The sequence below is a fragment of the Microbacterium pseudoresistens genome, from assembly GCF_013409745.1.
Taxonomy (GTDB): domain Bacteria; phylum Actinomycetota; class Actinomycetes; order Actinomycetales; family Microbacteriaceae; genus Microbacterium; species Microbacterium pseudoresistens.
The window spans coordinates 2,021,416-2,079,086 of record NZ_JACCBH010000001.1; the positions used below are offsets into that span (position 1 = coordinate 2,021,416).

A 57,671-nucleotide genomic window follows, 5' to 3' on the forward strand; every position below is an offset into this window, starting at 1 on the left:
TACGCCATCAACTCCGGACCGGGCGGACATACGTTCCTCGGTTGCCGCAACGCCACCGTGACAGCCCCGGTCGTCGACCTGGGACGGGTTCCCTTCGGCAACTTCGAGGCGGCGATCTCCGATGGCTCGAACATCCTGGTCGGGGGGTGGGCGATCGATCCCGACACGACCGATCCGATCTCGGTGCACATCTACGTGGACGGGGCGAGCGCGGCCTACCGTGCGGACAAGGACCGCCCGGATGTTGCAGCCTTCTACCCCGGAATGGGCGTGCAGCACGGAATCAGCGAGACCATCCCCGCGACGCCGGGAGCGCACAACGTCTGCATCTACGCGATCAACAACGGCGCGGGCGGCCATGCGCTGCTCGGCTGCCGCTCGGTGAACGTCGCCGTCGCCGCGCAGTAGTCTGCGCCGACAACAGAGCGTCCCGACCTTCACCGCGAAGGCCGGGACGCTCTGGCGCGTGCGGCGTCAGTCCGCGTCGCGCAGGTAGTCCTGCAGGCTTAGGCGCGCGTCCTCCGGCGTGTAGCCGGTCGCTGTGAGTCGCGACAGGTCGAGGACGCTGTTGGCAGGGCGGGGCGCGATCGGACCCGCCGCGGAGGCGTAATAGTCGGCCGTGGAGACCCCGGTCACCCGCGCCGGGTCGTGGCCGGTGAGCGCGTACACCTCGCGGGCGATATCCGCCCACGAGCCCGTCTCGCCGGATCCCGTGAGGTTGTAGACGCCGTGCGTCGCACCGCTGTCGAGCAGATGGCGGATACCCCGGGCGATGTCGGGGGTGAAGGTGAGGCGCCCGATCTGGTCGTCGACGACGGCGGGGTCGACGCCCTTCTCGGCCAGCGCCGCCATCGTGCGGACGAAGTTCTTGCCCTCGCCGATCACCCATGACGTGCGCACGATGTAGTGCCGTGGAACGGTCGCCACGATCGCGTCGCCGGCGGCCTTGGTCTGCCCGTAGACGCCCAGCGGGCGCACGGCGTCATCCTCCGTGTACGCGCCATCCTTCGTGCCGTCGAAGACGTAGTCGCTGGACACGTGCACGAGCGTGATGCCGTTCTCCGTGGCGATGCGGGCGAGCGTCGCCACGGCGGTCACGTTCGCCGCCCAGGCGTCGGCCCTGCCCTCGGCCGTCTCGGCGGCGTCGACGGCGGTGTGCGCGGCGGCGTTGATGATCGTGCCGTAGTCGCGCCAGCGCCTTGCGGTGGGCAGCCCGGGGTCGGTGAGGTCGAGCGCGGTCCGATCGGCGTACTCCACAGTGTCCGACTCGCCGTACAGGTCGCGCAGCGCCCGGCCGAGCTGACCGCCCGCGCCGAGCACGAGGGTCTTCCTGGGCGGGATCGGGGTCACCTCGGCCAGTCGCGGATGCGCGAGATCCTTCGCTGAGATCTCCACGTCCGCCAGAGCGATGGGCCACTCGATGGCGGCCGTCTCATCGGCGAGGTTGAGGAAGGAGTACGCGGCCTCGGGCGACCAGTGATCGTTCACGAGGTACGTGTACGCGGTGTCGGGGGCGAGCGTCTGGTACGAGTTGCCCACGCCGCGGGGGACGAAGATGGCGCGCGACGGGTCCAGTTCGATCGTGAAGACCTCGCCGAAGGTGTCGCCTTCGCGCAGATCCACCCACGCGCCGAAGATGCGCCCGGTGGCCACCGAGACCCACTTGTCCCACGGCTCGGCATGGATGCCGCGCGTGGTGCCGACCGCGTCGTTGAACGAGATGTTGTTCTGCACGGGGCCGAAGTCGGCGAGTCCCAGTGCGGTCATCTTCTCGCGCTGCCAGTTCTCCTTGAACCAGCCGCGGCTGTCCCCGTGCACGGGCAGCTCGAACACGACGAGTCCGGGGATCGGGGTCTCGATGATCGAGAGGGGCTTTCCGAACATCCCGGCTCCCTCGTTCTCGGCCGGCACGGTCACTGCCCCTTCGAGGCGTAGAAGGCCTCGGTGGCGTCCTTGGCGGGCGCCCACCATGACTCGTTGTCGCGGTACCACTGCACGGTGGCGGACAAGCCCGCCTCGAAGTCTGCGAACTGCGGCTGCCACCCCAACTCGGTGCGCAGCTTGGTGGAGTCGATGGCGTAGCGCAGGTCGTGACCAGGGCGATCGGTGACGTGGTCGTACGCGTCGCGGGGCTGTCCCATCTCCTCGAGGATCCGCTCGACGACGTCTTTGTTGCTGCGCTCGCCGTCGGCGCCGATCAGGTAGGTCTCGCCGATGCGGCCCTTCTCCAGGATCGTCAGCACGGCCGAGGAATGATCGTCGGCGTGGATCCAGTCGCGCACGTTCTCGCCTGCGCCGTAGAGCTTCGGGCGGATGCCGCGGATGACGTTGGTGATCTGACGCGGGATGAACTTCTCCACGTGCTGGTACGGGCCATAGTTGTTCGAGCAGTTCGAGATCGTCGCCCGCACGCCGAAGGAGCGCACCCAGGCGCGCACGAGCAGGTCGCTGCCGGCCTTGGTCGACGAGTACGGGGACGACGGGTTGTACGGGGTCGACTCCGTGAAGCGCTGCGGGTCATCGAGCTCGAGATCGCCGTACACCTCGTCGGTGGAGATGTGGTGGAAGCGGCGGTCGTGCGCGCGCGCCGCTTCGAGCAGCGTGTACGTGCCGATGATGTTGGTGTCCAGGAACGGACGCGGGCTGTGCAGCGAGTTGTCGTTGTGCGATTCGGCGGCGTAGTGCACCACGGCATCGACGTCGGCGAAGAGCGTGTCGACGAGTTCGGCGTCGGCGATGTCGCCCTGCACGAACCGCACGCGGTCCTCGGGCAGCCCGTCCAGGGACGCGCGGTTGCCCGCATAGGTGAGCTTGTCCAGCACGGTCACGTGGTGGTCGGTGTGCGCCACGACGTGGTGCACGAAGTTGGAACCGATGAAGCCGGCGCCGCCGGTGACGAGCAGTCTCTGCATGGCTTCCAGGGTACTGGGAGCCGCCTGGGAACCCGTGCGCCCATTTGGCGGGCGCCCGCGCATCCTCCAGACTTGATCCATGCGCGGAATCATTCTCGCGGGCGGCACCGGCTCGCGCCTGCACCCGATCACGCTCGGCGTCTCGAAGCAGCTCGTGCCGGTCTACGACAAGCCGATGATCTACTATCCGCTGTCGACGCTGATCCTCGCGGGCATCCGCGACATCCTCATGATCACGACCCCGCACGACGCGGAGTCGTTCGAGCGCCTGCTCGGCGACGGATCGCGCTTCGGCGTGTCGATCACCTACAAGACCCAGCCCTCTCCCGACGGGCTCGCGCAGGCGTTCGTGCTCGGCGAGGAGCACATCGGCTCGGACTCCGCCGCGCTCGTGCTAGGCGACAACATCTTCTACGGCCAGGGAATGGGCACGCAGCTGCGCCAGTACACCGACCTCGCCGGCGGCGTGGTATTCGGCTACTGGGTCGACGACGCCTCCGCCTACGGCGTGGTCGAGTTCGACGATCGCGGCAACGTCGTCTCGCTCGAGGAGAAGCCGGCGCAGCCCAAGAGCAACTACGCCGTGCCCGGGCTTTATTTCTACGACAACGACGTGATCGAGATCGCCAAGGGGCTCGAGCCCTCGCCGCGCGGCGAGTTGGAGATCACCGACGTCAACCGCGCCTACCTCGAGCGCGGCGACCTCAAGGTGCAGCTGCTCACCCGTGGCACGGCCTGGCTCGACACGGGAACCTTCGACTCGCTCGCTGAGGCGACCGACTTCATCCGCACCGTCGAGAAGCGCCAGGGGCTCTCCATCGGCTGCCCCGAAGAGGTGGCGTGGCGGATGGGCTTCCTCACCGACGACGAGCTGCGCGAGCGCGCCGAGCCGCTGGTCAAGAGCGGCTATGGGGCGTACCTGCTCAAGGCCCTCGCACAGGGACGCTGAAACGCCGCGTTCTAGGATGAACGGCGGTCGCGCGCGTATCCGTCGCACGGCCGTCGTCCCTGCGATCTCTCGGAGCTGATGCGTTCATGACGAGCCCAACCCCTGCGTCGGTGTTTCCGGTGGGTGGTCGTCGGTTGGTCGTGTATGTGGTTTTTGATCGGCGTGGTGGGGTGGATGGTTTTGTGCCTCATGCGTTGGCGGGGTTGCGTGAGCATGCGGCGCATGTGCTGGTGGTGGTGAATGGTTCTCTGTCTGAGGAGGGCCGTGCGGCGTTGGTTCCGGTGTCGGATGAGATTCTGGTGCGGGAGAATTCGGGTTTCGATATCTGGGCGCATAAGGATGCGTTGGATCATGTGGGTGATCGGATTGCGGAGTTCGATGAGGTTCTGCTGACCAATGACACGTGGTTCGGTCCGGTGCGTCCGTATGGTGCGGTGTTCGATCGGATGGGGGAGCGGTCTGTTCATTTCTGGGGGATGACGGATCATGCCCGTGAGGAGCCGAATCCGTTCACGGGGAAGGGTGTTCTTCCGTATCATCTGCAGTCGTTCTGGATCGCGGTGCGGCGTGAGATGTTCTTGTCGGAGGAGTGGGCGCGGTATTGGCGTGAGCTTGCGGAGATGCCGGATTATTTCGATGCGGTGTTGAAGCATGAGGCGGTGTTCACGGAGGTGTTCGCGGGGCACGGGTTCGTGCACGACGTCGCCTACCCCTCCGCCGACTACCCGACCGATCACCCGGCGCTGTTCAACGCCGACCTGCTGCTGGCCGACGGCTGCCCGTTGCTCAAACGCCGACAGTTCTTCCACTACCCGCCCTATCTCGACCGCCATGCCGTGATCGGCCGGCGGGTCGTGCGCGAGGTGGCGGACTACGGATACCCGGTCGATCTGCTCTGGCAGAACCTCGCCCGCAACGTCGCCCCCAAGACGCTGAACGCCGATGCGGGCATGCTCGAAGTGCTTCCTGATGTCGACACCGGTTACGACCCGGCCCGGCCTTTCCGGATCGCGGTGATCGCGCATGTGCCCGACCCCGCCCGCATCGACGACATCCTCGCGACGGTGGGCCGGCTCGGGCAGGAGCACGTGCTGTTCGTCTCCACGCACGACGAGGCGGGCGCCGCGCGCATCCGCCTCCGCCTCGACGAAGCGCCTGCCGCAGAGCGCCTCCGCCACGAAGTGCGCATCGTGCCCTCGCTGGGGCGCGACATGAGCGCGTTCTTCGTGGGCATGCGCGACGTGCTCGTGGGCGGCGAGTTCGACCTGGTCGTCAAGATCCACAGCCGTGTGCCGAAGAAGCGCTCAGCGAACGCCCAGCGCTATTTCTGGCGGCACCAGACCGACAACCTCATGGCCGGGCCCGGCTACGTCGCCAACGTGCTCGCGCTGTTCCAGAGGGAGCCGGGTCTGGGGATCGTCATGCCGCCGATGATCCACCTCGGCTACGCCACCCCCGGCAAGGGCTGGGACTACTACCTTCCGCGTGCCAAGCGCATCGCGGCCGACCTCGGCATCCAGGTGCCCTTCGACGGCGTCTCACCGCTGGCGCCGCTGGGCGGCATGTGGATCTGCCGCCCGGAGGCGCTCGAACCGATCACCCGGCACGAGTGGCAGGTCACGGAGTTCGACAAGCCCACCAAGCGCCGCCGTGCCGATCTCGCCCGGGTGCTCGAACGACTCGTCGTGTACGGCGCGGGAGAAGCCGGCTACCACGCCCGCACGATCCTGACGCCCGAGCACGCGGGGATCAGCCACGTGTCGATGGAGTACAAGCTCGATCAGCTCGCCTCGACCACGCCGGGGTACCCCATCGAGCAGATCCAGTTCCTGCAGCGGGCGGGATGGGTCAACAAGGGCAGAGCTCTCGATCTGTTGCGCATGTACGTGCGTCTCAACCATCCAGGAATCGTGTCGCGAGTGAGACCCGTCCTCAGACCGGTTCGGAGAGCCGTCGGACACGGAATCCGATTCGTACGTCGTCTCGTCACGGGAGGCCGCTCATGACCAGGGAGGCGTCGGTGTTTCCGGTGGGTGGTCGTCGGTTGGTCGTGTATGTGGTTTTTGATCGGCGTGGTGGGGTGGATGGTTTTGTGCCTCATGCGTTGGCGGGGTTGCGTGAGCATGCGGCGCATGTGCTGGTGGTGGTGAATGGTTCTCTGTCTGAGGAGGGCCGTGCGGCGTTGGTTCCGGTGTCGGATGAGATTCTGGTGCGGGAGAATTCGGGTTTCGATATCTGGGCGCATAAGGATGCGTTGGATCATGTGGGTGATCGGATTGCGGAGTTCGATGAGGTTCTGCTGACCAATGACACGTGGTTCGGTCCGGTGCGTCCGTATGGTGCGGTGTTCGATCGGATGGGGGAGCGGTCTGTTCATTTCTGGGGGATGACGGATCATGCCCGTGAGGAGCCGAATCCGTTCACGGGGAAGGGTGTTCTTCCGTATCATCTGCAGTCGTTCTGGATCGCGGTGCGGCGTGAGATGTTCTTGTCGGAGGAGTGGGCGCGGTATTGGCGTGAGCTTGCGGAGATGCCGGATTATTTCGATGCGGTGTTGAAGCATGAGGCGGTGTTCACGGAGGTGTTCGCGGGGCACGGGTTCGTGCACGACGTCGCCTACCCCTCCGCCGAGATCGGCACGAAGAACGCCTCGCTCTACCGGGCCGAGGCGCTGCTGGACGCCGGATGCCCCGTGCTCAAGCGTCGCCCCTTCATGCAGTGGCCGCCCTACCTCGACCACCACGCCGTCGTGGGGCGCTGGACGCTGCAGAAGGCGGAGGAGCTGGGCTATCCGGTGGAGCTGTTCTGGCAGCACGCGGCAAGGACCATCCCGCCGAAAGACCTCAACACCGACGCCGGCGCGCTCGAGGTGCTGCCCGACATCGACCTCTCCTATGATCCGGAGCGGCCGCTGCGCACGGTCGTGATCGCGCACATCTTCTACGTGGAGATGACCGACGAGATGCTCGATCACGCCGACACCCTGCCCGGTGAGTACGACCTCGTCGTCACCACGCCCGATGCGGAGCGAGCCGAGGAGATCCGGGCGATCATCGACGCGCGCACCGGCGGTCACCGCGCCGTGGAGGTGCGGGTGCTGCCCTCGAACGACGGGCGCGATCAGAGCGCGTTCCTCATCGCCTGCCGCGACGTGCTGCTCTCGGGCGAGTACGAGCTCGTCGTCAAGATCCACTCCAAGAAGACGCCGCAAGACGGCTACAACGTGGGCCGGCACTTCAAGGAGCAGCAGTTCGAGAACCTGCTCGGCGGCTCCGGCTACACCGCCAACCTCGTGGCGCTGTTCCAGCGCGAACCGGGGCTGGGTATGGTCTTCCCGCCGATGATCCACATCGGCTATCCGACCCTGGGGCGGGGTTGGTCGGTCAACAAACCCGGTGCCGAGAAGCTGGCCGCGGACCTCGGCATCCACGTCCCCCTCGATGACGTCTCACCTCTGGCCCCGTTCGGATCGATGTACGTGGCCCGGCCCGAGGCGCTGCGACTGCTCGTCGAGCACGAGTGGCGCTACGAGCAGTTCGGCGGCGCCGAGGCCTATCGTGACGGAGGCACGGCGCACATCCTCGAGCGTCTCCCGGCGTACGCCGCGGGCGAGCTCGGGTATCACGTGCGCACGGTGGCGACGACGGAGTACGTCTCGATCAGCCACACCGCGATGGAGTACAAGCTCGACGAGATGGCGGTGACGACCCCTGGATACGCATACGAGCAGATCGAGCTGCTTCGGCGCGCCGGATTCGTGGGGTCGGGATCGGCCGCAGACTTTGCAAGAATGTACATGCGCATCAACTTCCCCGGCACCGGTGCGCGCATCCGAACACTGCTGTCATCCGACACCCTGACGGGCAAGGTCGCCCGGAGCGGGCGTCGGCAGATCGCGCGGGTGCGCGGGCTTCTGCGCCGCGGGCGGAGAGACGCCGCGGAATGACGCATCGCGATCGACTGCATCGTGAGCGAGCATCGAACGATGCATCACAAGACGAGCTGAGGGCCTTGGACACGACAGAACGCTTCGCGCGCCTCGACGCCGCGCCCTTCTCCACGATCGATTCGCGAGGGCTCAGGGTGAGCGGCGGAAAGATCCGCGAGATCTTCCAGCGCCGCCAGCTGCTCGGGCTGCTCGTGCGACGCGACCTGCAGGCGCGGTACCGCGACAGCTTCCTGGGCTTCCTGTGGTCGGTCATCCGACCCCTCGTGCAGTTCGTCATGTACTTCGTCGTGCTCGGGCAGTTCCTGCGCGCCGCCGAGGGCATCGACGACTTCGCGATCTACCTGTTCTCGGGGCTCACGCTCTATGTCTTCTTCAACGACATGATCGCCGGGGCGACAGCATCGATCGTCGGAAACTCCGCCCTGGTGAAGAAGATCTATCTTCCTCGCGAGGTGTTCCCCCTGGCGAGCATCGGCGCGGCAGGCTTCCTCTTCCTCGTGCAGCTCGCGGTGCTGCTCGTCGCGGCACTCGCCTTCCAAGCGCTGCCGCAGCCCGCCGAGATGCTGTGGTTCTTCCCCTCGCTGCTGCTCGTCCTCGTCTACGGCACGGCGCTCGGGCTGCTGCTGGCAGCCATGAACGTGTACTTGCGCGACATGCAGTACCTCACCGAGGTGGTGCTCATGCTCGCGATGTGGGCGTCGCCGATCGTCTACTCGTGGGCCATGGTGCGCGACGTGATCGACCGCTTCCACATGCCGCTGTGGATGATCGAGGTGTACGCGGCGAACCCCCTCACGATCGCCGTGCTCGGCTTCCACAAGGCGTTCTGGGGTGCGGGCGTCGCCGCCGACTATCCCGAGCACCTCGCGCTGCGCATGCTCATCGCGACCATCATCGGCCTCGTCCTGCTCTGGGGAGCGCACCGCGTGTTCACCCGGGTGCAGGGCAACTTCGCTCAGGAGCTGTGATGACGACATCAGGGCCGGACATCATCCGTCTTCACGGGGTCACCAAGCTCTTTCAGGTCCGCAAGGACAACAGCCTCAAAGACCGCATCGTCCACTTCGGAAAGCTCGGCCAGGAGTTCCGCCAGAACTTCACCGCCGTCGACGACGTGAGCCTGTCGATCGCGGCCGGCACCACCGTGGGACTGCTCGGAGCCAACGGTTCGGGCAAGTCCACGCTGCTCAAACTGATCGGCGGAATCATCGCTCCGTCGGAGGGGACGGTGCAGACCCGCGGCAGGATGGCTGCTCTGCTCGAGCTCGGTGCGGGGTTCCATCCCGACCTCTCCGGGCGCGAGAACGTGTACCTCAATGCCTCGATCCTCGGCCTCACGAGGGAGGAGACCGACGCCGTCTTCGACGACATCGTCGAGTTCGCAGGGATCGGCTCGTTCATCGACTCGGCCGTGAAGTTCTACTCCTCGGGCATGTACGTGCGCCTGGCCTTCGCCGTGGCCGTGCACACCGACCCCGACATCCTCCTCGTCGACGAGGTGCTGGCCGTGGGCGACGAGACCTTCCAGCGCAAGTGCATGGACCGCATCGCGCAGTTCCGCGCCGAGGGGCGCACGATCGTGCTCGTGAGCCACTCCGCCCAGCAGGTCGCCGAGCTGTGCGACCGAGGAATCGTGCTCAGCGAAGGGCGGATCGTGCACGACGGCGACACGAATGAGGCGATCCGCGCTCTGCGCACCTCGCTCGAGCTTCGTCGCAGGACGTCGAAGAGCGCTTCCGACGCTCAGCCGATCCAGGTGCAGAAGGTGGAGCTCTTCGATGCGGAGGGGCGTGTTGCCGACACGATCGCGACAGGCGATCCCCTCACCCTTCGTGTGCACGTGAGCGCGGAGCATCCGTTCGAGCGCTGGGACGTCGGGTTCAGCATCGATACGCCCTTCGGGCACATGGTGCTCGCCTCGAATACCGAACTGCTCGGGCGCACTCTCGACCCGATCGACGGATCGGCCACCGTAGATCTGCGAATCGAGAGTCTTCGGATCGGTCGGGGCCAGTACTTCGTCAACGCCAATGTCGCCGGCGTCAGCGAGGTCAGCACCCACGCGCTCATGCAGGCCGCCCTGCTGAACGTGGAGGGCGGCGAGGGCACGCTCGGGTCGTCGTCGGCCGTCGTGTTCGTGCCGGGTACGCACGCCCGCGACTGAGTACGCGAGGCGCGATGGCCCGGGGCGGGGGCCGCTCAGCCCTGCAGTCGGGTCAGCGCGGCCTCGAGGAGCGTTGCGGCGCGCGCGTCGAAGGAGTGCTTCTCACGAATCCGCGCGGAGATCGCGGACAGGTCGTGCTCGGCGGGGAAGAGGGCGTCAAGGTCGCCGGTCACCAGCTCGCGCAGTTCCTGCTCGGAGCGGTAGGTGCGCACTGCCCCGCCGAAGAGCTCCGCGATCCCCTCGACATCGTCGCTGATCGCCCGACCGCCCGCGGCCACGACGTCGAAGAGCCGGTTGGAGACGAATCCCTCGCGCTGCATCGCGGGCCAGTGGTCGTTGAGCACGGCGCCCGCCGCCTCGTACAGCCGTGGCAGCTCATCGTTGGGCACGTGCGTGGCGGCGATGGCGCTCGCGGCGATGTAGCCGCGCCAGTCGGGTCCGTACACGCGCAGCGGTGCGCCCGCCCGCAGCGGCTCGATGACAGCGGGCCGGGCTATGCCTCTGGCCGTGCCGACGAAGACGAGCTCCGCGGTGCGGGGCGCTCCCGAGGGCGTGAAGCGGGTGGTGTCCGTGCACTGCAGCAGCGGGTGCACGGGTCGGGCCCAGCGCTCTGCGGCCTGTGCCGCCCACGGGGCCGAGGCGGCGTGCACGATGTCGAACCGGGCGACCTCCTCCGCCGTGATCTCGTCGGGGTGGCTGATGATCCACAGCATCCGCACGCCGGTGGGGGGAGGGGCGAGCGGATGGGGTCCGCGCAGCGTGAGAGAGACGTCGTCGAGCGCGCTCGACGCACGCGACGTCGCGGGCCGCGCATCGACGGCGACGTACTGGCCGAGCCGCTCGAGCGCGGTGGCGATCCCGCGGGCGAAGTGCGTGTCGCCCCAAGACCGGCCGGCTCCCCCGGCGGGAGCCGCGGTCCTGATCGCCCAGCGCAGGCGCGGAACCGTGCGACCGTCGGGCAGCGTCGTGGTCTCACGGTGCCGGGTCACGACGGGCCCGGCGTCGGTGATCTCCAGCGCGAGACCACGACCGGGAGCACCCGCCGGCCGCGGTGTCGTGATCTCCGCCGGCAGCGTGCGCGGTGCGGGTGCGCCGCGACGTGTCACGGTGTGGTCGAGGAGCGTACGGGGCGTCTCGGCGGCGCCGACCAGGTGCGCGCGGACGGGGGAGTCGATGGCCGCGACGTCGACGGCCTCTCCGAAGGATGCGAGGTCTTCGCGGGGGAAGCCGTGCAGCAGCGGGTGGGCCGTCGTGCCCGCCGTGACGTCGCCGGCGACGAGGCCCGCCGAGGCGATCGTGCCCGTCGGGCTGAGCCAGAGCAGACCGCTCGGCCGCTGCCGACCGGCCGCGCGCACGGCGTTCACGGCGTCGGCGCAGGCCCGCGCACCCCCGGCGCGCACGGTCAGCAGAGTGCCCAGAGGCGAGGCCGCCTCGATATCCGCGACCGGAGGGGCGACGCCCGTGAGCGCGACGCGCCCGTCGACGAGCGCGAGCAGACCCGCGGCGATGCGCACATCGGCCGGGGCTGCGCCGAGGCACACCAGCGCCGCGCTGTCGTCGTGGCCCTCGGCGAGCACGTCGGAGAGCACCGAGAGCGCAGTGCCGTCGTCGTCGGTCGCATCCAGGCGCCACACGATCGCATCGGCGACGGAGCCGGGGAATGCCGCAGCGCCCGCGTCGGAGCCGGTCTCGTGCGCGACGAGTGCGCCGCGGGCGGCGTCGAGGATCTCTTCGCGTGTGGCGTCGCGCGTTCGCCGTCCGGCGCGCAGCGGCAGGGTCTCGCCGCGCAGCGCTCGCCGCCAGGCGTCGCCGACGGGCCCTCCGGGCGAGCGCAGTGCGTCAGGGTGGGCCGCAGCGTGGGCGGGGGCCGACCACACGGGGCTCGTCGAGATCTCGGCGGTGTCGGCGACGAGGTACGCGTACAGCGCGGGCACGCGGTCGGCATCCGGCAGCTGCGCGGAGACGAGTCGTTCCAGCACGAGCGGGTTGAGGCTGAGCCCCCGGGCGTGGCCGCCGCGCACATAGCGGCGGATCGCCTGCGCGGCGGTGACGGGCCGCCCGAGCTGGAGCGCGACGAAGTCGGTGTCGACCAGGCCGGTGTGCCGGATCGTCCTGGCCCACCAGGCGCGGTCGAGCGTGCGCAGAAGCGCACCCAGGGCGGGGACGGATCGCGACGAACGCCACAGTCGTCTCAGGAGGGTGCGCACCCACGAAGTCTAAGCGGCGGGCGATGTCGTCCGCCGAGGGCGCCGTGCCGAATCAGCGGGTGCCGAAGGGCGCAGTGGTAGCCTCGGACAACCGGCCGAACCGCAGCTCGACAGGAGAATCCGTGCCCGAATCGTCTGCGCGCATCGGCATCGTCGTGAGGACGAAGGATCGCCCCGCGCTCCTCTCCCGAGCGATCGACGACATCCTCGCCCAGCAGTATGAGAGCTGGCATGCGGTGATCGTCGACGATGCGGGCGATCCGAAGGCCGTCGACGCCGTGATCGACGCGCTCGACGCCGCGGATCGCGCCCGGTTCTCCGTCGTCCACCGCGAGGTCTCCACGGGCCGTTCCGCGGCGGCGAACGCGGGTCTGGACCGGCTCGACACCGAGTTCGCGATCCTGCACGACGACGACGATCTCTGGCATCCCGCCTTCCTCGCCGATGCCGTCGCCTGGCTCGACGCGCATCCCGGTGACATCGGCGTGGTCGCGCCCACGGAGATCGTCTACGAGCGGCCCGAGGGCGACGGGTTCGTCGAGGTCTCGCGCGTGCCGTTCTGGGCCGGGATGACCAGCATCACCTACGCCGATCTGCTGCAGGTCAACCGGTTCGTGCCCATCGCCTACCTGTACCGGCGCGCCGTGCACGACGAGGTGGGGCCGTACCGCGAAGACGTCCACGCCGCGGAGGACTGGGAGTTCAATCTGCGGGTGTCCCGGCGTCATCCGATCGGCTACCTCGGCGGAGAGGTGCGCGCGTACTGGATGCAGCGCCGCGGGGTCGATGGAGCGCTCGGCAACAGCATGTTCGTGCTCGCCGACGATCACGAGTACTACGACCGCATGATCCGCGACGAGGCGCTGCGCACCTATGTGCAGGAGCACGGCGACGGGCTCGTGCTGTACCTCGCCAGGCTCGTGCAGGACGAGGTGGGGCGCCAGCTCGACGAGCGCCGCACCCTCGGGCAGCGCCTGGCCGGGGCCGTGCGCGAGGTGCGCCGGCGGCGGAGAGACGGCCGGTGACGGCCGAGGCGAGCGGGCTGACGGCGCAGCGGATCGTCTTCCCGCCCGCGGAACGCCAGGACGCCTTCGCGCTGTACGCCCGCGGCGAGGTGACGGCGCTCGATCGCCGCCGGGGCCGCATCCCCGCGGGAGCGCGCGTGTCATTCGCGACCTACGTCAACGCGATGCCGGTGGGCATCTGGGCCGAGTACACGAGCATGCGCGCCCTCTCCTTGCGCATGCGCATCGACGGCAGCCTGACGCTGACGGTGCGCGGGGTCGTCAGGAGCGGCCGCCTCTTCACCGCGAGCGAGGACGCTGCGGCCACGGGCGAGGTCTCGATCTCGGTGGAGGTGCCCGACGATGCCGCGTGGGTCTGGTTCGAGGTCTCGGCCGCGACGGAGGCGGCGGAGCTCTACGACGCGGAGTGGCGGATCGAGGCGGACGAGCACCGGGAGGTGCGCCCGTCCGTCGCCATCACGACCATGAACCGCGTCGACGACTGCCGGCGGCTCATCGCCGCGCTGGGCACCGACGGGCTGCCGGGTCTGCTGCACGAGGTCGTCGTCGTCGATCAGGGCGGCGAGAAGGTCTCGGCGAGCGGCGATGTGCGTGCCCTCGCGCCGGACGTCGCCGTGCGTCTGATCGAACAGGACAACCTCGGCGGCTCCGGAGGGTTCAGCAGAGGCATGATCGAAGCGCTCGGCGCCGGGGCGACCCACGTGCTGGTGCTCGACGACGACGTCATGCTCGAGCCCGAGGCGATCCACCGGATGTGCGCCTTCGCGTCCGTCGCTCGCGACGCCCCGATCGTCGGCGCGCAGATGCTGAGCCTGCTCGATCCGACGGTGCTGCACTCGATGGGCGAGGTCGTGGACCGCCGCGCGATGTGGTGGCATTCCACCGAACCGGATCTCGTGGCGGCGGATCTCGCGGAGCACCCGCTGGAGGCCACCCCGGCACTGCAGCGGCAGGCGCCGGTCGATTACAACGGGTGGTGGATGTGCCTCATCCCGACCGCCGTCATCCGCGAGATCGGCGTCTCTCTGCCACTGTTCCTCAAATGGGACGATGCGGAGTACGGGTTGCGCGCGGCACAGGCCGGCCATCGCACGGTGACTCTTCCCGGTGCGGCCATCTGGCACGTGCCGTGGACGGCGAAAGACGACGGGCTGGACTGGCAGGCCTACTACCAGCTGCGCAATCGTGTCGTGACCGCACTGCTGCACGGAACGTCGTGGCGCGGGTCGGGGCTGCTGCTGCGATCGTTCGCACAAGACGTCAACCACGTGCTCTGCGGTCAGTACGGCTCGGCCGCGCTGCGGCACCACGCGCTGCGCGACGTACTCGCCGGACCCGACGCCCTGTTCGCCACCCTCACCACGCGCGTCGGCGCCGCACGCGATCTGCTCGCGAGAATGGGGCAGGTCGTCGTGCCCGATGCCGACCTCGAGCCGATCCCCGATGCGGCACGGGCGCCGTCGCGCCCCACCGGGATCGCGGGACTCGCGACGCGACTGGGCCGGGTTCTCCTGCATCAGCTCCGGTCGGTACCCGCGTCGGCGGCGCCCCGCGTCGAGCTCGAACGCACCGAGGGCAAGTGGTGGAGTCTCGGCGTGCTCGACGCGGCACGGGTGCGCAGCGCCACCGGACGCGGTGCGTTCGTGATGCGTCGTGACCGCCGATTGGCGGCGCGGCTCATCGCCGACGCTCTTCGCCTGCACCTGCGCACTGCCGGGCGTTGGCGGCGGCTCGGTCGTCGTTACGGCGCAGCCGCTCCGAGGCTGGCCTCACCCGCGGCCTGGGAAGGCGTGTTCGACTCCTCGGCCTGAACGGCCGATTGCCGCGCCGGTGAGCGAAGGGCGAGTTCGAGCACCACGAAGACGCCTGCGAACGCGATCACGGCGATCAGCAGCGTGGCGAGTGGAGACGGCGCGACCGTCCACCACCATTCCGCTCTTTCGCCGGGATCGAGCGCTTGATCGTCCACGCCGGTCGTGTAGCGGCGGATGTTCGTGTGCAGAGCGAGGCCCATCGCGGCTGTGAGCGCGATTCCCGATACCAGGAGTCGGGCACCACGCCACGTGCGCGTCGCGTCCGTGCCGACGACGGCGACGCCGATGAGAATGACCAGGAGCGGCAGGATGTAGCGCGGCTGCACCTGCGTGCCCACGACGGCGTTCGACTGTGCGAGCAGCACGAACGGCACCCCCCAGGCGGCACCCACGGCGAGCACGAGAGCGGTGGTCTTGCGCCCATCGAGCCGATGGATGCCGATGGCGATCACTCCGAAGAACACCGCAGTCGCGAGGACCGTGACGCTCCCCGGCATCAGGGTGTCCAGCCAGCCCAGACCCCACCCGCCGAGCGCTCCGACCCACAGCGTCGGGATCTCGAGCAGATTCTTGAGGTGCTGTGCGAATGTTAGTGGGACCTGGTCGGGGGCGAGACCGGAGACGACAGCGCCGCTCTGTCCCGAACTGAGATAGAAGCCGATGCTGATGACGACGACGATCAGCGCGGCCGCTGCCGTGAGGATGAGCGATCGATCACGCCTGCGGAGGCCGAGAACGCATGCCACGATCACTCCGAAGACGGCGAATGCCGCGGCGTCGGCTCGAGCTCCGGCGCCGAGCAGCGTTGCCACGGCCGAGAGACCGAAGAGGACGAGTCGTTGTCGACCGGTGCTCTGCAGTCCTCCGAGGAACGTCACCCATACGGTGGCGGTGGACAGCAGCGTCCACGACGTGGGATTCGTCGACGGGATGATGAACAGTCCGAGCGGGACGATGGTCGCGAGCGCCGAGATCACAAGGGGCGGCCGCAGCCGTCTGGGAAGCGCGCAGAACACTGCTGTCAGGAAGCCGACGAACAGCACCGAGTTGGCGATCCTCATCGCCATGACGGACGCTTCGACATCGGGGCCGGCGAAGACCGACATCGCCGCGTAGAACAGCGGGGGGTAGAGTCGCTGGGTGTTCAGCCGCTCGACGACGTGCATCTCGTCGTCCTGGGGATTCCAGCAGTCGCCGCTCTGCTCCGGAGCGAATGCGTAGCAGCTCGCCGTGATGAGCGAGGCGGGAACCTGCCTCGCACCGTCGACGGCGTCGGGCGCGGCTTCGCACAGTCCGTCGCGGTCGCCCAGACCGCACCAGATCGACGGCAGATGGAAGTTGTCGTCGGGACTCGAGCCCACGGGTGAGGCGAGAGCCCACATGATCAGGGTGATCAGGAGAAGGACGGGAGCCGTCGCGAGAAGGAGAATCCGACGACGACCGTTCCGCTGAGCCTGCACGAATGGCATCCTATCCCGAGCGCGGGATAGGATCTTGGACGGACATTCGGCACGAGCGAGACAGCGGAACGGCGGCATGCGGCGCCTCCGGAGATGGGTGGAATCGATGGCGCGCGCGAGCACTCCTCCTTCTGTCATCCCCGAGATCTTCGTTCCCTTCTGGGGGGATCCCGCGCTTCTCTACGAAACGATCGAGTCGGTGCGTCGCCAGCACATCGTCGACTGGCGCATGACGATCCTCGACGACTGCTATCCCGACGACTCCGTCGCCGCGCACTTCGCAGCGCTCGATGACGATCGCATCGTGTACGTGCGCAACGAGCACAATCTCGGAATCACGGAGAACTACCGCGAAGCGATCCGGCGCGCTCAGGGCGACTACATCACGATCCTCGGTTGCGACGATCTGCTGCACCCGAACTACCTCGACACGATCAGCCGCACGCTCCACGTGGTGCCGGACGCGGATGTGATCCAGCCGGGAGTCCAGGTGATCGACGAGCACGGATCACTCGTGCGTCCGCTCGCCGATCGCGTCAAGCAAGGACTGCTCGCCCCGCGAGGCGGCGAAGGCATCGCGGTGCTCTCGGGGCAGGCGATGGCCACGAGCCTGATCCGCGGAGACTGGCTGTACTGGCCCTCCCTCACATTCAAGACGGAGACGCTGCGACGCATCGACTTTCGCGACGGGTTGCCCATCATCCAGGATCTCGCGCTGCTGATGGACATCGCCTTCGACGGAGGCACGCTCGCCTTCAATCCCGAGGCGGCCTTCTCCTACCGGCGCCATGCAGGCAGCGCCTCTCAGAAGACCCTCCTCGACGGTCGACGGTTTCGGGACGAGCGCACGTACTACGCCGAGGCCGTCAGGATCGCCGATCGGCAGGGCTGGTCGCGCACGCGGCGCACTGCGCGAGTCCGCCTGATGTCCCGATTGCACGGAGTCTCCGAGCTCCCGATGGTCCTCAGGCGAGGAACAAGCGCCGGGATACAATCGACGCTGTCCCATATCTTCGCGCCGTGACATCTTGCGGCCGCGACGCGCGCGCATCCGTACGACGGGAGATCCGCTTCCATGACTGAACACGTCCTCATCACCGGTGGTGCCGGCTTCATCGGCTCACGACTCGCACGCCGGCTGGTCTCCGAAGGTCATGAGGTGACGGTTCTGGACGCCCTGATCCCGCAGGTGCACGGAGACGAGCCGGAGAAGACCTCGTCGTTGCTGCGGTCTCTCGACGGGATCGCCACGGTCAAGCGCGGATCGGTCACCGACCGCGATGCACTGCGCGACGCTCTGGTCGGAGTCACCGCCGTCGTCCACCTCGCGGCGGAGACCGGGACGGGTCAGTCGATGTATGAGATCGACCGCTACGTCGAGGCGAACGTCGGTGGCACGGCGCGACTGCTCGACCTTCTGACGAACGAGCCGCACATGGTCAAGCGCATCGTCATCGCCTCTTCGCGCTCCATCTACGGCGAGGGCTCCTACCGCACCGCCGACGGGCGCACGGTGTACCCGTCACACCGTGCCGACGACGACATGGCGGCCGGCGACTTCCAGGTCCACATGCCCGGCGAAGGCGAGCTGACGCTGATCCCCACCGACGAGTCCGCGAAGCTGCATCCGTCCTCGGTGTACGGCATCACCAAGCAGATGCAGGAATCGCTCATCATGACAGTGGCGCCGACCATCGGCATCGAGCCGGTGGCGCTGCGATATCAGAACGTCTACGGTCCGGGGCAATCGCTGAAGAACCCGTACACGGGAATCCTCTCGATCTTCTCGACGCTGATCCGGCAGGGCAAGGCCATCAACATCTTCGAAGACGGTCGGGAGAGCCGGGACTTCGTCTACATCGATGATGTCGTGGAGGCCACGTTCCTCGCCGTCACGCACCCGTCCGCGCCGGGAGAGACGCTCAACGTCGGCTCTGGAGTGGCCACGACGGTCACCGAAGTCGTCGGAGCCTTGTTCACGGCCTTCCGCACGGAGGTGCCGACGCATATCACCGGCAATTACCGTCTCGGGGACATCAGGCACAACGTGGCCGATACCGGACGCCTCCGCACCGTGCTCGGGTTCGAACCGGCGACGTCCTTCTCCGAGGGGGTCCAGCGCTTCGTGGATTGGGTCCTCACCGAGCCGGTCGAAGAGGACACCTATCAGAAGTCGCTCGACGAGATGGCCTCCCGGAATCTGCTGAAGTGAGTGCCGCACGGGTTCTCGATGGGGAGCCCTATCCCTATCGACGGAACAGCCTGAACCTGTTCCGTCTCATCTTGGCGGCCATCGTGCTGTTCGCCCACAGCTGGTACATCGCAGGGCGGGGGACCGGGCCGCTGATCCACGGTGAGAACCTCGGCGGCTGGGCCGTCGCCGGATTCTTCGTGCTCAGCGGATTCCTCATCACCAGGAGCCGTCTGCGCACCTCGGCGGGAGACTACCTGCTCCACAGGGTCGCCCGTATCTACCCGGCGTTCCTCGTCTGCCTGCTGGTCACCGCCGGACTCTTCGGGCCGATCGCGGCGCTGCTGGAGCACGGCACGCTCGCGGGATACCTCAGCACCCCGGTGACGCCGTTCCAATACGTCTGGGGAAACCTCGGACTCGCCGTGTCGAGCTACGACATCGGCGCGACTCTCGACACCGTGCCCTATCCGAACGCGTGGAACGGGTCGCTGTGGACCCTGTACTACGAGTTCCTCTGCTACCTCACGGTCTGGGTTCTGGGAGCATGGGCGCTGTTCCGGCGCTCGATCCTCCCGGCGTTCATCCTCTTCGCGCTGAGCGTCCTGGTCTGGGCGAACCTCGGATTCCTCGCCCGTTTCGGACTCGACCCCAGCTTCGGGCTGTTGTTCAAGCTGCTGCCCTTCTTCCTCGGCGGCGCATGCGCCTACTTCATCGTCGATCGGTTCGGCATCAACCGGTGGATCGCCATTGCCACGATCGTCATCGCTGTCGCACTGATCGTGCTCGTCCCGGGCTGGGGCGGACAGGTCTCGGCGCCGTTCCTCACGTACGGCCTGCTCTTCCTCTCGACCGTGATCCCGCAACCCCGATGGATCGCGAAGAATGACATCTCCTACGGGTTCTACATCTACGCGTGGCCGGTCCAGCAGCTGATGGTGCTCGCCGGCGGACTGCGGTGGGGCATGGTGGTGTACATCATTCTCACGATCGTGGGGACGGTGATTCTCGCAGCAGCGAGTTGGTTCCTCATCGAGCGACCCAGCATGCAACGCGTGCGGCACCGACGCGAGCCCGCCGCGACCATCGCGCCCGCAGCCAGCTGACAATCGGAGGACTTCACCGTGGCACGCATCTTCGTCGACCTTCTCTCGCTGACCGGGAAGAAGGGGGGCATGGAGACGTACGCCCGAGAGCTATACACCCAGCTCGGCGCGCTCGCTCCTCAGCACGAGTACATCGGGTACTTCAGCAAGGAGGGGTGGGAACTGGACAGGAGCTGGTTCCCGGGAGAGGGGATCGCATCGGGGATCAGCGGTGAGAACCGCTTCGCCTGGGCGTGGGGAGAGCTGCGCTGCGGACGCGCAGCCGCGAAGGCGGGGGCGGATCTGCTCCATTCTCCGATGACTCTCGGGCCCGCTCGCACTCGGATGCCCGCGGTCATCTCCATGCACGACATGCTGTACTGGAGCCATCCGCAATACATGTCGACGCCGCTGTACACCCAGCCGGTCAAGGTCATGGAGCGTCTCGCGGCGCGGAACGCGACGCGCATCCTCACGATCAGCGAGGTCTCGCGCGCGGCGATTCAGCAGTACCTCAAGGTTCCTGGTGATCGCATCGACCTCGTCCCGTTGTCCGGTACGCCGCTGGATGGCGTCGACCGCACGCGCGCGTCGGAGAACGGGCCGATGGTGCTCGCGACCGGAAACCGACGTCCGCACAAGAACTGGCCATCACTGATCCGCGCGCTGCCGCTCATCGACCCCGCCGAGCGTCCGCGGGTCGTGGTCACGGGGAGCCACGGCGATGACCCGTTGCTGGAGGTCGTGGCAGAGACGCAGATGCAGGATTGGGTGGATCTGCGCAGCTGGGTCGATACCGATGAGATGCGCGAGCTGTACTCGACGGCGACCGTGCTCGCGATGCCCTCCTTCGCCGACGGCTTCTCCTTGCCCGCGCTCGAGGCGATGATGGCCGGCCTGCCGGTCATGATGAGCGACATCCCCGTCTACCACGAGGTGGTCGGCGATGTCGCCCTGTTCATCGATCCGACGGATCTGGACTCGATCGCCGCCGCGATGCGCACAGCGGCGACGTCGCCCGAACTGATGGCTCAGCTGACGGAGCGCGGATACGAGCGCGCCGCCGCCTTCTCGTGGGAGAGGACGGCGCGGGGCACTCTCGCGTCGTTCGAACGGGCGCTGAAGGGTCGTTGACCGGAGTTCCGGTTCGTCGTGAGCCGGGGCGTCAGCCCGCGGCGACCCGTTCGACGGTTTCGGCGACCAGATCGAGACCGTCGCGCACCGGGTAGTGATGGTTGCCGATGAACAGCCCGTCCACGTGGACTTTGTCGGCGGCGGGCAGCTCGTCGGGCACGATGGCATCGAGGTGCTTCATCACGGGGTTGCGGGTGAAGTTTCCCGCGACGATGGGGCGCGATTCGATCCCGGCCTCGTCGAAGGCGGTGACGAGTTCGGCGCGGCGCCCGGCCAGTGCGCCCTCCAGGACCATCGAGAACCCGAACCAGCTGCTCTCTCCGGTCTCTTTCTGCAGTCTGACGGCGGGGATGCCGGAGAAGCGCTCCTGGAAGTACTCGGCGTTCTCGCGGCGACCGGCGATCAGGTCCGGGATCTTCTTGAGCTGCTCCAGTCCCAGCGCCCCTTCCATCTCGAGCGGCCGCACGTTGTAGCCGGGCAGCACGAAACGGAACAGGTCATCCCAGGCGTTGCCGGATTTGTCGTGCACGTGGTTCTCGGCAGGCAGGTCTCTGGTCCAGCCGTGCGAGCGCAGCGAGAGCATCTCCTGGTAGAGCTGTTCGTCGTCCGTCAGGATGATTCCTCCCTCCATCGTGGCGATGTGGTGGGAGAAGAACGAGCTGAAGGTGCCCGCGAGTCCCGCGGTTCCGGTCACGATGCCGTCGGAGACGGCTCCGAGGGACTCGCAGTTGTCCTCGAGAAGAACCAGTCCGTGCGCTTCGGCGAGGGCACGCAGCCGTGTGAGGTCGTTCGGGTTCCCGAGAAGGTTGACGGCGAAGACGGCCTTTGTGCGAGGTCCGACCGCCTTCTCGAGGAGGTCGAGGTCGACGTTCAGAGTGTCGATGTCGATGTCGACGAACTTCGGCCGCAACCCGTACTGCGTCAGGGGGTAATACGTCGTCGGCCAGGACACCGCGGGGACCAGGACTTCGTCACCGCGGGCGAGATCGAATCTCGGATCGACGACGGCCGCCGCCACCGCGATGAGGTTGGCAGAGCTGCCGGAGTTGACCATGACACCGAACCCGGCGCCGAAATGGGCGGCGAAGGCGCCTTCGAACTCCTTCACCAGAGGGCCCATGGTGAACCGACCGCTCTCCGTCACGCGTCGGATCGCGGAGTACTCCGCGTCGTCCCAGGTGGACGTGGCGAGCGGGTAGGCGGGTGTCTTCGTCATCGGATGTCTCCATCGGCAATCTGTCGTAGGTAGGACTCGTAGCAGGCGGTCATGCCGTCTGCCATGGTCGTCTGGGCATGCCATCCATGCTCGCGTGCGGACGTGGAATCGAGCAGCCGCTGCGGCACCCCGCTGGGCTTGGACTCGTCGAAATCGAGCCGTCCGCTGTAGCCGACCACGTCACGGGCGATCTCGTAGTACTCGCGGATGCTGTGGTCGACGCCGGCGCCGATGTTCATGACCGACGGCCAGGAATCGATGCTCTCGATCTCGCCCGCGATCCAGCCGGCGAGGTCAGGAGCATAGGTGAACTCACGACGCGCCGTCCCGTCTCCCCAGACCTCGACGGTCTCGGAGTCGCGTGCGGCGGCCTCGTGCGTCTTGCGGAGCGCGGAGGCGATGAGATGCGCGCGCTCGGGGTGGAACGTGTCCCGCGGGCCGTACAGGTTGGACGGAAGCAGCGATCGATACGCGCGACCATCCTGCGAGGAGGCGTACCCGACGGCGGTGAGGCCGGCGAGCTTCGCGAGGCCGTAGCCTTCGTTCGCGGGTTCGAGGCGACCGGAGAAGAGCTGGCCCTCACGGATCGGGTTGGTAGCAGACGCCGGGTAGACGGCGGCGCTCGCGATGTACAGCATGCGCGGGACATCGGAGCGCGTTGCGGCATCGATGACCGATGAGTCGATCCGGAGGTTGTCGAGCAGATAGGGAAGCGGGCGCGCGACCTTGTCGGCGATACCCCCCACTCTGGCGGCGGCATGGATGACGAGGTCAGGTGCGCAGTCGCTCATCGCAGCACGGGTCGCCGCAGCATCGCGCAGATCGAGGTCCGCGCTGCGCCAGCCGACGATCTCGTCATCGGGGCGTTGGCGTTGCCATGCCTCGGCGATGCTGGAGCCGAGCATGCCGCCCGCACCGGTCAGCAGGACGCGCACGTGGCGTCAGCTCTGAACCTGATCGACGAAGTGCCTGCCCTCGATCTCGAGGGCGGCGACGTCGGCGTCGACCATGATCTGCGCGAGGCGCGGTGTGAGGACCTTGGGCTCCCATCCGAGGAGATCCTTTGCCCTGCCGTAGTCGCCGATCAGCGCGTCGACCTCGGTCGGGCGCAGGTAGCGCTCATCGAAGCGAACGTGCTTCTCCCAGTCGAGACCGGCGTGCGCGAAGGAGAACTGCAGGAAGTCCTTCACCGTGTACGCGGTGTTGGTGGCGAGCACATAGTCCGTCGGCTCGTCGTGCTGGAGCATGCGCCACATGCCCTCGACGTACTCCGGCGCATAGCCCCAGTCGCGCACGGCGTCGAGGTTGCCCAGGTAGAGCTCGTCCTGGAGGCCGGCCTTGATGCGTGCCACTGCCCTGGTGATCTTGCGCGTGACGAACGTTCCGCCGCGTCGCGGGGACTCGTGGTTGAACAGGATGCCGTTGACCGCGAAGAGGTCGTAGGCCTCGCGGTAGTTCCGAGTGATCCAGTACGAGTAGACCTTGGCGACGCCATAGGGCGAACGCGGGTAGAACGGCGTCTCCTCGTTCTGCGGCGGCGGGGTCGCGCCGAACATCTCGGAACTGGATGCCTGATAGAAGCGGCAGTCGATGTGCGCCGCCCTGATCGCTTCGAGCAGCCGGGTCGTACCCATTCCGGTGATGTCGCCCGTGTATTCGGGTTCGTCGAAACTGACACGGACGTGGGACTGCGCGGCCAGGTTGTACACCTCGTGCGGCTGGATCTCGTTGAGAAGCGTGACCAGACGGGAACCGTCTGCGAGGTCGGCGAAGTGAAGGAAGAGGCGATGGTCCTCGGCCTGGGCCGGCTGGTAGACGTGATCGATGCGCTGAGTGTTGAACGAGGACGACCGGCGGATCAGGCCGTGCACCTCGTAGCCCTTCTCCAGGAGCAACTCGGCGAGGTAACTGCCATCCTGGCCGGTGATGCCGGTGATGAGTGCGCGCTTGGGCGACTGGCTGTCGGTCATGAGGCGAAGGCTCCTGGATTGCAGATGAGAACGAGGCGAAAGGCTCGGAACAGTCTAGCCGAGGGCGTTGCGGCTGCCTGGAACGCCGCCGACGGAGCGGTGCAGCAGCCCGGCGACGTGGACGATGAGACCGAGAAGAGCCGGAACGGTCAGCGCGACGTTCACGCGCAGCGCGAAATCCCAGGGCATGAGCAGACCGACGACGGTGAGCGCAGCGGCGATCGCCCACCCGAGGATGTTGCGCGAGTGCTGACGACGGGCGACGAGGGCGGCGCCCGTGATCGACAGCAGCGCCACAAGGCCTGCGCTGACGAGGATGATCGCCATCGTCACGGCGTCGATGGTGTACTTCCCGGCCGACAACACGCTGATCAGCCACGGGCCTGCGGCCGCCGCGAGGGCGGCGAGCGCCAGGATCACGAGGATCGCGAGACCGAGCACTCCGAGCACGCGTCGAGACGGATCGTGCTTGCGGTCGCGGAAGACGGCGGAGATCAGAAAGCTCTGCAATGCCAGGACCGGGACGACGATCGGTGCACGGGACAACGTGATCGCAAGCATGATGGCCCCGAGGGAGGTCGCCGGTTCCTGCGCAGCGGTGATTCCGATGATCAGAGGCAAGCCCGAGATCATCGCTCCGGTGCACGCGGCGGCGCCGACGGTGCTCATGATGTTGCGCGACAACGCGGGCAGTGAGACGTCCAGAGCGAACCGCCCCACCACGCGTCGGCGGGTGACGATCCACAGCAGCAGGAATGCGAGTCCGAAGGGGAACGCGATCCCGCAGGCGAGCCAGATCGGCGGAAGTCCGAGAACGAGCGCGGCGCCGAGCAGGAGAACACGGAGTGCGGCATCGGTCACCGTCAGCAGAGCGGCGTCACGCCAGAGGTGCAGTCCGTAGAAGACGCCTCCGAGCACGGCGGTCATGAGATACCCGATGAGACCGATGCCCAGCACGAGAGCGAGCGCGAACCCGTTGATGGGCACAGTCGTCGCGCCGAGGACCAGCCCGAGGACGATGCTCGCCCCGACCACGACGATGCTCGCTCCCACCGTGAAGCGGCGGAGCACGGTGTTCGGAGGGTGGTCGGTCGAGGGGCGTGCTGCGCGAGAGACCTCCTGCTGGACCCCCGACATCGTGGCGACGCAGAGATAGACGGCGGACCAGGTCACGGAGAACGAGACGTACGAACTGTTCGAGAGGAACGCGGGGGCGAGGAGCTGGACGACATACCCGAACGCGCCGGCGACGGCGGTGGCGAGAAGAATCCACCGCAGTCCGGCGGAGGCGGTGTGCGATGAGGTCATCTGGCGTCGTCTGGGCCCTGCTCGCCGCGGTCATCGCCGGACGGATCGCGAAGCGCCTCGACATCCGCCCGGAGCAGCGCAACCTCTTCCGCGACGCGACGGACTTCGTCCTCCGCCTGCGAGAGCTCCCAGGAGAGGTGGAGCGCGACGCCGACGAGAAGCACCAGGGCGAGCGCGAAGATCAGGTTCGAGGGGACCTCGACGTTCAGCAATCCTGAGAGACCGACGAGCAGCCCGGGGAAGATCGCGAGCACGAGGATGGCGACGCCGATGAACAGCCAGATGATCGCGTACTTCTCACGCAGCTGTCTCTTGAGGAGGAGCATGAGGATGACGCCGAGGACGGCGAGCGAGAAGGCGATGCCCACGACCACGATCACGACGTGCGCTCCTTGGTTCTGCGACCGCGAAGCAGCGCCAGGGCGAGCGCGAAAGCGGCGCGGAAGAGGTAGCGCGCCGCCGCGAGCGGATTGTGACTGGGCTGGCCATGGGCTCGGGGCCTCATCGCCACGGGGACCTGCGTCACCGTCAGTCCCGCGTGGATCGCTCCCACGAGGGAATCGATCGTGTCACCGAGATACTCGGCCGGGTAGAACCGCACGTACTGATCGATGGCGCGACGATTCGCGGCACGGAACCCGGAGGTCACGTCGGTGAGGCGGACGCCGCTGATCCGAGACAGAACGGCGGCGAGCATCTTCATCGCCCAACGACGGGGTCCTCTGGCCTTGTAGTCGCCGACGTCGGCGAAGCGGGCGGCGATCGATATGTCCGCATCGCTCAGACCCGCGAGCACCGCGGCGATGTCCGCGGGGTTGTGCTGCCCGTCGGCATCGACCTGGATGGCTTGCGAGTAGCCATGGCGCTGCGCATACGTGAAGCCGGTCCGCATCGCACCGCCGACCCCCATGTTGAAGGGGAGAATGACGACTCGTGCTCCTGCTGCCGCTGCGACGGCCGCGGTGGCATCGGTCGACCCGTCGTCGATCACGAGCACGTCGTACGCAGGGTCCGCGTCGCGGATCTCGCGAACCGTGTTCGCCACGTTCTGCTCTTCGTTCCACGCGGGGACGATGATGAGCGCGCGCTCGCGGGGGGATGCCATGGTGGCATGATTCTATCCGGTTCGTCCTGGCCGCTCGGTCGACGCGCAGGCGCCCGCGCCTAGGATGGATGCTGTTCTGCTCCGCGCCCTGCGCGTGAGGAAGGGAAAAGATGGATCTCCTCATCGTCGGGTCGGGTTTTTTCGGCCTCACCATCGCCGAGCGCGCCGCCGCCGCCGGCCGCAAGGTCACCGTCATCGACCGCCGTCACCACATCGGCGGCAACGCGTACAGCGAGGACGAACCGACCACGGGCATCGAGGTGCACCGTTACGGGGCGCACCTGTTCCACACCTCCAACGCCACGGTGTGGGAGTACGTGAACCGGTTCACGACCTTCACCGATTACGTGCACCGCGTGTACTCGACGCACAAGGGCGTCGTCTACCCGCTGCCGATCAACCTCGGCACGATCAACCAGTTCTTCCAGGCGGCGTACTCGCCCGCCGAGGCGCGCGCCCTCATCGCCGAGCAGGCGGGGGAGTTCGACGCCGCCGAGGCCAAGAACCTCGAGGAGCGGGGCATCGCGCTCATCGGTCGGCCGCTGTTCGAAGCGTTCATCCGCGACTACACGGCCAAGCAGTGGCAGACCGACGCGCGCGAGCTTCCCGCATCGATCATCAGCCGCCTGCCGGTGCGGTACACGTACGACAACCGCTACTTCAACGACACGTGGGAGGGACTGCCCACCGACGGCTACACGGCGTGGCTGGAGCGGATGGCCGACCACCCCAACATCGACGTCGTGCTCGAGGTCGACTTCTTCGACGAGTTGCAGCCGCTGAACAAGAGGGCCACGGTCGGCCAGCTCCCGGTGGTGTACACCGGGCCGGTCGACCGCTACTTCGACTACGCCGAGGGTGAGCTGGGCTGGCGCACCATCGACCTCGAGCAGGAGGTGCTCGAGGTGGGCGACTTCCAGGGCACGTCGGTGATGAACTATCCGGATGCCGATGTGCCGTACACGCGCATCCACGAGTTCCGTCATTTCCATCCCGAACGGGCCGACCGCTATCCGACGGACAAGACCGTGATCATGCGGGAGTTCTCGCGTTTCGCCGAGCGCGGCGACGAGCCGTACTACCCGGTCAACACCGCCGCCGACCGCGAGGGTCTGCTGGCCTACCGCGAGCTCGCCAAGGGCGAGAAGGACGTGCTGTTCGGCGGACGGCTGGGCACCTACCAGTACCTCGACATGCACATGGCCATCGGCTCGGCGCTGTCGATGTGGAACAACCAACTGGCATGACGCGCATGGATGCCCCCTCGCTATGATCGGCTCGTGGGGATGACGGCGAAGAACGCGGCGATCACGCCGCGGCGCTACCTGCATTCGCTATGGCTGCTCTCGGCGCGCGATCTCAAGGTGCGCTACGCCACCAGCTTCCTCGGCTACCTGTGGTCGGTGCTGGATCCGCTCATCATGAGCGCGATCTACTGGTTCGTGTTCACCCAGGTCTTTCATCGCACGGTCGGCGAAGAGCCGTACATCCTCTTCCTCATCACCGCCCTGCTGCCGTGGGTGTGGTTCAACACCTCGGTGGGCGATTTCACCCGCGCGTTCCGCAAGGATGCGCGCCTGGTGCGCTCCACCGCGATTCCGCGCTCGATCTGGGTGAACCGCGTCGTGCTGACCAAGGGTGTGGAGTTCCTCTGCTCCATCCCGGTGCTCATCGTCTTCATCCTGTTCAACCTCGATCACGTGCACATCAATCCGGGGCTCCTCTGGTTCCCGGTGGGAGTGCTGCTGCAGACCATCCTGCTGATCGGACTCGGATTGCTCGTCGCACCGCTGTGCGTGCTGTTCTCCGACCTCGAGCGCACCACCGCGCTCATCCTGCGGGCGCTGTTCTACGCGTCGCCGGTGATCTACAGCGTCGCCGACCTGCCGGCCCCCTTCGACGTGCTCGGGGCGTTCAACCCGCTGGCGGGCATCTTCACGCTCTACCGCGTCGGGTTCTTCCCCGATCAGTGGCACACGACCCCGGTGATCATCGCGGTCGTCATGAGCGTGGGCTTCCTCGCCCTGGGGATGCTCGTGTTCCGCTCGCTCGAGCGCACGGTGCTCAAGGAGCTGTGACGTGAACGATCGACAGCCCGACGAGCAGCCCATGGCGATCGAGGTCGCCGACCTCGGCGTGCGCTTCCGCCGCAATCGTCGCGGCCGCCGCAGCTTCAAAGACCTCTTCGCCGGGCGGTCTCGCCGTTCGAGACCGGGCGAGTTCTGGGCGCTGCGCGACGTGTCGTTCCGCGTGCGCCAGGGCGAATCGATCGGCGTGGTCGGGCGCAACGGCCAGGGCAAGTCGACGCTGCTCAAGCTCGTCGCCGGGGTGCTGCTGCCCGATGAGGGATCCGTGCGGCTGCATGGCGGCGTGGCGCCGCTGATCGAGATCACCGGCGGCTTCGTCGGCGACCTCACGGTGCGCGAGAACGTGCGCCTCACCGCGGGCCTGCACGGCATGAGCCGCGCCGAGATCGCCGAGCGCTACGACGACATCATCGCCTTCGCCGAGCTCGCCGACTTCCAGGAGACGCCGTACAAACACCTGTCGAACGGGATGAAGGTGCGCCTCGCCTTCTCCGTGGTCTCCAAGCTCGACGAGCCGATCCTGCTCGTCGACGAGGTGCTCGCCGTCGGCGACAAGGCCTTCCGCGACAAGTGCTACCGGCGCATCGACGAACTGCTCGCCGACAACCGCACGCTGTTCTTCGTCTCGCACAACGAGCGTGACCTGCGGCGCTTCTGCTCCCGCGGCCTCTACCTCGACAAGGGCGGTCTTGTACTCGACGGCACGATCGACGAGGTGCTCGACCGGTACAACGCGGACCAGGCGCACTGAGCGCCGCACGCAGGGTTCAACCGAGGAGTGCGACCAGACCGTTCAGCGCCTGACGGGCCCCGTCGACGGCGCCGCTCGCATCGCCCGACGCCGCGGCGGAGCGCAACTGGCTGAGGCTGTCGGCGTACGTTCCGAGCGCAGAATGCCACGCGTCGGCGATCGAGGAGGGCGGCACCGCCCCGGCGAGGCGCTGCGCATCCTCCTGCAGCTGATCGACGAACTGCCTGGCCTCTTCGCCCGATGCGGAGGCGATCATGGTCAGCCCCGTGTCGGCATCCGTGAGGCGCGGGGTGACCTTGTCGCGGAATACGCCCAGTTCCGGGTCGGGAACCGGCGGGGCGGGGGGCGTCGTCGGCTCCGAGGTCGGGGTCGGCGACGGGGGAGTGGTCGCGGTCGGGCTCGGGCTGGTCGTGGGCGTCGCGCTGGCAGACGCCGAGGGCGAATCGGTGGGGGCCGGCGTGTCGCCGCCGCGCGGGATGAGGAAGAACACCAGCACCGCGACGACCACGAGCACGGCGAGGATCAGCGCGGTGATGAGCGCGACGCGAGGGCCACGACGCTTCTCCTCGGCGAACTCCCAACGGATCTCCGGTTCCCGGCGCGGGTCGTGTTCGCTCATCTCAGGCCTCCAAGGGGCTCATAGGACGCCAGGTGCGATCCCGTCCGATCCTTCCGCCGTCGCGCAGCCCCCGGAAGAGGTTGCTCGTGCCGCGCGCGGTGCGCTCGACGAACAGCAGGCGGATGATCTCCTTCACGAAGGTCATCGTCGTCCCGAGCCCGAACACCACGGGGTTGTACACGCCGTGATGGCGGTAATACTGCTTGATGTATGCCCGGTTGCGCATGATGTAGTAGCGGTAGGCGTTGCTGGAGGCGTTCATGTGCCGTACGCCCATGTCCCACTGCTTGATCTCGCGGGTGCGGCGCAGCACGAAGTCCTCGACCACGACGGACATGGTCTTGCGCGAGGCCAGCCAGCCGTACACCTGGTCGTCCCAGTAGATGAAGAACCGCGGATCGGGCAGCCCGATCTGCTGCACGATCGAGCGGTGGATGAACATGCCCTCGAAGCATCCGCTGTTCATCCGCTTGAAGCCGGTCTCATCGAATCCGGCCGGGGCGAACGGAATGGGGATGCCCATGCGCTCGGCGATGCGGTACTGCCAGTAGAACGCGCTGCCGTCGTAGTCGTAGCGCCGGCCCTGGATGCTCTTGAACCGCGGGGCCCACGCGCCCATCCGGGCGAGGCCGTCCGGCAGCACTTCGACGTCGTCGTCCATCAGCCAGATCCACTCGGAGCCCAGCTCGTACGCCGTGCGCATGCCCTCGCTGAAGCCCCCGGATCCGCCCGTGTTCGTCTCGAGCTTGCGGTAGACGATCTCGGTGCCGATCTCGGCGCGGACGGAGTCGACGACCTCGGTCGTGTCGTCCGAGGAGGCGTTGTCGATGATGACGACCCGGCCCGGCTTCGGATCCATCGCCGCGATGCTCGTCAGGAGCCTGCGCAGCAGACCCGAGCGGTTGAAGGTCACCACGACGATGCTCGCGGCGCTCGGATCGAACGCGGCGCCGGTCATGACGTCGCTCCGCCCCTGATGGGACGACGGATGCTCGGGGCGGCGTGCGTCGGGCGGGCGCGATGCAGGAGGGGGTGAGTCACGGGTGGGGCTCCGGAAAGTTCATCGGGGCGCGACGGAACGGCGCCCTCCGCAAGCCTACCCGTCGGCTCCGCGCGGTCGCTGACAGACGCGCTCCCCCTCGCGAGTCCTGCCGCGTCACGCGCCCAGCTGCGTGGCGGGCGGCGCGGCCTGAGCGGCGTCGATGTCTTCGCGCCACGACCGAGACTGACCGGCGCGCAGTGCGCACAGCACGAGCAGGAACCAGCCGGTGCCGGCCAACGCGAAGCTCTCGAACATCGACTCCACGGCCAGGGTGACGAGCACGAGCGGGGTCCACGCATAGACCACAGAGCGCCGTGCGCTGGCGACGAGCCACGAGCGAACGAGGGCGATGCCGCCGAACAGTGCGAACAGCGCCAGACCCGCGGCTCCACCCTGCAGGAGCATGTCGAAGTACGCGTTCAGCGCGGTGCGGTGATGGTCGTCGAGGAGGAAGTTGATGGCGTTGAACGGGTAATCGGTGCCCGTCCACGGTCCGAACCATCCCCATCCCTCCAGCGGTCGCAGCCCCCAGTAGTCCAGCAGCACGTTCCACAGGTCGGCGCGGGTGCTGAAATCGGAGCCGGCATCGAGCCAGGCGATGATGCGATGCCGCAGCAGGAACGCCACGACCACGCCCAGGGCGACGGCGGCGCCCAGCGCCCACTGCAGCGCGGCGCGCCGTTCGGGACGCGTGCGCCGCACCAGGTCGAGCGCGGCAGCGGCCAGGCCCACGGTGACGGCGAGCACGAGCACGGTGGGGGAGGCTGAGAGCAGCGCGAGGAAGGAGGCCAGCGCGATCGAGGGCACCGCGATGGGGGCTGCGAGCGACTGCGAGCGCCATTCCACGACGAAGGTGATCACGGCGACGACGGCGATGAAGCCCAGCATGTTGCGGCTGCCGAACAGGCCCTGGATGGGCCCGCCGTCGGCGAGCAGACCCTCGACCCCGAGGAACGGGAAAGGCATGTCGAACATGACGCCCGAGAGCAGTTCGACGCCCAGCGAGGTCAGGAGCATGATGCGCAGCGCGTCACCGAGCGCGCGCACGGTCTGCAGGGTGTCGCGGATGTGCCCGACGACCACGGCGAGCACGGCGAATCCGAACAGCGCGGCCCACCCGCGCAGCGTCTCGGCCGCATGCGTCGACCAGAACGCCGACACGAGGGTCCAGATCAGCAGTGCGAGCAGCGTGGACGGCGCCAGGCGCAGCACCGACAGCTCTTCGCGCCGGGCCACGAGGATCGCGATGCCGATCACGCACAGCGAGACGACGATCGAGACGAGCGTCACGGTGCCCGCGGCCGCGGCGATCGCGAACGAGCCCAGCACCGTCAGCAGCACCGCGAGCGTGAACGCGCGCGCCAGCTCCACCGAGCCGAGCAGCCGGGCGAGCCCGGGCCGGGTGATCACGGCCTCTGCCTCGTCGGTGCCCCTGTCTCGAGCATCCGGTCGCGCTCGCTGAGTCCGCGCCCCACGAGCGGAACCATCTTGATCTTGAACGAGAACAGCACGACGAGCATCCAGCCCCAGAGCATGATCGGACCGGATTCGACGATGCCCTGCACGAGCAGCATCGCCACCACGAGCGTGGGAAGCAGGGCGATGGCCGAGTACGGCCGACGCTCCTCGAGGTCCCACCGCGGACGGTCGACGGCGAAGAACCAGGCCCTCCACGCCAGGGCGACGAACACGATGGCCATGATGACGATGCCCACGACGCCGAGCTGCATGAGCACGTCGAGCCACATGTCGTGCGCGTGGAAGACGGTGATCCCGTGGTCGACGATCCAGTTGTGGAAGGCGGGATCCCACGGGATCCACGGCGAGGAGAACCCGTTGCCGATCACCGGGCTCTCGGCGGCGCGCTCGCGCACCTTCTCCCAGATCTCCACACGTCCGGTGAGGTCGGAGCCTCGGCCGAGCAGGCCGAACAGCTCGTCGCGCCAGAGCCACAGCGCGATCGCACCGGCGGCGGCGACGCCGAGGTACACGAGGTACAGCGGGGTGCGCTGCCCCGGCCGCGACGTGCGGCGCATGAGCAGCACGGTGGCCAGCACGGCCACCCCCGCGGCGGTGCAGGCGTACGCCGTCGCCGACGAGGCGCGCACGAGCATCACGAGGGCAAGCGCGATCCACACGAACAGCACCCCGCGCCGACGGGCCCTGGCTGCGACGAGCACGCTGAACACGATGAGCGCCAGCACGCAGAGGATGGCGAGACTGTTGGAGTTGCCGACGATCCCCTGGATGCGGCCGCCGTCGAAGATGTTGCCGCGCACCCAGTACCAGTGCGGATCGATCTTGCCCTCGGGGAAGTCGGCGAAGTTCGGCAGCAGAGGCGCCCCGGTGATGGCGACCCAGATCTCCAGGACGAAGGAGAGCCCGAGGATCCACTTCAGCGCCGACGAGATCGCCCTGGCGATCTCCTGCCAGCTGAGCAGCGTGGCGACGGTGATGGCCGCGACGGTGATCCCGGCCTGCAGCGTCCAGGTGAGCAGCGTGGCCTCAGGCCATCGCGACCACAGCACGGACAGCAGGGCGAGGGCGAGGTAGCCGATCGCTGCCCACGGCAGGCGCCGCCACGGGAAGCGCACGGGGTGCTGGCGCACGATCGCCGGGATGAGGACGGCAAGACAGCCCAGGACGAGCACGACCATGACGATCACGGCGCCGAGCTCGCCGAGCAGGTTGTAGACGGCGGTGTGCCCGAGCACGGCGAACAGGACCAGCACGGCGAAGGCGCGCAGCATCAGGTGCCTCGAGGACTCGCGCGCGGGCGCGGTCGGGGGAGGCAAGACCGAGAGTCGGGAGCGCTGCGCCATCGGGTTCAGGGTAGCGCGGCGGCATGAGAACGCGCGGAGCGCGAGGGCCCGATCCTGCACGGATCGTGTGCACGGCATCCGGCGACGTCGCACCCTACGCTGAGAGTCATGCTGTACGCGCTCACCAACACTCCCCGCGACTACGCCTGGGGCTCCACGACGCTGCTCGCCGCCCTCGAGGGGCGGGACAGGTCGGCGGGTCCCGAAGCGGAGGTGTGGTTCGGCGACCACCCCGGAGATCCCGCCGATCTCGCCGACGGGCGCACGCTCGACGCCGTCACCGGCGGTACCCTGCCCTACCTGCTGAAGCTGCTCGCGGCCGAGACGCCGCTGTCGATCCAGGTGCACCCGACGCGTGCCGAGGCCGAGGCGGGCTGGGCGCAGGAGAGTGCCCTCGCCGTCGACGACCCGGCGCGCAACTACCGCGACGCGAACCACAAGCCCGAGCTCATCGTCGCGCTCAGCGACCGCTTCGAGGCGCTGTGCGGGCTGCGCCCGCTCCAGGGCACCCGCGCGCTGCTCGACCTCATCCGACCGACGCCGGGCGTCGTGCGGCTGCGCGAGGCGCTCGACGGCGGAGTCGACGACGCGGCCTCGCTGCGCGCCGCTCTGCGCTGGGCGCTCGCCGAGGCGTCGGCGGCCGAGATCGCCGACGTCATCGACGCGGTGGCCGCGGCGGCGGATGCGCACGACGACCTGGCCTTCGTCGCCGGCATCGCGGCGCACTACCCGGGCGACGCCGGAGTCGTCGTGGCGCTGCTCATGAACCACGTGGTGCTCTCGCGCGGCGAAGCCGTGTTCCTGCGCGCCGGGCTGCTGCACGCCTATGTGGCGGGGCTCGGCGTGGAGATCATGGCGGCCAGCGACAACGTGCTGCGCGGCGGGCTCACGCCCAAGCGCATCGATGTGCCCGAACTGCTCGCGATCGTCGACACCGTGCCTGGTGTCGTGCCGGTGCTCGGCGCGGAGGATGCGGAGGCGGCCGTGCGGGAGTACCCCGTGCCGGTGCCCGATTTCGCGCTGCGCCGAGTGCGCGTGGGCGCGGAGCCCCGAGCGCTCGAGGTGCGCGCGCCGTCGATGGTGCTCGCCACGGCGGGAACCGTGCGGGTGACGGGGAGCGGGTCGACGCTGGATGCACCCGTCGGCACGGTCGTGTTCGCGGATGCGGACGAGCCGACCCTGACCCTGACCGGCGACGGAGAGGCCTTCGTAGCCGAGCCGGGGCGGGGCTGAGACCCGCCCGCGGCGTGCCGCCCGGGCGAGTCGACACGCCGCGACACGCCGCCGACACGCCGTGAAGCTTCAATGCATGCTTGAGGGTTTATCCTCCCGCACTTGACCCCGTCGAATCACACCGGTGTAATTAGTCATGCACGCGGCCCGCGATGCAACCGGGGGGCCAGAAGGGGAGGGCGAGATGGCGGGATATCGTTCCGAAGTTCCGGAGGACTGGTTCGTCGATCCGGTCAACCTGGGAGTGCCCGGCGTCCGCCGGCCCGCCGTCGACGATGACGACGCCCTGGCCTGGCAGACCGACGCCCTGTGCTCGCAGACCGATCCGGAGGCGTTCTTCCCGGAGAAGGGCGGATCGACCCGCGACGCGAAGCGGATCTGCGGATCCTGCGACGTGCGCGGCGAATGCCTGGAGTACGCGCTCAACAACGACGAGCGCTTCGGCATCTGGGGCGGGCTGTCCGAGCGCGAGCGGCGCAAGCTCAAGCGCCGCGCCGGCTGAGCCGCGAAGGCGGGCGCTGAGAAAGCTCGACGCGCCCGCGCGCAGACGGGCATGGCGCGCTACCACACTTAGGCTGACCTCGTCATGCCTGCCCCTGTACACGCCATCCTCGTCGCCCGCGCCGATGCGACCTCCCTCGCCCGTGTGCTGCGCACCCTCGATGCGCTCGCTGCGCAGACCCTCGCGCCCGCGTCGTTGACCGTCGTCGTGCGGGGGGCGTCGGATGCGCTGCGCGCCAGCACCGCCGTCTCCCAGGCGGCCGACGCCGTGATCGAGACGGGCGCGAAGAGCTCCTTCGCCGCCGCGGTCGCGCTCGCCATGCCGCGGATCGCCTCCGACTGCGCCGTGTGGCTGCTCACCGATGAGTGCGTGCCGGAGTCGGCCGCGCTGGCACAGCTCGTGGGCGCCCTGGAGCGTTCCCGGTCGGCGGCGATCGCTGCCCCCAAGCTCGTCGAGCAAGGCGATTCGGGGCGCATCGCCTCGTTCGGCCAGAGCATGACCCGGCTGGGTCGCGCGGTCGACCCGGCGACGGGGGAGTACGACCAGGGCCAGCACGACGGACTGGACGATGCGCTGGGCGCCGACGTGCGCGGCCTGCTGATCCGCGCCGAGCACACCGAATCGCTGCGCCCCGACCCGGGCCTCGGCGGTGCTGACGAGGGCCTCGACCTCGGCGTGCGCGCCCGGTTGGCCGGCGCGCGTCTGGCACCTGTCGCCGCGGCACGGATCGCCGTCCCCGTCGCGCACGGTCGGCCCTCCTCTGCCGGCTCCGCCTATCGCTCCCGCCGCGCGCAGCTGCACCGGCGCCTGTCGTACGCGCCCGGAGCCGCCGTCCCGCTGCACTGGCTCTCGCTGCTTCCGCTGGCGCTGTGGCGCTCGATCACCCACCTCGTCGGCAAGCGTCCGGCCTCCGTCGCCCCGGAATGGGGAGCCGCGGCCGTCAGCATGGTCGACGGCGCCGCCGTCGGCCGCTCGCGACGCGCCATCCGCGAGAACCGCGCGGCATCGTGGGCGAGCATCGCCCCGCTGCGGGTGACGCGCGCGCAGTTGCGCCAACGGCTCGATGACGGGCACGGATCCGAGGGTGGTCACGCCTCCGAGCTCGGATTCTTCTCCGGCGGCGGCGCATGGGCGGTGCTGGCCGGACTCGTCGTGAGCGTGGCCGCCTTCATCTCACTGCTGGCCTGGCCCGCGCTCGGCGGTGGGGCACTGCTGCCGATGCGCCAGACCGTCGCGGCGCTGTGGAAAGACGCCGCCTACGGGCAGCGCGGGCTCGGCATCGACGTGTTCGGCCCCGCCGATCCGTTCGCCGGCGTCGTCGCCGTGCTCGGATCCCTCTGGCCAGCCGCCCCCTCGTATGCGCTCGTGCTGCTGTGGGTCGGGGCCCTGCCCCTGGCTGTGCTCGGCGGCTGGTTCGCGGCCACCCGGATCACCGAGCGCCCCGGCCTGCGCCTGTTCGCCGCGGCGGTCTGGGCGCTGTCTCCGCCGTTCGTCATCGCCCTCGCCGAGGGCCGCCCCGCCGCCGTGCTCGTGCACCTGCTGCTGCCGTGGCTGTTCCACACCGGCATCGTCGCGCACCGCTCCTGGGGCGCGGCAGGCGCCGCCTCGATCGTGACCGTCGCGGTGCTCGCCTGCTCGCCCTCGCTCGCCCCCGCGCTCGTGCTGCTCTGGCTGCTCTCGCTCGTGCTCCTGCTGGCGCGCGGCAGCGTGCGCGGCGCGGTGCGGACGCTCTGGACGCTGATCCCCGCCGCTGTCGTGTTCGCCCCGCTCGTGGTGTGGCAGTTCGCGCACGGCGCGCCGTGGGCCGTGCTGGCCGACCCGGGCGCCATCGTCGCCCTCCCGCAGGCCGGGGCCGATGCCGCGGGCCGGCTCGCCCTCGCCGCTGGCCTGCCCACGACCGACGCCGCGGGATGGAGCGCCATGCTCGGCACCCCCGCGCCGTGGGCGCTGTGGCTGGCGGCGCCCCTGGCCGTGCTCGCGCTGCTGGCTCCGATCGCCCCGCGCTGGTCGGTCGGCGTGCTCTCGATCGTCGCCTCCGCGACGGGCCTTGCGACCGCCTTCGCCGTGGTCGGAATCGCCGTGTCCTTCGATCAGGCCACGCCGGTCGCCATCTGGCCCGGCGCCGCCCTGAGCCTGGCGTGGGCGGGGGCGCTGAGCGCCGCCGTCGTCACCCTCGACAGCATCATAACGGTGCCGCTGATCCGTTCCCTGGCCGCCGTCGTGGCGGCCGCGGCGATCGCTGTGTGCGCGGTGCCCTCGCTCACGGCCGTGGCTCGTGACGCCTCGACGCTGACCAAGGGCCCCGAGAGCACGCTCCCCGCGTATGTCAACGCCCAGGCCCGCGACGATCGCGATCTGGGCACCCTCCTGCTCACGGCCGAATCCGAGGGGGGTCTCGCCGTGCAGACGGTATGGGGCGCCAGCGAGACGCTGGGCGCCCAGGCGAGCATCCTCAGCACGGCCACCGCACCGCGGGGCGAAGACCTGTCGGCGCTCGCCGTCGATCTCGTCTCGTCGCGCGAGTTCGACGCCCCCGCCGACCTGTCGGCCCTGGGCGTGCGCTACGTGCTGCTGACCACAGCGGGCGAAGAGAGCGACGCCGCGCGCGATCGCCGCCTCGGCGCCGTGACGGCGCTGGATCAGCGCGCCGGGTTCGTCCGCGTCGGCGAGACCGCCAAGGGCGTGCTGTGGCGCATGGAGGCCGAGCCGGAGGCGCGCGCCGCGGCCACGCCCGCGCAGACCGCAACCGCGCAACTCGTGATCGCGCTGCAGCTGCTCGTGCTCCTCGCCGCGCTGCTGCTGTCGATCCCCACCCGAGCGTCCCGCCGGGCAGCCCGCGCTCTGCCGAGGACCGTGGGTCTTCTGCCCGAACGCGAACCCCGCCCCGTCCGCGACAAGCCGGAGAAGCGCGACAAGCCGGAGAAGCGCGAGAAGCGGCAGAAGCCTGCCAAGGGCGAGCCTGCGACGAAGGCGACGCAGGCGGCGGAGGCCGAGAACGTCGAGCCGGATGAGGAGACGCCGACGGAGACCGTGTCGAGTGAGCCTGCGTCGCGTGAGACCGAGTCGACGGTGCCGGAGGCCGAGGACGCGACTCCCGCATCCGAGGAGCCGACCCCCGGGCCCGAGGCGGAGTCCGCCGAGTCCGAGGTGGCGCCCGCCGAAGCCGAGGAGGCGCACCCCGCACCCCGCACGGATCCGTCGAACAGCGAGACGGATCCGTCGAACAGCGAGGGAGAGCAGCGATGAGCGGATCGAAGGCCGTTCGCGTCGCCGGCACCGGTGCGCGCCTCATCGGAGGACTGGCGCTCTCGGCGGCATGCGTCGCCGGGGTCGTGGTCGCCGTGCCGATGACGCTGCCCGGTGTGCAGAGCACGCCGGCGCAGACCTCGGTCACGCCCTACCCCGGCGACACCCTGCTCACGTGCGCAGGACCGTTCCGCGCCGTGGGGCGCGATGCGACCAACGCGACGCAGCAGTCCACCGCGGGCGTTCCCGTCATCGTCTCCGGCGCCGACGGCACAGCTCTCCAGGAAGAGACGATCGCGACCCCCGATCTCGCCGACAACCCCGAGACCACCTGGTTCCTGGGCGTCCCGGAGAATCGCGAACCCGCCCAGATCGCGGCCGCGGAGTCGGTCGACATCCGCTCCGACGACCTGGCGGGCTTCGCCGCCGCATCCTGCCGCGAGCCCAGCATGGAGTCGTGGATCGTCGGCGGTGCCGCGACGACCGGCGCCAGCGACATCCTGCTCGTCGCCAATCCGAGCGAGGTGACCGCCACGGTCACCTTCACGGTCTACGGCGCGCAGGGCACGTCGAAGAGCCAGACGGTCATCCCGGCCCGCACGCAGCGCTCGATCCCGCTCGCGGAGGGCGCGGCGGGCGAGTCGAGCCCCGTCGTGCAGGTGACGGTCAGCGGCGCTCCCGTGCGCGCCGCGCTGCAGTCCAGCCTGATCCGCACGCTCGATCCTGCGGGCATCGACCTGCAGGACGGGGTTGTGCGCCCGGACACGAGTCTCCAGCTGCTCGGTGTGCGCGCCGTGCTCGCCTCCACCGCCGATGCGGCATCGACGAAGCTGCGTCTGCTCGCTCCCACGGCCGATGCCGATGTGACGATCCGTGCGCGCGCGGCCGCCGACGGTGCGGCCGCGGGCGATCCGATCGACGTGTCGATCGAGGCGGGCCTGCCCTCGGAGGTCGATCTGTCGATGCTGCAGCCCGGCCTCTACTCGATCGAGATCGAGGCCAGCGCCCCCGTGGTGGCGGCCGCGTGGCAGACGACGGCGATCGGCAAGGGCGCCGACTTCGCATGGATGACGTCGGCCCCGGAACTGCGCGGCACGACGACGTTCGCCGTCGCCGACGGCCCGCAGCCGCAGGTGCAGCTGACCAACGCCGGCGATGCGGCGATCGAGGCGGTGCTGACGCCCCTCGGCGCGGGCGAGCAGCGCATCGAGGTCCCCGCGCACGGGTCGGCGATGATCGACGTGGCCGCGGGCACGGTGTACACACTCGAGTCGGAGGGAGCGCTGCGTGCTGCGGTGTCGTACCTCGGCACCGGACAGATCGCCGGCTACCCGGTGCACCCCACGTCGAAGGCGTCGCAGCCCATCGTCGTCACGCAGTGACCCGTACCGGGCCCGACGCGCGCACCGGCGGGCACGGTCAGCGGTGATCGCGCCCGTGGTGACCGTGGTCAGTGGTGATCGTGTGGAGGATCCAGCTCCCACGGATCGCGCCCCGCGTACTCGGCGGCGGCGCGGAACACCGCCCCCTCGATCGCGACGCGCCGGTGCAGGGCGTCGTCGTGGCCGGGCACGAGCAGGCGCTCGATGGGGATCCGGAACAGCGTGATGCGCGTTCCCGGTACATCCACGTGCCAGCGGGGGATGCCGTCGGGATCGTGGGAGCCCGGCATCGCCGCGATGTCGAAGCGCACATCGCGCAGCTCGGGCCACGTCGATCGCAAGAACTCGACCGCCGTGCCGACGGCGAGGTCGAACTGATCCAGGCGTCCCTCCAGCGGGGGAAGCGGCGGGCGCACGACCGGGCTGCGCCCGAGGCGGCCGTGCCGGCCGTGGCGAGCACCGCGGCGAGGCGCGGGCACCGGGCGGCGCAGAGGACGGCGGCGGGGCATGCGGCCAGTCTAGGCGCCTTCCGCGCGGCATCCCGGGCGGCTGCCGCGCACGGCTCTACGCTGGCGGAGATGAACGGACGACTCTGCTCGAAGGTCGGCTGCTCGCGAGAAGCGGTCGCCACCCTCACCTTCGACTACGGCGACCAGATGGCCGCGCTCGGCCCCCTCGGCGCCGAGCACGATCCCCACGCGCACGACCTGTGCGCGCTGCACACCGATCGGCTCTCGGTGCCCGCAGGATGGATCGTCGTGCGCCACGAGACCCTCCGCGCCTGATCCGGCGCCGATCGGCGCTCAGAGGCCGATTCGGGTGCCGGTGAGGCGCTCGGCACGGTCGTCGGAGAGCAGCAGCGCGCGCGTCTCGCGTTCGCGGCGCAGCGCCATGGCGGCGTGCAGCACGGCTTCGTCGGGTGCGGCGGGCAGCGGCGAGATGAACGCCGAGGCCTCCGCGACGAGATCGTGGGCGATCCGTGCCCGCGCCGCCGGCAGCATCCGATCCGCGGTCTGCAAGAATTGCGAGATGCGGCGGGCCAGGCGATCGGGCATGCGGGCGACGTCGGCGATGGCGGCCCAGCCGGTGAGCATCGGCGGCAGCACGGGAGCATGCGGCACCAGGCGCGGCGTACGCACCTTCTGCGCGTAGGTGCCGGCGATCATGTCGCCGAGCCGCTGAGAGCGGGCCGAGAAGGCGCCGGCGAGGATCGCGCCGCCGCCGAGCGTGCTGTAGATCTCGAGCATGCCCACGACCGCGCGGATGAACGCGTGCCGGAATCCTGCCGCACCGCCGTCGAGTCGCACGATCCGGCCGCCCACGGCCAGGCGGCCGAGGCTGCGCCCGTGGCTGAGCACTTCGACGGCGCACGGCAGCACGACGAACGAGATCACGATCGAGACGACGAGCAGGATGCGGTCGATCGCATCGTCGTAGCCGACGGCGGAGACCAGCCACAGCCGCAGCATCAGGAACGCGATGAAGACGAGCACGCAGGCGACCACGTCGATGGCCGCCCCGAGCACCCGCAGGAAGAAGCCCACCGGCTGCACGTCGATCGCGACGGCCTCGCCCGAGAGCACCTCGTCGTCGGCGGTCGCGGGGTCGGACATGAGTACAGTAAATCAGGTGGATGCCGATGCCCTCGCCGATGCCAGACGTGCCGAATGGCAGCGGCTCGACGAGCTCACGCGCCGACGTCTCGACGGCCCGGGCGTCGACGAGCTCATCACCCGGTACCGGGCGGCGTCGGCCGATCTGGCCGATCTGAAGACCTCGGCGGGGGCGTCGCCGCAGAGCGCCCATGTGTCGACGATCCTCGCCAGGGCACGGCTGCGGTTGACCGGGGCCAGTGAGAGCATCCTCGTGCAGGCGACGCGGTTCTTCACCCGGCAGCTGCCGGCGGCGCTGTACCGCGTGCGGTGGACGACGCTCGTAATCGCCCTCGTGACGCTGGGGACCATCGCGGTCACCTCGCTGTGGCTCACCTCGGATCCCGCGCTCATCGCCGCGCTCGGGCCCGCCGACGCACTGGAGCAGTACGCGGAGGAGGACTTCACCGGGTACTACACCGAGAACCCCGCAGCCGTGTTCGCGGGGATGGTGTGGACGAACAACGCCTGGATCGCCGCGCAGTGCGTGATCTTCGGCGTCACGGGCATCTGGCCCGTGTATGTCATCATGCAGAACGCGGTGAGCCTGGGAGTGTCGGCGGCGGTCATGTTCGCGCACGGTCACGGCGATCTGCTCGTGCTCTACCTGCTGCCGCACGGCCTGCTCGAGCTCACCTGCATCTTCGTGGCCGCCGCAGCGGGACTCCACCTGTTCTGGGCGTGGGTCGCGCCGGGGCCGCGCACCCGCGGCGCGGCGTTGGCCGAAGAGGGGCGGGCGCTGGCGACCGTGGCGATGGGGCTCGTCTTCGCCCTGGCCCTGGCCGGACTCGTCGAGGGCTTCGTGACCGGATGGGCGCTGCCCTGGCCGGTCAAGATCGGGATCGGCGTCGCGGCGCTCGCGGTGTTCCTCGTCTACATGCTCGGCGTGGGCCGGCGCGCGACCCGCGAGGGGGAGACGGGCGATCTCGTCGAGTTCGACACCGGAACGCCGCGCCTCGTCGCCGGCTGAGGAGTCCGGTCTACTCGGAGTCCGACTCGCCCGCGGCGACGCGACCGGCGCTGACGGGGCCGGCGCTGTCGAACAGCGCCCGATACGTCATCCCGGCGATGATCGCTCCGAGCACAGGGAAGACGAGGAAGACCCACAGCTGGGCGAGCGGTTCGATCCCGCCGTAGATGGCGGTGGCCAGCGAGCGGGCCGGGTTCACCGACGCATTGTCGACCGGGATGCTGATGAGGTGGATGAGGGTCAGCGTGAGCCCGATCGCGAGTCCGGCCATGCGTGTGCCCCGCGCCGGATGTGTCGTACCGAGCACGACGTAGACGAACACGGCGGTGAGCAGCACCTCGACGATGATCGCCGCGAACAGCCCGAAGCCCCCGGGGGAGAGATGGTCGAACCCGTTGCTGATGAAACCGGCGTCCTGCACGCGGGTGAGCCAGTCGGCGGGCCCGAACGAGCCGATCAGGGTGAGCACGGTCGTGGCGACGACCGCGCCGATCGCCTGGGCGATCACGTACGGACCCACCTCGCGCCAGGGCAGCCGGCCCGCGGCGGCGGCACCCACCGACACGGCGGGGTTGAAGTGCCCGCCGGAGATCGGGCCGAAGGCGTAGACCCCGGCGACGACGCTGAGGCCGACGGCGAATGCGACCGCGAGATACACCGCGGAGGCGGCACCGGGCTCGGTGAAGTGCGTGGAGGCGAACAGGGCCGTGCCGATGACGCCGAACACGAGCATGAAGGTGCCGAACGCCTCGCCGACCAGCCGGGTGGTCAGCGGTGCGGTCGGCGGGGTGCCGTCGGCGCCGAGCGCGATCTCGGTCGATGCGGAATCGCTCATAGGATGCCTCGTGCTTCCGGTGCTCGATGGGTGCGCTGCGCGGTACTGCTCGCCTCACATCCTGGAGCACGCCCGGCCGCCCGCGCGCAGAAACGCCGAGGGGGCGGGACGCCGCAGCATCCCGCCCCCTCGATCTGATCGTCGCTCAGGCGTCGGTGTCGACGAAGTCGTCCTGCGGCGCCCCGACGGCGATCTGCGCACGGATCGCGTCGGCCGTGGCCTGGTCGATGTTCGTCCAGTACTGCAGGAAGCGCTCTTTGATCACGGGGATCGTCAGGCCCTGGTACTGCCCGACGAGCGTGTCGACGAAGCGGGCGCGCTGGTCGTCATCGAACACCTCGCGGATGAGGGTGCCCGCCTGGCCGAAGTCGTCGTCTTCGCTGTGCAGCGTGGCGGCGGCCCGCACGAGCTCGCCGTCGGACTCCCAGCTCGCTTCGACGCCGGCCAGCGGATCGGCCTCGGGCCCGCCCGCCGCGCCGAACGAGTTCGGCGTGTACACGCGGTGCTCGGCGCCATGGAACCGGTACTGCATCTGGCCCTCGTGCATGTAGTTGCGCACCTCGGCCGCGTGCGGCTCGTTGACGGGGAGCTGGTTGTAGTTGGCGCCGATCCGGTAGCGCTGCGCATCCGCGTAGGAGAACACCCGCGCCATGAGCATCTTGTCCGGTGAGATGCCGGTGCCCGGCACCTGGTTGCCCGGCGAGAACGCGGCCTGCTCGATCTCGGCGAAGAAGTTCTGCGGGTTGCGATTGAGCGTGAAGGTGCCCACCTTGATACGCGGGTAGTCCTTCTTCGACCACGTCTTGGTGAGGTCGAACGGATTGAAGCGGTACTCCTTCGCTTCGGCGTACGGCATCACCTGCACGTACACATCCCACGAGGGATGCTCGCCGCGCTCGATCGCCTCGTACAGATCGCGGCGGTAGTGGTCGGCATCCGATCCCGCGAGCAGTTCGGCATCCGTGGCGCTCATGCTCTCCACGCCCTGACGGGAGAGGAAGTGGTACTGCACCCAGAAGCGGGAGCCTTCGGCGTTGATCCACTGGTAGGTGTGCGAGCCGTACCCGTTCATGTGCCGCCACGACCGCGGCAGACCGCGATCTCCCATCACATAGGTCACCTGATGCGCGGTCTCGGGGGAGAGGGTCCAGAAGTCCCACTGCATGTCGGCGTCGCGCAGACCCGAGGCGCCCAGGCGCTTCTGCGAGTGGATGAAGTCGGGGAACTTCATCGCGTCGCGCAGGAAGAAGGTGGGGGTGTTGTTGCCCACGATGTCGAGGTTGCCCTCGGTCGTGTAGAAGCGCAGCGCGAAGCCGCGCACGTCGCGCCAGGTGTCCGGCGAACCCTGCTCACCGGCGACGGACGAGAACCGCAGCAGCGTCTCGCTCCTCGCGCCCGGCTGGAACACCGCGGCGCGCGTGTAGGCCGAGACGTCTTCGGTCACGACGAACTCGCCGAACGCGCCGCCGCCCTTCGCGTGCGGGTTGCGCTCCGGAACGCGCTCGCGGTTGAACGACGCGAGCTTCTCGACCAGATAGCGGTCGTGCAGCGCGGTGATGCCGTCTGCTCCCGCGGTGAGGGAGTGCGCGTCGCTGGCGACCGGGGTTCCGGTCTGGGTGGTGGTTGCGGGCTTGTCAGCCATTCAGTTTCCTTTCGCATTCCGGGCAGATGGCTCTATAGGTCACGGCGGCCTCGAGGATGCGCATGCCGTGATCGCGCGACGGGTGCAGGCACGGGGCGGCGCCGACGGCGCAGTCGACGTCTTCCACGCGCCCGCAGGAGACGCACTGGAGGTGGTGGTGGTTGTCGTGCTGCAACTCGTACAGGGCGCTGCCGCTGTCGGGCAGGCTCACGCGGCTGACGATGCCGGCCGCGGTGAGATCGCCGAGCACGCTGTGCACGGTCGGCAGGGCGATGCCGGGAACCCGGTCGCGCACGAGGCCGTGCACGATCTCGGCCGTGGCGTGCGGACGGGTGCGCAGAGCGTCGAGCACGGCGATGCGCTGCGCCGTGACGCGAAGCCCCGCGGCGCGGAGGCGATCGGTGTCGGAGAGCTCGTCGTGCGTCGTGGCCATGGATCGAGCATAGCGCTTATCCTGAATGATTCATAAGAAAGAATCGATCAGGATCTGTGGTCAGAGACGCCCTGCGGCCTTGAGCTCCAGGTACCGGTCGGCGATGCGCGGCGGCAGGTCGTCGGGATCCGCCGCCAGAGGCTCGCCGCCCGCGCGGCGCACGGCGTCGGCCACGGCGCGGGCATCGCGCAGCGCGCGCTCGGCGGCGGCGGCGAGGTAGACGTCTTCACGGGAGTCGCGCACGCGCGCGGTGGCCGCGATCGAGGCGTCGGTCGTGGATCCGACGAGGATCGTCGTGGCGCGCGACGCGGCGGGGAACGCGCCGAGGAACCCGCGGGCGCTCTCGGGCGCATCCTGCGCCGTCAGGACGACGACGAGCGAGGGACGCGTCGTCACGGTGCGGATGGACGCGAACGCCGCTCCCCAGTCGGTGTCGACGAGGCGTGCGTGGATCGGCGCCATCGCATCCGAGAGGGCGGGCAGCAGCGCCGCCCCGTCGACGCCCGTGACTCTGGCGCGCACGACGCGGTCGACGAGCAGCAGGTGCACGTGATCTCCCGCGCGCTGCGCGAGTGCGGCGAGCAGCAGCGCCGACTCGTACGAGGCGTCGAGTCGCGTGCCGTCGCCCACGCGCGCGGCGGCCGTGCGCCCGGTGTCGACGAGGATCACGACATGCCTGTCGCGCTCAGGGCGCCAGGTGCGCAGCATCGTCGTGCCCGCGCGGGCGGTGGCCCGCCAGTCGATCGAGCGCACGTCGTCGCCGCGCACGTATTCGCGCAGCGAGTCGAACTCGGTGCCCTGGCCGCGCACCTGCACGCTCGTGTTGCCGTCGAGCTCGCGCAGTCGCGCCAGCCGGGAGGGCAGGTGGCGGCGGGAGGTGAAGGCGGGGAGCACCCGGATCGCGCCGCGCACATCGTGCCGCCCCTGTCTGCCCGCCAGGCCCAGCGGCCCACGCGAGCGCAGGGCGACGAATGCGCTGGTCAGCTCGCCGCGGCGGCGGGGGCGCAGCGCGACGTCGATGCTGCGCCGCTCGCCGGCGGGGATCTCCACAGCGAGGCGCTCGGCCGGAGCGCCCGCCGTGGGCTGCCACGCATCGCGCACGAGTCCGTGCAGCGCGCGCTCGCCGCGGTTGTGCAGGCTCACCCGTGCAATCGCCGATTCGTCCCGCCGCACCCGGCCGGGCACGGAGCGCGACACGGTCACCCGCGCCGGCGAAGCAGCCAGCAGCACATCGGCGAGCACGAGCACGGCGCACAGCACGATCCAGCCGAGCAGCACGATCCACGCCGGCGCGCCCAGGATCGCGAGCACCACGATCGGCACGACGCCGAGACCGACGACGAGCACGAGGCGACCGGTGACGAACACCTAGATCGGCACCCGGGTCTGCTGCACGACCGAGGCGAGCACGGCATCCGCCGACACGCCCTCCATCTCAGCGTCGGGGCGCAACTGGATGCGGTGACGCCAGACGGGCACGAGCATGGTCTGCACGTGATCGGGCGTCACGGCGGAGGAGCCGTTGAGCCATGCCCACGCCTTGGCGGCGGCGAGCAGCGCGGTCGATGCGCGCGGGCTGGCGCCCAGCAGCACCGACGGCGCCCGGCGGGTGGCGCGGGCGAGGTCGACGACGTAGCCGAGCACGTCGTCGGTCACCTCCACCCGGTCGGCGGCGTGCTGGGCGGCGACGATCTCGTCGCGCGAGACGACCGCGCGCAGGTCGGTGAGCTCACGCGGCGAGAAGCCGTCGGCGTGCTTGCGCAGCACGGCGACCTCGGCCTCGCGTTCGGGCATCGGTACGACGAGCTTCATGAGGAAGCGGTCCAGCTGCGCCTCGGGGAGCGTGTACGTGCCCTCGTGCTCGATCGGGTTCTGCGTGGCGGCCACGAGAAACGGGTCCGGCAGCGTGCGGCTGGCGCCGTCGGCGGACACCTGGCGCTCTTCCATCGCCTCCAGCAGCGCGGCCTGCGTCTTCGGGGGAGTGCGGTTGATCTCGTCGGCGAGCAGGATGTGCGTGAACACCGGACCGGGACGGAAGTCGAACTCACCGGAGCGCGCGTCGTACACGAGCGATCCGGTCACGTCTCCCGGCATGAGGTCGGGCGTGAACTGCACGCGCGTGGTGTCCAGGCCGAGGGCGCGGGAGAACGCTCGCACGACGAGCGTCTTCGCCACACCGGGCACGCCCTCCAGCAGCACGTGGCCGCGGGCGAGCAGCGCGACGAGGAGGCCGGTCACCGTACCGGCCTGGCCGACAACGGCCTTGTCGACCTCGGTGCGCACGCGATGCATGGCCTCGCGCAGTGCCGCATCCGCGGTGCCGGACGCCGGTCCGGATCCAGGCGCGGGTGCCGTGTCGTGCGCGGCGGCTGTGCCGTCTTCGAGGGCGCCATCAGGCTCGGGGCGGGGATCGGCGCCGGGAATCGGGTCGGTCACGGTGTGCTCCTTTCGGTGCGGGCGATGTCATCGACCGCGGTCTCGAGTGCGGCGAGGCGGCGCGCGTCGGCGACGAGCTCTGCATCGGAGGTGGGGAGGGGTGCTTCCAGCACGGCGCGCACGGAGTCCCGCGAGGTTCGGATGCGGTCGGCCGTAGCGTCGGCGATGGCCGCGACTCCCGCCGATTCCGGCATCGACAGCCGTGCGGCCAGGCGGGCCAGCGTACCGGTACGCAGCTCGGCGGCCGCGTGGCGCGCATCGCCGCCGCGGGCCGTGAGCCGTGCACGGCCCTGCATCGTCTCGGAGGCGCGCACGGTGACCGGCAGGGTCTCGGCGACGAGCGGGCCGAACCGGCGGCCGCGCCAGATCCCGGCCACGACCGCGGTGAGCAGCAGCAGGACGATCACCGGGGATACCCAGCCGGGGGTGAGCTCTCCGAGGGTCGCCTCGGCATCCGCATCGGAGATGTCGCTGTCGGAGAATGACGGCACGTACCAGACGACGCGTTCGCTCTGGCCCAGCAGCGCCATGCCGAGTGCCGCGTTTCCGTGCTCGGCGAGATGCTCGTTGGTGAGCAGGCGCGAGCCGTCGACGAGAGTCACCCGGCTCCCCTCGCGATCGGCGACGAGCACGGCCGCGGCATCCCCGTCGCCGAAGCATGTCGTCACGTCGTCGGCCGCACGGAACATTCGGTCGGGCACGATCGTGCCGACGCGGGCGAAACCCGCCTCGTCGCACGAGGGGCCGACAGGGTCGCTCGTGCCCGAGGCGTTCTCGCCGAGGTCGAGCAGACGCAGCATGCGCGAGCTCGCCGTGAGCAGCACGGTGCGCTCGGCACTGCCGACGAGCTCGAGCGCCGCCTCGTCGGAGAGCGGATAGGGGTCGGCCAGCACGAGCGTCGAGCGGTCGTCGAGATGCTGCACCGCGGCGGCCCGGTTGCGCACCACGACGACCTCGACGCCGGCGTCGCGCACGATCTCGGCCAGTGCGCGCGTTCCGCTGAAGCCTGCGCTCTCGGGGTCGAAACCCGAGGCGCGGGCGGGGGCGGTGGTGGCGAACGAGAGGCTCACCACGGCCACAGCGAGCACGACGACGGCGAGGAGGATCCATCCCAGTGCTTCGCGGAGGCGTCCGGGCGTGCGGTGGTAGGTGTCACCGCCTTCGGCCGCAGAGGAATAGTGCGCCGCGGGAGGCTCGACCCCCGCACCAGGATCAGATCGCGTCGGAGGGGCGACCGGTGCGGACGTGGTCGAAGCAGGCGCGCTCACACCAGCACCTCCACGGGTCGAGTGTTCGCCAGACGGTCATCGGTGTCGGCCAAGGTCCGGTAGCGGTCGGCCGTGCCGGGGTGGCGCAGGTACCGCACGTCGTCGAACCACGCCGCCGCGGCGCCGAGCGCATCGGCCTCGTGCGGGAACGGGGCACTCGCCTCGCGCGCGATGCGCTGCGCCGTCGCCCCTGGCGCGGGGGAGATGAGCTCCCGCTCCTGGAGGGCGCGGGCGAGCGCCCGGTAGCGGAGCACGATCGCCTCATCCCAGTCGCGGGATCGAGCACGGCTCTCCGCGTCGTCGCGCAGCTGGGCGGCGGAGCGGCCGTCGCTGCTGCCGAGCAGGTCGCCGATCGCCGATCGCCGCGTGAACGATCGACGCGGACGGCCCCAGATGATGAGCACCGCGATGAGCGCGCCGACGATGACGATCCCGGCGATCACGAGGGCGAGCGGGCCCAGTGCCTCCCCGCCGCGGGGCGAGAACAGGGTGCCGAGGAAGTCGACGATGGCGCGCGCCCACTCGTCGAACAACGTCGGCCGGGCCTCGACGTACGCCGTCTTCGACAGCTCCTGCTCGGCCTGCTGCCGTGCTGCGTCTCCATCGGGAACGAGGGGGAGATCGGCGAGGATCGCGATCATCCGCGGTCGGATCCGGGGGCCGTCCAGCCTCGGCCGTCATCCGCCCGCGGCGCGGTCGGAGGGGGCGCGGCCGGGGAAGCAGGAGGCGCGGTCGCCTGCGGCGGGTATGCCTGGTATCCGGGTGTCCGGTAGCCCTGATAGCCCTGGTAACCCTGCTGCGGGTACCCCTGTGTGTAGCCGTACCCCTGCGGATCGGGCGGAGGAGGAGGCGCGTCCCACACCGTCTTCTGCAGCGGGCGGTACTCGGCGGTCACGGCCCTGGTCGGATCGACGAGGAACGGGTCGCGTTCCACCGGCAGGCCGGCATGGATGCGCTCGACGGCGGCCAGCAGATCCTGGTCGAGGCCCTCGTGGCGCATCCGGCAGTCGAGGTACACGAGCGTGGCACCGGTGGACTGCACGACGGTGGAGATCGCCTGGATCACGATCACGAGCACCTGGGGCAGAACCGTCGCGAGCACGATGGTCAGAATCTGCGAGGCGTCGGGCGCGCCGGTCGGGGCGACGACGGGCACGATGAGCGAGCTCACCATGCTCGCCGGAACGCCGACGACCTGCGCAGCCGTGCCCATGATCAGCCCGATGAGGATGAGCACCCCGAAAGCGACCCAGAAGCGCCCGCGGATGAGCCGCCACGATCGCACGAGCGCGTCGCGCAGGGTGGCGCGTTCGAGCACGAGCACGCTCGGCACGAGCATGAGCTTGGTGCCCAGCCAGACGAACAGCGGGATCAGTCCGAGACCCACGAACGCCGTGCCGATGCCGGCGAAGACGAGGCCGCCTTCGGAGAAGCCGGTGAGGGCGGCGAGCCCGCCGAACACGATTCCCAGAGCCAGTGAGATTCCGAGGAACACGGCCAGTGCAGCGAGCAGCGAATAGGCGATGAGGCGCCAGGCGGCGGGGCGCACTCGTCGCCAGAGCTGGCCGAGGGTGGGCTTGTCGCCGAGCACCGCCTCGGCAATGTCGGCGGCGACGACGCCCTGCACGATCGCGGCGAACGCGGTCGAGCCCAGACCCACGACGAGGGCTGCGACGATGGTCGTCGCGGCCGAGCCGATCAGCACGGTCATGTACTCGTCCGAGCCCGGGCGCATGCTCTCCAGGCGCATGAACGACATGATCGCCACGGCGCCGAGAATGACCCCCGTCAGGATGAGCACGAGCAGCTGCACGACCACGGCGAAGCCGAACAGGATCTTCGGATTGTGCCGCAGGGCGCCGAAGGACTTGGCCAGCAGCGTGCCGAAGCTCAGCGGATGCAGGGGGACCAGGCCCGGGCGGGGCGCGGGTGTCCAGGTGGGTGCGCTCACGTTTCCTCCGGCGATCACGGGTGCTGGTCTCCATCGTGTCACACGGCTCCGACCCTGCTCCCGTTCGGGCCTTCGCGAACCGACGGCCGGCTGATCCGTCAGGCTTTCGACACGGCCTCCCAGACTCCGGCGGCGTCGTGAAGTAGTGTGGAGCGAGGCGGATCGCGGTCGACGGCACCGCCCGCATGCGAGCGATTGAAGGACGACTGCGCACCATGACCTCACGCATCCTCGTGGTGGACGACGACACCGCCCTGGCCGAGATGATCGGCATCGTCCTGCGCACGGAGGGCTTTGAGCCCGTGTTCTGCGCCGACGGCGCCAAGGCCGTCGACGAATGGCGCACGCAGCGACCCGACCTCGTGCTTCTCGACCTCATGCTCCCCGGCATGGACGGGATCGAGATCTGCACCCGCATCCGCGCCGAATCCGGTGTGCCCGTCATCATGCTCACCGCGCGCAGCGACACGGCCGATGTCGTGCGCGGTCTCGAAGTGGGCGCTGACGACTACATCGTCAAGCCCTTCAACCCCAAGGAGCTCGTGGCGCGCATCCGCACCCGCCTGCGCCCGACCCCGCAGTCCACCACCGAGGTGCTGCGCATCGGCGACGTCGTGATCGACGTGGATGCGCACGAGGTGCGCCGCGGGCAGGACCCCATCGCGCTCACCCCGCTGGAGTTCCAGCTGCTCGTGGCTCTGGCATCCAAGCCGCAGCAGGTGTTCTCCCGCGAGATGCTGCTCGAGCAGGTGTGGGGCTACCACTACAAGGCCGACACGCGGCTCGTGAACGTGCACGTGCAACGGCTGCGCGCGAAGGTCGAGCTCGATCCCGACAACCCGCGCATCGTCACCACCGTGCGGGGCGTCGGCTATCGCGCCGGGAGCGCGGGCTAGGCGACCGTGCCGGCGACGAGTGCGGTCGCGACCCGCGCCGCGATCGTGCAGGACTGGCGCGGATGGCCGCAGCGCCTGGCCGGGCTGTGGCGGCACTCCCTGCGCTTCCGCACGCTCGTGGTCACGCTGGCTCTCACGGCCATCGCGATCCTCGTCACCTGCGGAGCCATGGCCCTGGCGATTCAGAACAACCTCTGGGAGGCGCGCAAGGACCAGGTGCTCGAAGACGCCCAGCGGGCCGCCAACGATGCCCAGGGGCTGCTGTACTCCTCCGATGCGCAGGGCGACCGCACGGCGCTGCAGGGTCTCATGCGCGATGTGCGGGGCCGGCTCAGCAGCGTGTCCAGCTCCGACCGCATCGCCGTGCTGCGCCTCGACGAGAGCCCCTCGACGATCGCCCCGCAGGACTTCCAGCAGGGCCTGTCGAGCACCACGATCTCCACCGAGCTGCGCAACGCCGTGCTCGACCAGTCGGACAAGCAGTGGTGGCAGCCCGTTGCGCTCACCGCCGCCGACGGCGACCGCAACCCGGGCATCATCGTCGGTCAGCGGCTCGTCGTGCCCAATGCGGGCGCCTACGGGCTGTACATCGCCTACGATCTGGCCGACACGCAGCAGACGCTCGTGCTCGTGCAGGGGAGCCTGTGGATCGCGGGCGTCGTGCTCATCGCGCTGATCACCCTCATCGTGTGGTTCTCGCTGCGCTCGGTCGTGCTGCCCATCACCGAGGCGGCCGAGACGAGTGCGCGCCTGGCCGCCGGCGACCTGGAGGTGCGGCTGCCGGTGCGCGGCGAGGATGAGCTGGCCACCCTGGGGCGCTCGTTCAACGCCATGGCCGACAGCATCGAGTCCCAGATCAAGGAGCTGGGCGAGCTGTCGCTGGTGCAGCAGCGCTTCGTCTCCGACGTCTCGCACGAGCTGCGCACGCCGCTGACGACCATCCGGCTGGCCTCGGAGATGCTCAACGACCAGCGCGACGCGTTCGATCCCACCACCACCCGCACGGCCGAGCTGCTGCACGCGCAGGTTCAGCGCTTCGACACCCTGCTGGCCGACCTGCTGGAGATCAGCCGCTACGACGCCGGCTCGGTGCAGCTGGAGACCGAGCCGACGAGCCTCGCCCACCTCGCCGAGGAGATGGTCGAAGAGCTCGCCCCGCTCGCCGAGACCCACGCGACCGCGCTGCGCCTCGTCGCCCCCGGCGGGCACACGCCGGTGGACATGGATCCGCGGCGGGTGCGCCGGGTGCTGCGCAACCTCGTCGGCAACGCCATCGAGCACGGCGAAGGGCATCCGATCGTCGTCACCGTCGACAGCAACCAGCATGCCGTCGCCGTCGGGGTGCGCGACTCCGGTCTGGGTATGGCGCCCGAGGACGCCGAGCGCGTGTTCGACCGCTTCTGGCGCGCCGACCCCTCCCGCACCCGCACGATCGGCGGCACGGGCCTCGGGCTGTCCATCGCCCTGGGCGATGCGCGCCTGCACGGCGGAACGCTCGCGGTGTGGTCGGAGCTGGGGGTGGGCACGAACTTCGTGCTCACGCTCCCGCGCGGCGCGGGAACAGTGCAGGGGCCGTCGCCCGTCGCGCTCGAGCCGGAGGAGGCGTTGTCCGACCTCGGCACGGTCACCGAGCCGATCACGCTCGTGCCCTGGGCGAGAACCCGCGAATACGAGGCCGGGAAGCGCGACGCGGGGAAGGATGCATCATGAGGGCGAGACGGATCATCCGCGCTGTGGTCGTCGCGGCCACCGTGCTGGCGCTCACGGCCTGCGCGACGCTGCCCACCACGGGAGATGTCCGCCCCGGCCGCGTCGACGGGCAGAGCTCCGACGACTCGGATGTGACCTACCTGCCTCAGGGTCCGTCGGAGGATGCGGATCCGGAGCAGATCGTGCGCGGATTCATCGACGCGGCCTCCAGCCCCACCGACAACTGGGCGGTGGCGCGGGAGTTCCTCGCGACATCGTTCCAAGACGCGTGGAAGCCGCACGCCGGGGTGACGATCGACACGAGCGTCGCCGACCGGCGATACGAGGCGCCCGAGCCGGCCGACGACGCCGTCGAGAGCGGCGTGAGCCTCACGTTGCGCCAGGCCGCCACGGTCGACGCCGACGGCGTGTACACCCCCGTCGCCCCGGGCACGGGCTCTGCGGAGCTGCAGTACGAGCTGGGCAAGAACGCCGACGGACAGTGGCGGATCACCGCCGCCCCCGACGGGATCGTGCTCGACGCGCAGTCGTTCGCGGCGGCCGACGTCTTCAGCCCGTACGCGCTGGAGTTCTACGACTCCACGTGGACCTATCTGGTGCCCGACGTGCGCTGGTTCCCGAAGCGCAAGAACACCGCCACGCGCATCGTGCGCGCCCTCGTGTCGGGCTCGCCGAGCCCCTGGCTCGTGCAGGCGGTGCGCACGGCCTTCACCGGCGACATCGAGCTGGCGCGCGATGCCGTCACGGTGGAGTCGCAGGTGGCCGAGGTCGAGTTGAGCGCCGCCGCGCTGGGGGCGGATGCCACGACGCGCGCACGCATGCGCACGCAGCTGGAGCGCAGCCTCAGCGCCCTGGGGGTGCTCGAGGTGAGGCTCACCGTCGACGGCCGTGAGCTGCAGACGGGGCCGGCGCAGTTCAGTCCCACGAGCGTCGACTCGCGCTCGCTCGTGCGCACCGACGACGGTTTCGGCTACCTCTCCGGGCGCGATCTGACGCCGATCGACGGAGTGTCCAAGCAGATCGTCGACTTCCCGCAGCCGATCTCCTCGGTCGTCGCCAACGGTGCGGATCGTCGCGCGATCGTGCAGATCACGACGGGTCAGGTCTACGCGATCTCGGAGGGCGACGTCGACGAGATCGATGGGCGGCCGGGGCTCCTGGAACCCTCGCTCGACGCCTTCGGATACACCTGGACGGTGCCGGCCGGTCAGCCCGGCGCGGTGATGGCGTGGGCGCCGTCGATCGTCGCCCATCCGGTGTCCGGATTCGCCGACGCGTCGTCGATCTCGGCCTTCTCGCTCAGCCGGGACGGCGCACGGGCCGCGGCGGTGGTCACGAGCGGATCGGCGCAGCACGTCGAAGTCGCCTCCGTCGTGCGCGACGGCGACGGGCTGCCCGTCGACCTCGGCGCGCACGTGGTCGTGGGCTGGCCCGACGGACAGGTGCTCGACATGGCCTGGCTCGATGACGCGACGCTCGGCATCCTCGTCGACGACGGCGAGCGCCGCCGGCTCGTCCAGCAGCCCATCGGCGGGCCGTCGACCAGCATCGACGTGCCCAACGGCAGCATCGCGATCGCTCCGGCAACGCCCGCCTCGAGCATCCGGCTGCTCGGCGACGACGGCACGCTGCGGGTGCGCAGCGGTCCGATCTGGCAGACCGAGGCGACCGGGGTGAGTCTGCTCGCGACGCAGGTCGTGGGCTGAGCCGCCTCGCTCGGTCTTCCTCCCCAGGAGCCGATCTGCGCTCGGTCGTCCACGGAGCGCGCCGCGGCTCCGCATGCGCGCGCACGCGGCGGCAGGATCGCCGTATGCCGAACAATCAGACCGTGCCCCACGCTCGGGCGCCGAGCCGCGCGAGTGCGCTCCGAGGCCTGCTCGGACCGCTCCGCGACGCTCTCCGGGAGGCGCTGGAGGCCGCCACCGGCGCGGAGTGCGCCGGGTGCGGAGCCGTCGGCCAGGGGCTGTGCGGGGCGTGCCGCTCCGCGCTGGCGCCACGCGTGCACCGCGTGACGACTCCCGCCGGTCGTGCGGTGCACGCGGGCGCCCCGTTCGCGGGAGCGATGGCGCGAGCCGTGCGCGCTGTCAAGGAGGAGGGACGCACCGCGCTGATCCGCGATCTCGGCCCCGCGATGGCGGATGCCGTGGCGGCGGCGCTCGCCGCGGGCGACGGCCGCGGCATCCGCGTTCCGGTCGCGCTCGTTCCGGTGCCGACGTCGCGGGCGGCGTTCCGGCGCCGCGGATTCCGGGTGCCCGATCTGCTGTGCCGGCGGATCGGTGCCGTCGAGCCGGTGCTCGTCGCCGCCCGCCGGATCGCCGACCAGCGCGGGCTCGACCGGCGGGCGCGCGTCCGCAACGTCGCAGGCAGCATGCGCGCCCGCCGTCCCGGTGCGGGCAGGGCCGTGATCGTCGTCGACGACGTCGTGACGACGGGCGCGACGATGGACGAGGCGGTGCGCGCTCTGGAGGCGCAGGGGTGGTGCGTCATCGGCTGTGCCGCGACCGCGGCGACCCCTCGGTCCCACGACGCTTCGAGGCGCTGACACGTCGCGCTGGGCCTGCCGCGGATCCGGTGGTGACAGCGGCGCTTTCGCCGACTACGGTAGGGGGTCACAAGGCGACCACGGTCCGCCCTTGGCCGGGAGGACCGGAACAAGGAGGTCAGGGATGGAAACGAACATCGTCGGCGTGGGAGTGAGCATCAGCGATCGCTTCCGGACGGTCGTGGAAGAGAAGTCGTCGCGCATCGCGACGGTCGCTCCCAAGGCGCAGCAGCTGGACGTCAAGGTCACCCATCGCGCCTATCGCAACGGGCGCGTCGAAGACGAGACGGTCGAACTGACCGTCTCCGGCCGCGGACCCGTGGTCCGCGCGGAGGCCAGGGACGCCGACAAGTTCGCCGCCCTCGATATGGCCGTCGACAAGCTCGCCGAGCAGCTCCGCCGCGCCAAGGACAAGCGGATCGACGCGCGCAACCATCCCCGCGGCGCCCATTTCGAGAAGGGCAGCGGCGAGCTCACCGGGATCGACGTGAGCCCGGCATCCGTCGACGTGCTCCGCGCCGTCGCGACCGGGGAGATCCCCGTCGCCGCCGAGGGCGAAGAGGAATACTCGCCCGTCGTCATCCGCACCAAGCAGTTCGACGCGGAGTGGATGACCGTCGAAGAGGCCGTCGACCGCATGGAGCTGGTCGGTCACGACTTCTTCCTCTTCGTCGACGTGCGCACCGATCACCCCAGCGTCGTATACCGCCGCAAGGGCTGGGACTACGGAGTCATCTCTCTGAGCACCCAGGCCCCGCCGGCCGCGGAAGAGCTCGCCAGCTGACCGCGTCCGAACTCCTCACTCCGTGAGACGGCGACTCCCTCCCGCAACGGCGAACGATTCGCACGGTTCCGAGAGGGAGTCGCCGTTTCGCGGGTCGGTGCGACGAGTCAGTCGAAGATGCCGTCGAGGATGCTGCCGATGACGAGTCCGCCGAGCACGCCGGAGACGACGTCGCCGCCGCCGCGGCGCCCGCCGCCCCATCCGCCCGGGCCACCGCCCCAGCCCTGATCCGGGCGGGACGAGTCGATGTCGTGCTGGGCGAGCTGCAGGGCCTCGGATGCCAGCTGCGCCACCCGTCGCGCCGTGCTCAGCGCCTGCTCGCGGGTCTCCTCGGCCGGCATCAACCGCGGCAGCTCGGCACGCAGCCGCTCGGCTTCGG

General features: G+C 69.6%; 51 protein-coding genes (2 of these 51 only partly in view). 26 read left to right on the plus strand and 25 right to left on the minus strand.

The window, feature by feature from the left end:
* Window positions 1-408, plus strand: the end of a protein-coding gene (locus tag BKA02_RS10005; RefSeq protein WP_246286010.1) for a hypothetical protein. Its footprint begins 2,139 nt before the window's first position; the window shows 408 of its 2,547 coding nt (coding positions 2,140-2,547); its start codon lies off the left edge, out of view; its stop codon occupies window positions 406-408.
* A gap of 66 nt (window positions 409-474) precedes the next feature.
* Here the strand turns inward: BKA02_RS10005 and BKA02_RS10010 are convergent, their stop codons facing one another.
* Both BKA02_RS10010 and rfbB read right to left on the minus strand, forming a co-directional pair.
* Window positions 475-1,884 (minus strand): sugar nucleotide-binding protein, encoded by a 1,410-nt coding sequence (locus BKA02_RS10010; protein WP_179435384.1) that lies wholly within the window; start codon window positions 1,882-1,884, stop codon window positions 475-477.
* Window positions 1,885-1,913: 29 nt separating this feature from the next.
* The gene (gene rfbB, locus BKA02_RS10015) at window positions 1,914-2,912 is read right to left on the minus strand and encodes a dTDP-glucose 4,6-dehydratase (protein WP_179433661.1); all 999 of its coding nucleotides are present in this window, start codon (window positions 2,910-2,912) and stop codon (window positions 1,914-1,916) included.
* Between the two features lie 79 nt (window positions 2,913-2,991).
* Between rfbB and rfbA the strand changes: the two genes are divergently transcribed.
* The 5 genes from rfbA (at window position 2,992) to BKA02_RS10040 (ending at window position 9,974) form a co-directional block, all read left to right on the plus strand.
* Window positions 2,992-3,861, plus strand: a complete 870-nt coding sequence (gene rfbA / locus BKA02_RS10020; RefSeq protein WP_179433663.1) for a glucose-1-phosphate thymidylyltransferase RfbA — start codon at window positions 2,992-2,994, stop codon at window positions 3,859-3,861.
* 86 nt (window positions 3,862-3,947) lie between these two features.
* Window positions 3,948-5,867, plus strand: coding sequence for a rhamnan synthesis F family protein (locus BKA02_RS10025; RefSeq protein ID WP_246286011.1), 1,920 nt, complete (start codon window positions 3,948-3,950; stop codon window positions 5,865-5,867).
* Window positions 5,864-7,807 (plus strand): rhamnan synthesis F family protein, encoded by a 1,944-nt coding sequence (locus BKA02_RS10030; protein ID WP_179433667.1) that lies wholly within the window; start codon window positions 5,864-5,866, stop codon window positions 7,805-7,807. The genes BKA02_RS10025 and BKA02_RS10030 overlap by 4 nt, the downstream gene beginning before the upstream one ends.
* Window positions 7,808-7,872: 65 nt before the next feature.
* Window positions 7,873-8,778, plus strand: a complete 906-nt coding sequence (locus BKA02_RS10035; protein ID WP_246286012.1) for an ABC transporter permease — start codon at window positions 7,873-7,875, stop codon at window positions 8,776-8,778.
* Window positions 8,778-9,974, plus strand: coding sequence for an ABC transporter ATP-binding protein (locus tag BKA02_RS10040; RefSeq protein ID WP_179433669.1), 1,197 nt, complete (start codon window positions 8,778-8,780; stop codon window positions 9,972-9,974). Before BKA02_RS10035 ends, BKA02_RS10040 begins: the two co-directional genes overlap by 1 nt.
* Before the next feature lie 35 nt (window positions 9,975-10,009).
* Here BKA02_RS10040 and BKA02_RS10045 read toward each other — a convergent pair whose 3' ends face one another.
* Entirely contained in the window at window positions 10,010-12,181 is a 2,172-nt protein-coding gene (locus tag BKA02_RS10045) for a glycosyltransferase family protein (RefSeq protein ID WP_179433671.1), read from the minus strand.
* Between the two features lie 122 nt (window positions 12,182-12,303).
* Between BKA02_RS10045 and BKA02_RS10050 the strand changes: the two genes are divergently transcribed.
* Together BKA02_RS10050 and BKA02_RS10055 are read left to right on the plus strand one after the other, a co-directional pair.
* The gene (locus BKA02_RS10050) at window positions 12,304-13,206 is read left to right on the plus strand and encodes a glycosyltransferase (RefSeq protein WP_179433673.1); all 903 of its coding nucleotides are present in this window, start codon (window positions 12,304-12,306) and stop codon (window positions 13,204-13,206) included.
* Window positions 13,203-15,017, plus strand: a complete 1,815-nt coding sequence (locus tag BKA02_RS10055) for a glycosyltransferase (protein WP_179433675.1) — start codon at window positions 13,203-13,205, stop codon at window positions 15,015-15,017. Before BKA02_RS10050 ends, BKA02_RS10055 begins: the two co-directional genes overlap by 4 nt.
* Here BKA02_RS10055 and BKA02_RS10060 read toward each other — a convergent pair.
* Window positions 14,948-16,480, minus strand: coding sequence for a DUF2142 domain-containing protein (locus tag BKA02_RS10060; protein ID WP_179433677.1), 1,533 nt, complete (start codon window positions 16,478-16,480; stop codon window positions 14,948-14,950). The two genes, BKA02_RS10055 and BKA02_RS10060, sit on opposite strands and share 70 nt — an antisense overlap.
* A 106-nt stretch (window positions 16,481-16,586) precedes the next feature.
* Here BKA02_RS10060 and BKA02_RS10065 point away from each other — a divergent pair, with 106 nt between their 5' ends.
* The 4 genes from BKA02_RS10065 to BKA02_RS10080 are packed head-to-tail and all read left to right on the plus strand — an operon-like array spanning window position 16,587 to window position 20,890.
* Window positions 16,587-17,504 (plus strand): glycosyltransferase, encoded by a 918-nt coding sequence (locus BKA02_RS10065; protein WP_179433679.1) that lies wholly within the window; start codon window positions 16,587-16,589, stop codon window positions 17,502-17,504.
* Window positions 17,505-17,555: 51 nt separating this feature from the next.
* Window positions 17,556-18,692 (plus strand): NAD-dependent epimerase/dehydratase family protein, encoded by a 1,137-nt coding sequence (locus tag BKA02_RS10070; protein WP_179433681.1) that lies wholly within the window; start codon window positions 17,556-17,558, stop codon window positions 18,690-18,692.
* A complete protein-coding gene (locus tag BKA02_RS10075) occupies window positions 18,689-19,777 on the plus strand; it encodes an acyltransferase family protein (protein ID WP_179433683.1) in 1,089 nt (362 codons plus the stop codon). The genes BKA02_RS10070 and BKA02_RS10075 overlap by 4 nt, the downstream gene beginning before the upstream one ends.
* A gap of 18 nt (window positions 19,778-19,795) precedes the next feature.
* Window positions 19,796-20,890, plus strand: coding sequence for a glycosyltransferase (locus BKA02_RS10080; protein WP_179433685.1), 1,095 nt, complete (start codon window positions 19,796-19,798; stop codon window positions 20,888-20,890).
* A gap of 31 nt (window positions 20,891-20,921) precedes the next feature.
* On the opposite strand, the gene BKA02_RS10085 is transcribed toward BKA02_RS10080, so the two are convergent.
* From BKA02_RS10085 to BKA02_RS10110, 6 genes are read right to left on the minus strand one after another with little or no spacing between them, the layout of a single operon-like run.
* A complete protein-coding gene (locus BKA02_RS10085; RefSeq protein WP_179433687.1) occupies window positions 20,922-22,106 on the minus strand; it encodes a DegT/DnrJ/EryC1/StrS family aminotransferase in 1,185 nt (394 codons plus the stop codon).
* Window positions 22,103-23,041: an NAD-dependent epimerase/dehydratase family protein gene (locus BKA02_RS10090; RefSeq protein WP_179433689.1), complete on the minus strand. Its 939-nt coding sequence runs from the start codon at window positions 23,039-23,041 to the stop codon at window positions 22,103-22,105. Before BKA02_RS10090 ends, BKA02_RS10085 begins: the two co-directional genes overlap by 4 nt.
* A gap of 6 nt (window positions 23,042-23,047) precedes the next feature.
* The gene (gene gmd / locus BKA02_RS10095) at window positions 23,048-24,076 is read right to left on the minus strand and encodes a GDP-mannose 4,6-dehydratase (protein ID WP_179433691.1); all 1,029 of its coding nucleotides are present in this window, start codon (window positions 24,074-24,076) and stop codon (window positions 23,048-23,050) included.
* 54 nt (window positions 24,077-24,130) lie between these two features.
* The gene (locus tag BKA02_RS10100; RefSeq protein WP_179433693.1) at window positions 24,131-25,384 is read right to left on the minus strand and encodes a hypothetical protein; all 1,254 of its coding nucleotides are present in this window, start codon (window positions 25,382-25,384) and stop codon (window positions 24,131-24,133) included.
* Window positions 25,381-25,764 (minus strand): DUF2304 family protein, encoded by a 384-nt coding sequence (locus BKA02_RS10105; RefSeq protein ID WP_179433695.1) that lies wholly within the window; start codon window positions 25,762-25,764, stop codon window positions 25,381-25,383. The genes BKA02_RS10100 and BKA02_RS10105 overlap by 4 nt, the downstream gene beginning before the upstream one ends.
* Window positions 25,761-26,489 (minus strand): glycosyltransferase family 2 protein, encoded by a 729-nt coding sequence (locus BKA02_RS10110; protein WP_179433697.1) that lies wholly within the window; start codon window positions 26,487-26,489, stop codon window positions 25,761-25,763. The genes BKA02_RS10105 and BKA02_RS10110 overlap by 4 nt, the downstream gene beginning before the upstream one ends.
* 110 nt (window positions 26,490-26,599) lie before the next feature.
* Here BKA02_RS10110 and glf point away from each other — a divergent pair, with 110 nt between their 5' ends.
* From glf to BKA02_RS10125, 3 genes are read left to right on the plus strand one after another with little or no spacing between them, the layout of a single operon-like run.
* A complete protein-coding gene (glf, locus tag BKA02_RS10115; RefSeq protein WP_179433699.1) occupies window positions 26,600-27,736 on the plus strand; it encodes a UDP-galactopyranose mutase in 1,137 nt (378 codons plus the stop codon).
* A 39-nt stretch (window positions 27,737-27,775) separates the two neighbouring features.
* Window positions 27,776-28,567: an ABC transporter permease gene (locus BKA02_RS10120; protein WP_179433701.1), complete on the plus strand. Its 792-nt coding sequence runs from the start codon at window positions 27,776-27,778 to the stop codon at window positions 28,565-28,567.
* Between the two features lie 31 nt (window positions 28,568-28,598).
* Window positions 28,599-29,327 carry an ABC transporter ATP-binding protein gene (locus tag BKA02_RS10125; RefSeq protein ID WP_179435388.1) on the plus strand — a complete coding sequence of 243 codons (729 nt, stop codon included), beginning with the start codon at window positions 28,599-28,601 and terminating at the stop codon, window positions 29,325-29,327.
* 16 nt (window positions 29,328-29,343) lie between these two features.
* On the opposite strand, the gene BKA02_RS10130 is transcribed toward BKA02_RS10125, so the two are convergent.
* From BKA02_RS10130 to BKA02_RS10145, 4 genes are all read right to left on the minus strand, one after another.
* Window positions 29,344-29,946 carry a hypothetical protein gene (locus tag BKA02_RS10130; protein WP_179433703.1) on the minus strand — a complete coding sequence of 201 codons (603 nt, stop codon included), beginning with the start codon at window positions 29,944-29,946 and terminating at the stop codon, window positions 29,344-29,346.
* A gap of 1 nt (window position 29,947) precedes the next feature.
* Window positions 29,948-30,904 carry a glycosyltransferase family 2 protein gene (locus BKA02_RS10135; RefSeq protein ID WP_179433705.1) on the minus strand — a complete coding sequence of 319 codons (957 nt, stop codon included), beginning with the start codon at window positions 30,902-30,904 and terminating at the stop codon, window positions 29,948-29,950.
* Window positions 30,905-31,102: 198 nt separating this feature from the next.
* Window positions 31,103-32,398, minus strand: coding sequence for an O-antigen ligase family protein (locus BKA02_RS10140; RefSeq protein WP_179433707.1), 1,296 nt, complete (start codon window positions 32,396-32,398; stop codon window positions 31,103-31,105).
* Window positions 32,395-33,810, minus strand: a complete 1,416-nt coding sequence (locus tag BKA02_RS10145) for an O-antigen ligase family protein (RefSeq protein ID WP_179433709.1) — start codon at window positions 33,808-33,810, stop codon at window positions 32,395-32,397. The genes BKA02_RS10140 and BKA02_RS10145 overlap by 4 nt, the downstream gene beginning before the upstream one ends.
* Window positions 33,811-33,918: 108 nt before the next feature.
* Here BKA02_RS10145 and manA point away from each other — a divergent pair, with 108 nt between their 5' ends.
* The 4 genes from manA (at window position 33,919) to BKA02_RS10165 (ending at window position 40,173) form a co-directional block, all read left to right on the plus strand.
* The gene (manA, locus tag BKA02_RS10150; protein ID WP_179433711.1) at window positions 33,919-35,043 is read left to right on the plus strand and encodes a mannose-6-phosphate isomerase, class I; all 1,125 of its coding nucleotides are present in this window, start codon (window positions 33,919-33,921) and stop codon (window positions 35,041-35,043) included.
* A gap of 184 nt (window positions 35,044-35,227) precedes the next feature.
* Complete coding sequence (locus BKA02_RS10155) at window positions 35,228-35,545, plus strand: WhiB family transcriptional regulator (protein ID WP_281370280.1); 318 nt, start codon at window positions 35,228-35,230, stop codon at window positions 35,543-35,545.
* An 84-nt stretch (window positions 35,546-35,629) separates the two neighbouring features.
* Window positions 35,630-38,791 (plus strand): glycosyltransferase, encoded by a 3,162-nt coding sequence (locus BKA02_RS10160; protein WP_179433713.1) that lies wholly within the window; start codon window positions 35,630-35,632, stop codon window positions 38,789-38,791.
* Window positions 38,788-40,173, plus strand: a complete 1,386-nt coding sequence (locus BKA02_RS10165) for a DUF5719 family protein (RefSeq protein WP_179433715.1) — start codon at window positions 38,788-38,790, stop codon at window positions 40,171-40,173. The genes BKA02_RS10160 and BKA02_RS10165 overlap by 4 nt, the downstream gene beginning before the upstream one ends.
* A gap of 68 nt (window positions 40,174-40,241) precedes the next feature.
* Here BKA02_RS10165 and BKA02_RS10170 read toward each other — a convergent pair whose 3' ends face one another.
* The gene (locus BKA02_RS10170) at window positions 40,242-40,682 is read right to left on the minus strand and encodes a hypothetical protein (RefSeq protein ID WP_246286014.1); all 441 of its coding nucleotides are present in this window, start codon (window positions 40,680-40,682) and stop codon (window positions 40,242-40,244) included.
* A 69-nt stretch (window positions 40,683-40,751) separates the two neighbouring features.
* Between BKA02_RS10170 and BKA02_RS10175 the strand changes: the two genes are divergently transcribed.
* The gene (locus BKA02_RS10175; RefSeq protein WP_179433717.1) at window positions 40,752-40,958 is read left to right on the plus strand and encodes a DUF3499 family protein; all 207 of its coding nucleotides are present in this window, start codon (window positions 40,752-40,754) and stop codon (window positions 40,956-40,958) included.
* Window positions 40,959-40,976: 18 nt separating this feature from the next.
* On the opposite strand, the gene BKA02_RS10180 is transcribed toward BKA02_RS10175, so the two are convergent.
* Window positions 40,977-41,786, minus strand: a complete 810-nt coding sequence (locus BKA02_RS10180; RefSeq protein WP_179433719.1) for an RDD family protein — start codon at window positions 41,784-41,786, stop codon at window positions 40,977-40,979.
* 16 nt (window positions 41,787-41,802) lie between these two features.
* Here BKA02_RS10180 and BKA02_RS10185 point away from each other — a divergent pair, with 16 nt between their 5' ends.
* Window positions 41,803-42,795, plus strand: a complete 993-nt coding sequence (locus BKA02_RS10185) for a stage II sporulation protein M (protein ID WP_179433721.1) — start codon at window positions 41,803-41,805, stop codon at window positions 42,793-42,795.
* A gap of 10 nt (window positions 42,796-42,805) precedes the next feature.
* Here BKA02_RS10185 and BKA02_RS10190 read toward each other — a convergent pair whose 3' ends face one another.
* The 8 genes from BKA02_RS10190 to BKA02_RS10225 form a co-directional block, all read right to left on the minus strand.
* Complete coding sequence (locus tag BKA02_RS10190) at window positions 42,806-43,630, minus strand: aquaporin (protein WP_179433723.1); 825 nt, start codon at window positions 43,628-43,630, stop codon at window positions 42,806-42,808.
* 145 nt (window positions 43,631-43,775) lie between these two features.
* Entirely contained in the window at window positions 43,776-45,272 is a 1,497-nt protein-coding gene (locus tag BKA02_RS10195) for a catalase (RefSeq protein WP_179433725.1), read from the minus strand.
* On the minus strand, window positions 45,265-45,705 hold the full coding sequence (locus tag BKA02_RS10200) for a Fur family transcriptional regulator (RefSeq protein WP_179433727.1): 441 nt from the start codon (window positions 45,703-45,705) through the stop codon (window positions 45,265-45,267). The genes BKA02_RS10195 and BKA02_RS10200 overlap by 8 nt, the downstream gene beginning before the upstream one ends.
* 60 nt (window positions 45,706-45,765) lie before the next feature.
* Window positions 45,766-47,073: a DUF58 domain-containing protein gene (locus BKA02_RS10205; protein WP_179433729.1), complete on the minus strand. Its 1,308-nt coding sequence runs from the start codon at window positions 47,071-47,073 to the stop codon at window positions 45,766-45,768.
* On the minus strand, window positions 47,074-47,997 hold the full coding sequence (locus BKA02_RS10210) for an AAA family ATPase (RefSeq protein ID WP_179435394.1): 924 nt from the start codon (window positions 47,995-47,997) through the stop codon (window positions 47,074-47,076).
* 140 nt (window positions 47,998-48,137) lie between these two features.
* Window positions 48,138-49,409 carry a DUF4350 domain-containing protein gene (locus tag BKA02_RS10215; RefSeq protein ID WP_179433731.1) on the minus strand — a complete coding sequence of 424 codons (1,272 nt, stop codon included), beginning with the start codon at window positions 49,407-49,409 and terminating at the stop codon, window positions 48,138-48,140.
* Window positions 49,406-50,050 (minus strand): DUF4129 domain-containing protein, encoded by a 645-nt coding sequence (locus tag BKA02_RS10220; protein ID WP_179433733.1) that lies wholly within the window; start codon window positions 50,048-50,050, stop codon window positions 49,406-49,408. Before BKA02_RS10220 ends, BKA02_RS10215 begins: the two co-directional genes overlap by 4 nt.
* Window positions 50,047-51,360 carry a DUF7847 domain-containing protein gene (locus BKA02_RS10225; RefSeq protein ID WP_179433735.1) on the minus strand — a complete coding sequence of 438 codons (1,314 nt, stop codon included), beginning with the start codon at window positions 51,358-51,360 and terminating at the stop codon, window positions 50,047-50,049. The genes BKA02_RS10220 and BKA02_RS10225 overlap by 4 nt, the downstream gene beginning before the upstream one ends.
* Before the next feature lie 215 nt (window positions 51,361-51,575).
* On the opposite strand from BKA02_RS10225, the gene mtrA reads away from it, so the two are divergent.
* The 5 genes from mtrA to hpf all read left to right on the plus strand — a co-directional run bounded on the left by mtrA (window position 51,576) and on the right by hpf (window position 57,292).
* Window positions 51,576-52,256, plus strand: coding sequence for an MtrAB system response regulator MtrA (mtrA, locus tag BKA02_RS10230; RefSeq protein WP_218844524.1), 681 nt, complete (start codon window positions 51,576-51,578; stop codon window positions 52,254-52,256).
* A gap of 6 nt (window positions 52,257-52,262) precedes the next feature.
* A complete protein-coding gene (gene mtrB / locus BKA02_RS10235; protein WP_179433737.1) occupies window positions 52,263-53,966 on the plus strand; it encodes an MtrAB system histidine kinase MtrB in 1,704 nt (567 codons plus the stop codon).
* Entirely contained in the window at window positions 53,963-55,672 is a 1,710-nt protein-coding gene (locus tag BKA02_RS10240; protein WP_179433739.1) for an LpqB family beta-propeller domain-containing protein, read from the plus strand. Before mtrB ends, BKA02_RS10240 begins: the two co-directional genes overlap by 4 nt.
* Before the next feature lie 104 nt (window positions 55,673-55,776).
* Window positions 55,777-56,508 carry a ComF family protein gene (locus BKA02_RS10245; protein ID WP_179433741.1) on the plus strand — a complete coding sequence of 244 codons (732 nt, stop codon included), beginning with the start codon at window positions 55,777-55,779 and terminating at the stop codon, window positions 56,506-56,508.
* Between the two features lie 124 nt (window positions 56,509-56,632).
* A complete protein-coding gene (gene hpf / locus BKA02_RS10250) occupies window positions 56,633-57,292 on the plus strand; it encodes a ribosome hibernation-promoting factor, HPF/YfiA family (protein WP_179433743.1) in 660 nt (219 codons plus the stop codon).
* A 107-nt stretch (window positions 57,293-57,399) separates the two neighbouring features.
* Here the strand turns inward: hpf and BKA02_RS10255 are convergent, their stop codons facing one another.
* Window positions 57,400-57,671, minus strand: the final stretch of a protein-coding gene (locus tag BKA02_RS10255) for a coiled-coil domain-containing protein (protein WP_179433745.1). Its footprint extends 1,045 nt past the window's final position; only the last 272 of its 1,317 coding nucleotides appear in the window; the start codon falls outside the window, past its right edge; it ends in the stop codon at window positions 57,400-57,402.

Coding starts and splice junctions, on each gene's coding strand:
- BKA02_RS10200 (WP_179433727.1), bottom strand. CDS start 45,705: ATGGCCACGACGCACGACGAGCTCTCCGACACCGATCGCCTCCGCGCC.
- BKA02_RS10065 (WP_179433679.1), top strand. CDS start 16,587: ATGGCGCGCGCGAGCACTCCTCCTTCTGTCATCCCCGAGATCTTCGTT.
- BKA02_RS10170 (WP_246286014.1), bottom strand. CDS start 40,682: ATGCCCCGCCGCCGTCCTCTGCGCCGCCCGGTGCCCGCGCCTCGCCGC.
- mtrA (WP_218844524.1), top strand. CDS start 51,576: ATGACCTCACGCATCCTCGTGGTGGACGACGACACCGCCCTGGCCGAG.
- BKA02_RS10085 (WP_179433687.1), bottom strand. CDS start 22,106: ATGACGAAGACACCCGCCTACCCGCTCGCCACGTCCACCTGGGACGAC.
- BKA02_RS10135 (WP_179433705.1), bottom strand. CDS start 30,904: ATGACCGGCGCCGCGTTCGATCCGAGCGCCGCGAGCATCGTCGTGGTG.
- BKA02_RS10025 (WP_246286011.1), top strand. CDS start 3,948: ATGACGAGCCCAACCCCTGCGTCGGTGTTTCCGGTGGGTGGTCGTCGG.
- BKA02_RS10165 (WP_179433715.1), top strand. CDS start 38,788: ATGAGCGGATCGAAGGCCGTTCGCGTCGCCGGCACCGGTGCGCGCCTC.
- BKA02_RS10190 (WP_179433723.1), bottom strand. CDS start 43,630: ATGAGCGATTCCGCATCGACCGAGATCGCGCTCGGCGCCGACGGCACC.
- BKA02_RS10040 (WP_179433669.1), top strand. CDS start 8,778: ATGACGACATCAGGGCCGGACATCATCCGTCTTCACGGGGTCACCAAG.
- BKA02_RS10120 (WP_179433701.1), top strand. CDS start 27,776: ATGACGGCGAAGAACGCGGCGATCACGCCGCGGCGCTACCTGCATTCG.
- rfbB (WP_179433661.1), bottom strand. CDS start 2,912: ATGCAGAGACTGCTCGTCACCGGCGGCGCCGGCTTCATCGGTTCCAAC.
- BKA02_RS10125 (WP_179435388.1), top strand. CDS start 28,599: ATGGCGATCGAGGTCGCCGACCTCGGCGTGCGCTTCCGCCGCAATCGT.
- BKA02_RS10110 (WP_179433697.1), bottom strand. CDS start 26,489: ATGGCATCCCCCCGCGAGCGCGCGCTCATCATCGTCCCCGCGTGGAAC.
- hpf (WP_179433743.1), top strand. CDS start 56,633: ATGGAAACGAACATCGTCGGCGTGGGAGTGAGCATCAGCGATCGCTTC.
- BKA02_RS10220 (WP_179433733.1), bottom strand. CDS start 50,050: ATGATCGCGATCCTCGCCGATCTCCCCCTCGTTCCCGATGGAGACGCA.
- BKA02_RS10155 (WP_281370280.1), top strand. CDS start 35,228: ATGGCGGGATATCGTTCCGAAGTTCCGGAGGACTGGTTCGTCGATCCG.
- manA (WP_179433711.1), top strand. CDS start 33,919: ATGCTGTACGCGCTCACCAACACTCCCCGCGACTACGCCTGGGGCTCC.
- glf (WP_179433699.1), top strand. CDS start 26,600: ATGGATCTCCTCATCGTCGGGTCGGGTTTTTTCGGCCTCACCATCGCC.
- rfbA (WP_179433663.1), top strand. CDS start 2,992: ATGCGCGGAATCATTCTCGCGGGCGGCACCGGCTCGCGCCTGCACCCG.
- BKA02_RS10160 (WP_179433713.1), top strand. CDS start 35,630: ATGCCTGCCCCTGTACACGCCATCCTCGTCGCCCGCGCCGATGCGACC.
- BKA02_RS10070 (WP_179433681.1), top strand. CDS start 17,556: ATGACTGAACACGTCCTCATCACCGGTGGTGCCGGCTTCATCGGCTCA.
- BKA02_RS10240 (WP_179433739.1), top strand. CDS start 53,963: ATGAGGGCGAGACGGATCATCCGCGCTGTGGTCGTCGCGGCCACCGTG.
- BKA02_RS10100 (WP_179433693.1), bottom strand. CDS start 25,384: ATGACCTCATCGCACACCGCCTCCGCCGGACTGCGGTGGATTCTTCTC.
- BKA02_RS10175 (WP_179433717.1), top strand. CDS start 40,752: ATGAACGGACGACTCTGCTCGAAGGTCGGCTGCTCGCGAGAAGCGGTC.
- BKA02_RS10210 (WP_179435394.1), bottom strand. CDS start 47,997: ATGCATCGCGTGCGCACCGAGGTCGACAAGGCCGTTGTCGGCCAGGCC.
- BKA02_RS10245 (WP_179433741.1), top strand. CDS start 55,777: ATGCCGAACAATCAGACCGTGCCCCACGCTCGGGCGCCGAGCCGCGCG.
- BKA02_RS10030 (WP_179433667.1), top strand. CDS start 5,864: ATGACCAGGGAGGCGTCGGTGTTTCCGGTGGGTGGTCGTCGGTTGGTC.
- BKA02_RS10010 (WP_179435384.1), bottom strand. CDS start 1,884: ATGTTCGGAAAGCCCCTCTCGATCATCGAGACCCCGATCCCCGGACTC.
- BKA02_RS10180 (WP_179433719.1), bottom strand. CDS start 41,786: ATGTCCGACCCCGCGACCGCCGACGACGAGGTGCTCTCGGGCGAGGCC.
- BKA02_RS10145 (WP_179433709.1), bottom strand. CDS start 33,810: ATGGCGCAGCGCTCCCGACTCTCGGTCTTGCCTCCCCCGACCGCGCCC.
- BKA02_RS10195 (WP_179433725.1), bottom strand. CDS start 45,272: ATGGCTGACAAGCCCGCAACCACCACCCAGACCGGAACCCCGGTCGCC.
- BKA02_RS10130 (WP_179433703.1), bottom strand. CDS start 29,946: ATGAGCGAACACGACCCGCGCCGGGAACCGGAGATCCGTTGGGAGTTC.
- gmd (WP_179433691.1), bottom strand. CDS start 24,076: ATGACCGACAGCCAGTCGCCCAAGCGCGCACTCATCACCGGCATCACC.